Raw genomic sequence first — 57671 nt, 5'->3', positions numbered from 1 at the left:
TGCTTGCGCGATTTATCCCCGTTGTACATCGCATTTAATTGACCTATTAAGACGTGGCTCTCATCCAAAAACATCAAGGCATCATTGGGCAAATAGTCCACCAAGGTAGGCGGTGCATCGCCAGGCGCGGCGCCTGATAGATGGCGGGAGTAGTTCTCAATCCCCTTACAAAAACCCAACTCATTGAGCATCTCTAAATCAAACCGAGTACGCTGCTCAAGACGTTGTGCTTCGACTAGTTTTCCATCTTTCACAAATTCATCTAAGCGGGTACGCAATTCTTCTTTTATCGTTTCAATTGCTTTGAGGACAGTTTCGCGTGGAGTGACATAGTGCGAACTTGGATAAACAGTAAAGCGTGGAATCTTTTGGCGAATCTTGCCAGTCAAAGGATCAAAGAATTGCAAACTCTCCACTACATCGTCAAACAATTCGACACGCACTGCCAACTCATTATGTTCGGCTGGGAAAATATCAATCGTGTCACCGCGCACTCTAAATACACCGCGCTTAAAGTCAGTTTCATTTCGGTCGTATTGCATTGCAATCAGACGCATCAAAATATCGCGTTGACTCATCTTGTCGCCGGGCCGCAAAGTCATGACCATGCTGTGATAGTCGCCAGGGTTACCAATACCGTAAATAGCGGAGACGGTTGCTACGATGATGACATCACGACGCTCTAATAAGCTCTTGGTTGCAGACAAACGCATCTGCTCAATGTGCTCGTTAATTGACGAGTCTTTCTCAATAAATAAGTCGCGCTGAGGTACATAGGCCTCAGGTTGGTAATAGTCGTAGTAGCTAACGAAGTACTCAACGGCATTTTTCGGGAAAAACTCACGAAACTCGCTATAAAGCTGGGCCGCCAAGGTCTTATTTGGGGCAAAAATAATGGCTGGACGACCTGTTCTAGCGATGACATTGGCCATCGTGAAGGTTTTTCCGGACCCCGTTACCCCCAGGAGGGTCTGAAAGGTCAAACCATCCTCAATACCCTCGACCAATGCGTCAATAGCTTGCGGCTGGTCTCCCGCAGGGGCAAATGGCTGGTAAAGCTGATAGGGAGAATCTGGGAAAGTGACAAATTTAGCCGGATCCAAGTCATGGCCAGCCTCTCCCAGAGGATCGGCCTCAGGGCTTTTTTTGACTTCCTTACGAACTTCAGAATTTGAACCAGTTTTGGGCAACTTAGGGGGCATCTCGGCTATCATTTCAACTGTGAGATTTCATCACAGCGAATTTTGTACAAACAATGATTTTGCCGTTTTTCTTTGGAAATAGTTGCTTCTGGCCTCAAAAACCGACAATTAAACTGAATTTAACGTCAATTACAAACAAAACCACCCTAAAACTACCACTCTCGACCTCAAATGACCTTGTTTGCCTTAGTCCCATTAGCCCCTAAAGATCCTATTTTTGGCCTCACAGAAGCCTATGTTGCTGACCAGCGTCCTGACAAAGTAAACCTAGGGGTAGGCGTTTATTACACAGATGAAGGTAAGGTGCCATTGTTAAAGGCCGTTATCGAAGCAGAAGGAGCGCACGTGGCCAAGCTTTCTCCGCGCAGTTACATTCCAATCGAAGGTCCTAACCCTTACAACAGCGCAGTACAAAACTTATTGTTTGGCGCTGAGTCTGCATTAATCAAAGATGGTCGTGTTATCACCGCCGAATGTCTTGGTGGCACGGGCGCATTACGCGTTGGTGCAGACTTTATCAAGCGCCTGAATTTGAATGCACCATGCGCTATTAGCAATCCCACTTGGGAAAACCATCGCGGCATTTTTGAATCCGCAGGCTTTGAGGTTATTGAGTACACCTACTTCGATAGCAAAACTCGCGGCGTTGATTTTGATGGCATGGTGAAATCTTTAGAGTCTTTCCCAAAAAACACTACTGTGTTGTTACACGCATGTTGTCATAACCCCACGGGCGCCGATATGACTGAAGCGCAATGGCATCAAGTGATCGACATCTGCAAAGCAAAGAGCTTGATCCCATTTTTAGATATGGCCTACCAAGGCTTTGCAGAAGGCATTGAACAAGACGGTATTGCAGTTCGACTCTTTGCCCAATCCGGCATGTCCTTCTTTGTATCAAGCTCCTTTTCAAAGTCTTTCTCTTTGTACGGCGAGCGCGTAGGTGCTCTATCTATCGTGACGCAAAGCAAAGATGAGTCCACTCGCGTGATGTCTCAATTAAAGCGTGTGATTCGCACTAACTATTCCAACCCACCAACACATGGTGGAGCTATTGTGGCTTCAGTTTTAAATTCACCAGAGCTTCGCAAACTCTGGGAAGACGAGCTTGCAGAAATGCGTGAACGTATTAAAGCAATGCGTCATGGCCTCGTTGAAAAACTCGCTGCTGCTGGTGTAAAGCAAGACTTTGCTTTCATCGAGAAGCAGCGCGGAATGTTTTCTTACTCAGGCTTAACTGCTGAGCAAGTAGACCGCTTACAGAAAGAAGATGGCATTTATGCCCTCTCTACTGGACGCATTTGTGTGGCGGCTCTCAATACCAAAAATATTGATAAAGTGGCCAAAGCAATCGCCCGCGTCTTAGCGTAATAAGCGGAAACACTGAATTACCGGAGGTACCATGCTATATCAGTTACACGAATTTCAAAAAGCCTTACTTCAACCAGTTAGCTCTTGGGCACGCGCAGCTTCAGAGGCCTTTATTAATGCCTCTAACCCCGCCTCTAAGGTTCCTGGGTCTGAGCGTTTAGCAGCTAGCTATGAGCTCCTCTATCGCATCGGCAAAAACTATAAAAAACCAGAATTTGGTATTCGTGCTGTTATGGCACATGGTAACGAAGTTGCGATCCATGAAAGAACGATCATTGCAAAACCATTTTGTAACCTGGTTCGTTTCAAGCGCTTTTCAGATGATGTAGAAACCATCAAGAAACTTAAGGGAGATCCGTCTGTTTTAGTGGTGGCCCCTTTATCTGGTCACCATGCCACTTTGCTACGCGATACTGTTCGCACCCTTTTGCAAGACCACAAGGTTTACATTACTGATTGGATTGACGCACGCAATGTTCCAGTTGAAAAAGGTGAGTTTGGTCTGGATGATTATGTCCATTACATCCAGGACTTTATTCGCGCAATTGGTGCTGAAGACCTGCATGTGATCTCAGTTTGTCAGCCAACCGTTCCAACCCTAGGCGCCATCTCACTGATGGCCTCTGCTGGCGAAGCAACCCCAGCATCAATGATCATGATGGGTGGTCCTATTGATGCCCGCAAATCACCGACTGCCGTTAATAACCTAGCAGAACAAAAGTCTTTTGATTGGTTTGAAAGCCATGTGATCTACAAAGTCCCGCCAACCTATCCTGGTGCCGGTCGAAGTGTTTATCCAGGTTTCTTGCAACATACGGGCTTTATTGCCATGAATCCGCAAAACCATTTGCAATCTCATTGGGATTACTTCCAAAACCTCGTACGTGGTGATGAACAAGATACTGATGCACATATTCGCTTCTATGATGAGTACAACGCTGTATTGGATTTAGATGCAAAGTTTTACCTTGACACCATTAAGACTGTTTTCCAAGACTACGCGCTACCAAATGGCACTTGGACTGTAGCTGGTGAATTGGTTAAGCCACAAGATATTAAAAAGACAGCACTACTTACAGTAGAGGGTGAGCTTGACGATATCTCGGGTAGCGGACAAACCCGCTCAGCGCATGGTTTATGTGCCAGCATCCCTAAAGAACATAAAGATCATTATGAAGTTGCTGGTGCTGGTCACTACGGTATTTTTGCTGGACGCCGTTGGCGCGATAAGGTTTACCCAAAGATTAAATCCTTTATTCGCGAACATCAGGGCGTACATAAGAAAACCAAAGCAAGACCTCCTAAACTCGAAGGCTAAAAGATATAAAAAATGAGGACTACGGTCCTCATTTTTTACACAATCACCGAGTGATGAACACCAAACAAGCGAAGAATCTTACCGATCGCTTAGAGGATGCACTTCCTCAAACGCAATGCACCAAGTGTGGCTACCCTGATTGCCGAGGATATGCAGAAGCACTAGCCTCTGGGGAGGCTCCTCCAAATCGATGCCCACCAGGCGGGATTGCAGGCATCGTGCGACTAAGTCAAATTCTGACGCCCATTTACCCGCAAGATGCTTACGACTTGCATCCAACCATTGATCCCGAGTGCGGTAATGAGCGTCCGAGACCAGTTGCCTTCATCGATCCCCAAAAGTGCATTGGTTGCACACTCTGCATTCAGGCATGTCCAGTAGATGCTATTGTTGGCGCCTCAAAGCAAATGCATGTTGTCTTAACTGAATGGTGTACTGGTTGTGATTTGTGCATTCCCCCTTGTCCAGTCGACTGCATCAGCATGATTGATGTAACAGAAAGTAAAACTGGCTGGGATGCATGGACATCTGATCAAGCTGATATTTCTCGTAAACGCTACCATGATCGCGAACTTCGTCTTGATCGAGAAAAGAAAGATAATGATGCGCGCCTAGCCAGGAAAGCTGCTGCTAAGTTGCTTGCAGTGAATACTGAAGACGCATTATCTGAAGATGCAAAGAAGGAGCAAGAGAGAAAACGCGCAATCATCGCTGCTGCAATAGCAAGAGCACAGATAAAGAAATGATGAATTTAGAAAAGCGCCGCGCTTTTTTTGAACAGTTAAAGGCGAATAACCCAAATCCAGAAACGGAATTGGAATACAGCTCCCCTTTTGAGTTGTTGATTGGGGTATTACTATCAGCCCAAGCAACAGATGTCTCGGTAAATAAAGGCACTCGCAAACTATTTAAGATTGCCAATACCCCGCAAGCCCTTTTAGCTCTTGGCGAAGAAGGTGTCCGTCCTTATATTCGGCACATTGGTCTATTTAATTCCAAGGGTAAGCATATTCAAGAAACATGCCGACTTCTACTTGAAAAACATGCTGGTCAAGTACCTGTAACTCGGGAAGAGCTGGAGGCACTACCAGGAGTAGGCCGTAAAACGGCCAATGTCATTTTGAATACGGCGTTTGGTCAACCCACAATGGCTGTTGATACTCATATCTTTCGCGTTTCTAATCGAACTGGGCTAGCCCCAGGAAAAAATGTTTTAAAAGTAGAAGAGCAATTACTCAAGCGGGTACCAAAAGAGTATCTTCAAGATGCGCACCATTGGCTTATTCTGCATGGTAGATATACCTGTAAGGCTCGCAGCCCTGAATGCGCACAATGCATTGTTGAACCACTTTGTGAATTTAAACAAAAAACTGGCAAAGGAAAAGTTCGTGGCCCTATTTAATCCAACTCGTGAAGAAGTGCGGCGTTTTTTCTGTGATACCTGGAAAAAGAAAAATGAGAATCATATTCTAGACTCCATGGAAACGCTTGCTGGCGACTGGATGCAAGAACATCCCGAATATCATGCCTTACTTGCAGATCCGGAGGGTGCTGTTGAGCAAGATTACACCCCAGAGCGCGGAGAAACTAATCCCTTTTTGCATCTCTCGATGCACCTGTCTATTAGCGAACAAATCTCTATTAATCAGCCTCCCGGCATCAAGGAGATTGCTGAGAAGCTTGCTAAAAAATTAGGCTCTGAACATGAGGCGCAACATCGCATCATGGAGTGTCTTGGACAGGTTATGTGGGAAGCGCAACGCGAAGGTAAACCGCTGAATCCAGAAAACTACTTAGAAGCCCTCAAAAAGCTCATCTAATAGATTGTTAGATGGGCTCAAAGAGATGCGTCTTAGCACCATCCTGGGTTTCCTCAAATACGACCTTCACTTTTTGACCTATCCGGATTGCATCAAAATCGCAATTCGTGAGATGGGTTAATACAGAAATGCCTTCATTCAATCGCACATAAGCCATTGCGAACGGCACCTCAACGCCTCGTCTCATGACGGTATAGGAGTAGATTTCTCCAAGACCTTTTGATTCGACCCAAGTGGTGTCATTGCTGCCACAATGAGGGCAAATAGTGCGAGGATAGTAATGAGGCTCCTTGCAACTATTGCAAAACTTTAATATAAATCGATTGTCTTCTGCCGCATCCCAGAATGCCTTGTTTTCTGGATTGATGTTGGGGCTTGGTAGGCGATGCACTTGACTCATTGCAGTCTCCCCATAATGAGCGCAGCTGCGCCATGACGTGTACCCAGTGCTCCACCAATCCCGGAGGCGAGTGCAAATTCTAAATTAGGTACTTGGACGGCAGGATGGGCTTCGCCTCGTAGTTGCCTAACTGCTTCAATCACTTTAGTCATCCCTCCACGGTTAGCAGGATGGTTGTTGCATAAACCACCGCCATCAGTATTAAAGGCCAGCTTTCCTTTGCCGGAAATAAGTTGTCCGTCCTCTACAAAACGGCCACCCTCACCCTTCTTACAAAATCCTAAGTCCTCTAGCTGAATTAAGACTGTAATGGTGAAGCTATCGTAAATCGATGCGTAGCGAATCTGTTCTGGCGTTAACTTGGCCTCAGCAAATGCTCTTGGTGCCGCCCATGCCAAAGCGGAGTATGTCAAATCAACTTTACCGCCCATTTGACCTTTAGTGCTTTCGCCAGCACCCATCATCGTAATTACGGGCTTCTTTAATGTCTTGGCTATGTCTGGATGGACCACAATTAACGCGCCACCACTATCTGTCACCACACAGCAATCTGCACGGTGCAAAGGGTCAGCAATCATTGGGGAACTCAAAACATCATCAACAGTTAAAACATCTTTGAGTGCCGCATTAGGATTATGTTGCGCATGATGTGAGGCGGCAACTTTAATCCAGGCTAATTGCTCGCTAGTGGTTCCATACTCGTACATATGTCGCATTGCGGACATTGCATAAGTATTTAATGGTGCGGGTGAATACGGCTTTTCAAAAGCAAAATCCGGGGCGCTCGCATATTGGCTACGAACCTGCGTACCGCTAGATCCCTCAGACTTTGGGCGTCCTGCTAATGTGATTAAGGCAACCTTGCATTGACCAGTCGCAATTGCACGAGCAGCATGGTTTACATGGGCTAGATAAGATGAACCACCAGTATCAGTGGAGTCTAAATAACTTAACTTTTTTAATCCCAGATAGTCCGCCATGGAAACTGGACCCATGCCCGGTGCGTCACCTGCACAAAAGTAGGCATCTACATCATTTAGAGTGAGCCCTGCATCTTGCAAAGCACCGCGAGCCACTTCTGCATGTAGCTGAGCAACTGTATGATCCGGAGCGACACGCAGCGGGTGCTCATAAATTCCTGCAATGCAGGCATTATTAGCAAAGGACATAGGACTTCCTTAAATAATTGTCTATTTTATGAACTTAATCAACCGTAATATTAGATTGCGCAATTAACTTACGCCATTTTTCAATTTCAGACTTAATAAACTGTGCAAACTGTTCGGGGGTGCCAGGCATTGGATCGGCACCCTGCGCGATTAACTTATCCTTAAATTTCGGGTCGGCCAAAATAACTTGTAGCTCTTTATTTAAGCGTGTACGGATATTAGGAGGCAAATTCGCAGGGGCTACCAAGCCATACCAAGTGGCCATGTCATACCCAGGCAAGCCTCCTTCTGCAATCGTTGGCACATTCGGGGCTGCTGCAGATCGTTTTGCGGTGGTCACACCTAGAGCGCGTAAGTTTCCCGCTTTAACTTGTGGCCAAGCGCTTGGCAAATTTGGGAAGCTCATATCTACCTGCCCTGAAATTACATCTGGCATAGCGCTGCCGGTCCCCTTGTAAGGGATATGCACCATATCAATCTTAGCCATTTTTTCAAACAAGGCTGCTGAAAGATGGACTGAAGTTCCGCTACCACTTGAGGCATAAGTTAATTTACCTGGATTCGCTTTACCAGCAGCAATTAACTCTGCAACAGTTTTGTAGGGTGAGTTCATCGGTACAACTAGCATATTGGGAGCAGAAAACACACCACCAATTGCCGTGAAATCTTTTATAGGGTCATATGACAGATTCTTATACAAAGAGACATTCACTGCTTGCCCAATGGATGGAAAGTAAAGAACATATCCATCCGCTGGCGATCGAGCTACATACTCTGCTGCAATGTTACCGTTGGCACCCGCCTTATTTTCTACCACCACAGGCTGGCCTAAGCGATTGGACAAACCTTCGGCCAATGCGCGCCCAACCGAATCGGCAGCACCGCCAGGTGAAAAGCCCACAATCAAATGAATAGGCTTGGTCGGATACTTGCTCGTAGGTTCAGCAGCATTGGCTGATGCCAATCCAAAGCTAAGCAGTAAAGCACTGAGGAAAATCTTCTTCATTTATTATCTAGCCGTTTCAAAGGCACGCCGCTTAACTCTTGCAATTCCTCAAAAGATAAACCGTCAGCCCAATCTATTACCACTAAACCATCTGGGGTTACAGCAATGGTCGCTAAATCGGTATAGATGCAGTCAACTGCCTCAAGTGCTGTTAAAGGATAAGTGCACTCCTGTACAAATTTAGAGTGGCCGGACTTTGTAAGATGCTCCATCATGACAAATAATTTCTTGGCGCCTAAGGCTAGGTCCATTGCACCACCGACAGCAGGAATTGCCTTCGGATCGCCCGTCCGCCAATTGGCAATATCACCTTTCACAGAAACTTGGAACGCCCCCAGCACACAGATATCAATATGACCGCCACGGATCATGACAAAGGAATCGGCGTGATGGCAGAGTGAAGCACCGGGCAACATCGTTACTGGCTGCTTACCGGCATTCACCAGCTCTTCATCAATTTCATCGCCATGAGCGAGTGGCCCCATTCCCAAAAGCCCATTTTCACTATGGAGCAAAATTTCTCGGTCAGATGGAAGATAGTTTGAAATCGTCATAGGCTGACCAATACCTAAATTAACATGCGCTCCATCGGGAATATCTTGCACAATGCGCTTGGCAATATCCGCAGTGCTACGTTTTTTGACTTTTGAAAGATCAATCATGACTTAGCTCCTACCAGTACAACGCGCTTCACAAAAATTCCAGGCGTCACAACATTTTCAGGGTCTATAGCTCCAAGCTCTACCACCTCGTTCACCTGTGCAATCGTGCAGCGAGCTGCGGTGGCCATAATGGGGCCAAAGTTTCTGCCAGTACCGTGATACGTTAAATTCCCCCAGCGATCACCCTTATCAGCCTTGATCAAAGAAAAGTCTGCCTTAATGGCTTTCTCAAAGATGTGATTGATGCCATCAATGACACGAGTATCTTTTCCATTAGCCAGCTCAGTACCAAAACCAGTGGGCGTATAAAAGCCACCAATCCCAGCACCGCCTGCACGAATCCGCTCAGCCAAGGTTCCTTGTGGAACCAGTTCTAGTTCAATTTTGCCTGCTCGGTAAAGATCATCAAATGCTCCGGACTCAGGCTGACGGGGAAAGGAACAAACCATCTTACTAACCTGACCAGCGGCTATTAACTTAGCAATGCCAACACCCTGATTGCCAGCATTGTTGCTCACTAAAGTGAGGTTCTTGGCACCCTGCTCTACTAAAGCATCGAGGAGGTAAATAGGTAAGCCCGCTCCACCAAATCCTGAAATCAAAATGGTGGATCCATCTGCAATATCTTGCAGAGCCTCAGCTACGTTGGGACTAATTTTTTGAATCACGACAAGTCTCCGTCTCTTTTTACTATTTTTATTATTGCTACTACCAATGCAGTCTTAGGCTACGCTTCCTCTAATTTAATGCAATTAGAGCAAAGGTTTGATTTTTCTCACAAAATCAAGGGCTGATGGGCTATCTCCATGAATACACAAGGTATCAGCCTGGACTTTCACAATGCTGCCATCTAGCGCAGTGACCTCGCCTTCCCTTGCCATCCTGACGGCCTGCTCAGCCGCCTCATCCTCATCCTGAATCAAGGCATTTGGCTTACTTCTAGGGACTAGATAGCCTTCGGGGGTATAGCGACGATCGGCAAATACTTCTTGCCAGAGGGAAATACCTACTTCGGCTGCAGCATCCACAAAACAACTCGAAGCTAGTCCGTACAAGATCACCTCTTTCCCCAGATCTTTTACCGCCTGAGCAATAGCGCGAGCAAGATTGAGATCTTTTGCAGCCTGGTTATAAAAAGCTCCATGGGGTTTTACATGGTGAAGCTTTCCACCTTGTGCATTAACGAATGCTTGGAGCGCACCAGCCTGATACAACACAAAGTTATAGGCGTCGTTTGGAGTGATGGCCATTTCTCGCCTACCAAAACCTACCAAATCCGGAAGACTGGGGTGAGCACCAATCAGTACATTTTTTTGAATAGCCGCCTTCACCAGATTCTTCATTCGCTCCGGATCACCCGCATGCCATCCACAGGCAATATTGGTAGAGTCTATGTAATCGAGGAGCGCAAGATCATTGCCCATCTCCCAAACTCCAAAGCCCTCGCCCATATCGCTATTGAGATCAATTTTTCGTTTCATGATTTAACCCCAAGTGCAGCCTCTACATTGTTCAAAGTTTTTTTCTGCTCGTAATAATGTACGGCATTTATCCGATCCGCTTCTTCTAGTGTAATCGGCAAGAATTGTATTTTGTCTCCGGGTCTTAATTGAGCTAATTTTGAACGCTCAGAATCAATTGCCTCAAGCAATCGTGGGTAGCCGCCAGTAGTCTGATGCTCTGCCAACATTAAGATGGGCTGGCCAGATGGGGGTAATTGGACCGTTCCAAACCAGATGCCTTGAGAAGGTATACCTGCTAATGGGCTCGAAATTTTAAAATGACTATCTAAACGCATCCCCATGCGATTACTTTGCGCAGAAACTGTCCAGACTGTTTTCCAAAGAAGTGCCTGCTCTTGAGGATCTAGCAGATTCAAATGTACGCTAGGAATTGCCTTGATGATCTGCGTATTTTTTCCTGATAATGCTGGCGATCCTACAGACCATTTTGGATAGGTTTGACATGCATTCTTAAGTCTATTGAATAATGGCAACTCTGATGAGAGTGATGACTGAGACACATGCAAAACATCGCCCTTCTTAACTACCTTATCTCCAATGCCCGCACTTAAGTGAGAGCCGCGACCGCCTAAAATAAATTCACTCTCAATGCCACCGGCTATAGCTAAGAAAATTCGATATCCCTGCGCCATTGCGCCAAAGCTCAGAGTTTGACCTTTACCAATATGTACTGGGCGGTTACCAGGAACAGTTTGTCCATCTATCTGAGCAGTGCATTGCGCACCAACCCAGGCCACCCAGGTATCGGCCCGAAATAAGAGTTTTGGTCCGGCACCAGTAATCTCAAGCCCAGCTGCATCTTCTGCATTTCCAAGTAGGGTATTTGCAAGATCGGCAGCCTCCCTATCCATTGGTCCTCCAGCACTTAGAGCAAAGTGCGCGAATCCATAACGTGGTGAGCCTTGTATCGTTGTTAGCAGGCCTGGCGATATGACTTCAATAACAGCCTTTTGATCATCGTCAATCTTTTTCTGAGTAGCTGCGTCAAGCGCCGCTTCAGATTGAATTTTTTTGAATTGCGCTAAATCAATCTCAATAAATTCCACACGATCGCCAGCAGTTAATAAACTAGGTCGATTTTTTTGGGGGTCAAATAAAACATCGGGACTTCTGCCAATGATGTTCCAACCTCCAGGAGTTGTTTTTGGGTAGATGGCTGTCTGTAATTCTGCTATGGCAACTGATCCAGGTGGAACCGCAGTTCGTGGTGTATCTAGACGAGGTAGCTTCAGGCTGGGATCTAAACCGCTGCAGTAAGCAAAGCCAGGCATAAAGCCCAAAATATCCACGGTGATCTCTGAGTTTTTATGTCGATTGATAAACTCACGCACCCTCAAATTGCATTTCTCTGCACTTGCTAACAAGTCAGGCGCTACCTCGGGGTCATAACACACTCGGATCCGATGAAATGAATCTTTTTTCGAGCTAAGCTTTTTGTCGCCCAGAATAGTTGCGAGCAAGCCATCAATTTCAGCACGTGCAGTTAAGCGAACAGCCTCATACTCAAAATCTTGAAAACGAAGGCTAACGAGAAGCGTATCAATTCCTGGTATTGCATCTATTAACCATGTAGGCGCGCGAGAAAATAAGAGCTCACATAACCTATGAATCTTGATGAGGGCTTCGTCACTCCCCCTAAAATCAACCAAGAGAGCTGCATCACCCAAATCGAGAACATCAACCTTAGAAACAACTTTCTTTGATTGCTTTAAAGCCATTGCCTTTACTTAATTTCTTTTTGCAAGAACTGGTCTGGCAACCAAGTTACTAAATCTGGCCATATCGTAATTAAAGCAACCGCCACCACCATCATGGCAAAGAATGGTAAAGAGACTTTGGCAATGTAATTGCTATCTTTACCGGTCATACTTTGCAGAACAAATAAATTAAAGCCTACTGGTGGAGTGACCTCAGCAATCTCTACTAACAAGACAATAAAGATACCAAACCAAACAAGGTCAAAACCTGCTGCCTGCACCATTGGCAATACAGTGACCGTAGTTAAGGCAATCATCGAAATACCATCTAAAGCAGTGCCCAGCAAAATATAAATAATAGTGAGCACAAAAATTAAAGCCCAAGGCGAGAGATGCATGCTTTGCACCCATTCTGCTAAGCCCCTAGGAATGCCGGTGTAACTCATCACAATCGATAGGAATGAGGTAGCGCCCAATACAAACATAATCATGGCAGTGAGTCGCGTTGCTGAGAGCAAGCTCTCCCAAAAGTTGGTCCATGACAAGTTGCGCCCTACGGCAGCCAATATCAGGGAGCCCACTACACCATAAGCTGCAGCCTCAGTCGCGGTAGAGTACCCAGCAAGCATCAACCAGGCAATAAAAATAATCAAAGCAGTACACGGCATTAATTGCGCAATGGAATGCAAACGTTGTCGCCAAGAATACTGCTCAGCAGGCGGTGTTTTATCTGGATTTAGAAGAGCCCAAACAATAATGTATCCAGAAAAGAGCCCCATCAAAATGGCGCCCGGGATAAAGCCTGCTAAAAAGATACGAATAATGGACTGATCAGCAGCAACTGCATAAACTACCATCGTAATTGACGGTGGAATCAGGATGCCCAGCGTGCCAGCGCAGGATAAAGATCCAAGCGTGATTTTCTCATCATATCCACGCTTGGTAAGCTCAGGTAATGCAGACTTTGCAATCGTGGCACAGGTTGCCGCAGATGAACCAGAGACAGAACCAAAAATTCCGCAGCCCAAAATATTCACGTGCATCAATCTACCCGGCAACCAATTTAACCATGGTGAGAGGCCTGTAAACATCTGCTCAGAAAGCTTTGTTCTAAATAGAATTTCTCCCATCCAGACAAATAAAGGCAAAGAAGCTAAGGTGTAAGACGAACTTGAATTCCACCATACATTGGCTAAATTCATCATCGTATCTTTGTTGGAGAAAAACGCTAGTCCGAACCATGCCGTAATGGCGACCCCTGCCGGAATCCAAATGCCCATCATTAGCAGAAAAGACATCAAGACCAGCAAGATTAATGCAATCAGCGTAATACTCACAAGGTCTCTCCAAAATCACCAGCACTTAAACGATCTTCAGCCATCTGCTGATAACGAGGCTTCTCGCCCCTAAGAACCCTTAACAACTCGTCAACTACAGCCAAGAAGAAAATAAGACAGCCAAAGGCTGTAAAGATTTGTGGAATCCAAAGCGGAACAATAATTTGCCCCTGAGAGACATCATTAAATTCCCAGCTTTGATAAACAAATTGCGAAAAAGCAGCTAAAGCAAATAAACAAAATCCTGACATCACTGTTAGACCAATAATTTCAAGGCGTCTTCTCCATTGCTCATTCAAAGTGCCCAAGAAAATCTCCACTCGGACAATACCGCCGTGCTGAAAAGTCTGAGCCAGAATGAGAAATGCCGAAGCAGCGCAAAGCCAAGCAATCAAATCATCTGCACCGCGCAAATTAATACCAAACTCGCGGGACAAAGACATTGATACCATCAAAATACAAATGCTGAGAATAGATAAGGCCGCCAGTGCGGCGGCCCCTTGAATCAAGCCATCTAAGAGACGGCCGTAATAACTTCTTGATGTAGGCATGGAATTTTATTTCTTAAATTCTTCGATGATTTTTTGTCCTTCATCACCAGCAGAACGAATCCACTCAGCAACCATGATGCGACCAACTCTGTCTAGATCATTCTTCAGCTGTGGTGATGGCTTTGCTACGATCATGCCATTCTTGGCCAAAGTTTCGTTGTAGATCTTCGTCTTTTCTTCAGAAACTCTGGTGCCACGCTTCTCTGCTTCAGCGCAGGCCTTTAATAACGCAGCTTGGGTTTGTTTATCTAATGCATCAAATGCTTTTTGATTCACCATCAAAATATTCTTTGGTAACCAAGCATCTACCTCATAGTAATACTTCAAGCTTTCCCAAGCCTTAATATCCACACCTGTTGCGCCAGAAGTCATCATGGAATTGATCGTACCCGTTGCCATTGCTTGAGCCAAATCAGCCACCTGAACAGTTACTGGCTGTGCGCCAACTAATTCAGCAATCTTAGAAGTTGCTGGGTTATATGCGCGCCACTTCAAACCCTTCATATCGGCACCTGAAGTAATTGGATTCTTAGAATACAAACCCTGTGGAGGCCAAGGTACCGCATAAACAACCTTCAACCCTTGCTTTTGCAAAGCAGCTTCAGTAGCATTCTTGGAAAGTTTCCAGAGTTTTGCTGACTCTTTATAGCTGGTCGCTAAGAATGGGATGGAATCTATACCAAAAATTGGATTCTCGTTAGCAAGCACAGAAATGAGAACCTCCCCCATTTGAGCCTGACCTGTCTGAACGCCTCGCTTAATACCATTAGCCGGGAATAAGGAACCATTAGGATGGACTACGATCTTGAGCTTGCCGTCAGTTGCCTTATCAACATCAGCTGCCAGCTGCTGCAAGTTCTCCGTGTGAAAGTTGCTGACCGGATAAGCGCTCGCTAAATCCCATTTTGTTTGTGCGCTTACGCTCATCGCCATAAAGCCAAACACAGTTAAAGCCAACAGCTTTGACTTACTCAAAAAACAATCACTCATGTAGATCCCCTAGCAAGTATTTGTGAAGAATGTATAAAACTTCTCTTTATATCTCTTATGGATACTAATATAACTGAGAAATTAGCCTTCGAATCACTTCGGGAAGCTCCAAAGCAAGCTTGTGTCGCTCTGCCAAAAGTAGGGCTGGAGTTTCTTGGGTCCTAGTAGACCAGATGGAGCCCGGAAAGAATGCGTCATCCTTAAAGCGAGGAATCACATGCCAATGAATATGGGGGACCATATTGCCAAGAGCAGCTAGATTGACTTTGGCAGGCTTCATCACATGCCGGACTGCCTCTTCCACCACAAATACCAAACCCATCAAATGCTCTCGCTCACCATAAGTCAGATCAGTCATATCGGCTTGGTGACGATTCCAGATTACCCGGCAAAAACCAGGCAAATCTCTGTCATTGACCAGAATAACCCTGCAGTCATCGCCGCGCCATATCAGCTCGCCCTCATTGGGCTTCAGATCAGCACAAAGTATGCAATTTTCCATTTGAAGAATGTAAACGAAAACGGCATCTAAGTCACCCTTGTGGGGTTATTTAGATGCCGTGGCAGTATTGGTGCTACTGCTACTACAGACTACTTAGGGATTCTTATCAGTGGAACTGCTCTTCTTCGGTAGATCCAGTCAATGCCGTTACTGAAGATTTGCCTCCCTGAATAACGGTAGTTACATCGTCGAAGTAACCGGTGCCAACTTCTTGCTGGTGTGAAACAAAGGTGTAACCACGATCACGCGCCGCAAATTCTGGCTCTTGTACTTTCTCAATATAAGCAGTCATTCCGCGCTGCATATAGTCTTGAGCCAAGTCAAACATGTTGTACCACATAGAGTGAATACCAGCCAAGGTGATGAATTGATACTTGTAACCCATTGCGCCCAATTCACGCTGGAACTTCGCAATTGTTGCATCGTCCAAATTTTTCTTCCAGTTGAATGATGGTGAGCAGTTATATGCCAACATCTTGCCTGGGAACTTCGCACGAATTGCTTCAGCAAATTGACGAGCAAATTCCAAATCAGGGGTACCCGTTTCACACCAAACCATATCAGCGTATGCAGCGTAAGCTAAGCCACGTGAGATCGCTTGATCTAAGCCCTTACGTGTCTTGTAGAAGCCCTCTGGAGTACGTTCGCCGGTCAAGAACGGTTTATCGTTTGCATCGTAATCAGACGTCAACAAGTCAGCAGCTTCAGCATCAGTACGCGCCAAAATAATGGTTGAAACGCCCATTACGTCAGCGGCAAGTCGTGCAGAAATCAACTTCTGTACTGACTCAGCGGTAGGCAACAATACCTTGCCACCCAAGTGACCGCACTTCTTCACAGAAGACAATTGATCTTCAAAGTGAACACCAGCTGCACCTTGTTTGATCAATGCTTTGCTTAATTCAAATGCATTCAATACGCCACCGAAACCAGCTTCAGCATCAGCAACAATTGGAGCGAAATATTCGATGTAGCCAGCGTCGCCCTTATTAATACCTTTAGCGGTTTGAATTTCATCAGCACGTTGGAATGAGTTATTGATACGCTCAACCATCTTAGGAACTGAATCTACTGGATATAAAGATTGGTCCGGATACATAGCTGCGTATGAGTTACCGTCAGCAGCCACTTGCCATCCTGATAAGTAAATAGCTTGTACACCTGCCTTGACCTGTTGCATTGCTTGACCGCCAGTCAAAGCACCTAAACAGTTAACGTAAGCTTCGTTATTAACCAATTCCCAAAGACGCTCTGCACCATGCTTAGCCAAAGTATGTTCGATCTTCAATGAGCCACGAAGACGTACAACGTCTTCTGCTGTGTAACCACGGGTAATGCCCTTCCAACGTGGGTTGGTATCCCAGTCCTTTTGTAGTGCTGCGATTTCTGCTTTGCGATCTGCCATGTTTTTCTCCCTAAGTTAAACAAGTACTTCAAATTTTTGGAACCTTAAGACCGATTCAAGTCTTATGTCTTATATAAGAGTTTAGAGGGTTCAAAAAACCTGGCAAGAGAAATTTACACTATTTATAAAAATATTTAATCTTTTAAATTCAATTACTTATACTATAAATATCATAATATGATATTAAAAATCACTCTTTGGAATGGCAATGACTATCAAATGTTGCAGCGCATTTTACGCAGGGAAATGACGTTTCATATGATGAAATGAAACAAGGGTAATTAAACTACCGCCGCCCTAGTCTTTGAGGACACCTTCAAAACAGTAGGAATAATCATCAATTGGAAGAGTGCAATGCCAATAAAGAGCGCCTTTGGTAACCCAGCATCCATAAAAAACCCAAAGATAAATGGGCCAACTGCTGCACCTAGGTCTATTCCAGAGTAAACAATGCCATACACCCTTCCTGAGACGCCTTTAGGTGTGGCCTGTTTCACCAGGAGATCTCGTGATGGCGCCAACACACCATAACCAAATCCAATTACACAAAAAAGTATTGGAATGAACTCAATAGGAGTTGATCCACTGGCAAGCAATAAACACAGCAGAATCGTTAGCGTGAGACAAGAAGAAACAATCTTCTCCGGTGTCTTGAACTTGGCCGCCAAATAGCCACCAAATAAAACGCCACCAGCGCTCCCTAAAGCAAGTAAGGTGATGAAATAACTTCCAACACTAATCGCTACCCCGTAGATATCAAAAAGCGCAGTAGGCGCAAATGATTGCAAACTCGATGTGGCTGCCATGCTGAAGAAAAAGAAAATCCAACATAACCAAACTGCAGGAAGTTTTAAGAATGCGAATGCACTTTCTGGTAAGCCCTCTGGATTAGATGCTTGGGCACCAGCATCACTTGCTGCGCGACGCTCCTGAACGTTATCAATTAATTGACTGCGATTGATCCAGAGTATTAGCAAGACCAATGCCTCCAATAAAGAAGCGGATAGGAAAGCAATGCGCCAGTCTGAAATTTCAGCAATGCCCACCATAAATGCCGGCGCAGCGGCCCACCCAAGGTAACCAGTCACTCCATGCATGGAATAGGCATAAGGCAAGTTGGGGGTAGAAACTTTATGATTAATTAAGGTGTAATCGACTGGGTGAAAGATGCCATTACCGCAACCAGCAATAACAGCTCCCAAGACCAACATCGCATACCCATTACTTTGCGAGTACGTAAGGGCCGCTAAAGCAAGCAAGCCGACTCCAGCAAATAACACCGGTCTAGCGCCAATACGATCCACTAAAAAGCCTGAGGACGCCTGAGCTACGCAGGACACTACAAAAAAAACAGACATCAGCAAACCAAGTTCAGCATAGCTGAAGGCGAATTGATTCTTCAACCATGGAAACATGGAGGGAAGAATCAAATGAAAAAAATGGGAGCTGCCGTGAGCCAAGCTAATCAAACCAATAACCCGGACATCACTGGCACGTTTACTAAGCGTAACAGTCATGTTCCAAGTTTACTGGCGCAGGAAGATTCCTGCTTATTTGCTGCAGTGCTACAAAAGATTAATGGACTTGGCGCGTGAAACTAAAGTCACCTTGCTTATCCACATCCACCGGAACCACATCCTGCGGACCAAATTTACCCTCAAGAATCATTTTGGACACTGGGTTCTCAATATGCTGCTGAATTGCACGCTTTAAAGGACGTGCACCGAAGACCGGATCAAAGCCAACTTCAGCAATCTTTTTCAAGGCGGCATCACTGACTTCAAGCTGCATATCCACTTTTGCCAGTCGATCGGACAAGTTTTTGAGCAAAATCTTGGCGATATTAGCGATATTCCCTTTATCCAAGCCATGGAAGACCACGATCTCGTCGATTCGATTTAAGAACTCAGGGCGGAAATGATTTTTCAACTCCTCAAATACAGCATCTTTAATCTCAGACTGCTTCTTATCAGTCATAGACTGGATTAAGTGCGAACCGATATTACTGGTCATCACAATAACGGTATTTTTGAAGTCCACAGTGCGACCTTGGCCATCTGTTAAGCGACCATCATCCAATACCTGCAAAAGTACGTTGAAGACATCTGGGTGGGCTTTCTCGATTTCATCAAACAGAATCACGCTGTAAGGATGACGACGAACCTGCTCAGTTAAATAGCCACCTTCTTCGTAACCTACATAACCCGGAGGCGCACCAATCAAACGAGCAACGCTGTGTTTCTCCATGAACTCACTCATATCAATTCGAATGAGGTGATCTTCGCTATCGAACAAAAATCCAGCCAATGCTTTGCAAAGCTCTGTCTTACCGACACCCGTAGGACCTAGGAATAAGAATGATCCATAAGGACGATTCTCTTCTGCCAAACCAGCACGGGAACGACGAATAGCATCTGATACAGCACGAATAGCCTCTTCTTGGCCAACGACACGCTTATGCAACAACTCTTCCATCTTGAGCAACTTATCGCGCTCACCTTGCATCATCTTCGATACCGGAATTCCTGTTGCACGAGAAACGACCTCTGCAATCTCTTCCGCGCCAACTTGAGTTCGCAAAAGTTTGTTTTTGACGACACCATCTTTATCGCCTTTGGCTTCTGCTGCCGCGGCTGACTTTAGCTTTGCCTCTAACTCAGGAAGCTTGCCATACTGAAGTTCTGCAACCTTCTCTAATTTGCCTTCACGTTGAAGCTTCGCAATATCAGCGCGCACTTTTTCAATCTCTTCTTTCAGATTGGCGGCACCTAATACAGCACCTTTTTCTGCCTTCCAGATTTCTTCTAGATCGGCATACTCAGCACCAAGGCGCTTAATCTCATCTTCAATCAGACTGAGACGTTTTTGAGAAGCCTCATCTTTTTCTTTTTTCACTGCTTCACGTTCAATTTTCAGTTGAATCAGACGACGCTCTAATTTATCCATTACCTCAGGTTTAGAGTCAATCTCCATCCGAATGCGTGAGCCAGCCTCATCAATCAAATCAATCGCCTTATCTGGCAAGAATCGATCTGTGATGTAGCGATGGGATAACTCAGCAGCTGCAACAATAGCTGGATCAGTAATTTCAATGCCGTGGTGCAATTCATAGCGCTCTTGCAAGCCGCGCAAGATCGCAATCGTTGCCTCTACGCTAGGCTCTTCAACCATTACCTTTTGGAAGCGTCGCTCAAGCGCTGGATCTTTTTCAATGTACTTACGGTATTCATCTAAGGTGGTAGCACCGATGCAATGTAATTCACCGCGTGCTAAGGCAGGCTTAAGCATATTGCCTGCATCCATTGCACCATCACCTTTACCAGCACCAACCATCGTATGAATTTCATCAATAAAAATGATAGTTTGACCTTCATCTTTAGCTACATCGCTCAGAACTGCTTTGAGGCGCTCTTCAAATTCGCCGCGATACTTAGCACCAGCCAATAGCAAGGCCATATCCAGTACTAGGACGCGCTTGTTCTTCAGGGTCTCGGGTACTTCGCCATTCACAATACGTTGGGCTAAGCCTTCAACGATGGCGGTTTTGCCTACCCCTGGCTCACCAATGAGCACGGGATTATTTTTTCCACGACGTTGCAAAATTTGAATGGTGCGACGAATCTCATCATCACGACCAATTACTGGATCTAACTTACCCATACGAGCACGCTCAGTTAAATCTACCGTGTATTTCTTTAAGGCTTCACGTTGGCCTTCAGCATCTGCACTATTCACCGATTCTCCTCCGCGCACTAAATCAATAGCCGCTTCCAATGATTTACGATTTAATCCATTCTCACGAGCAACTTTTCCAAGCTCACCCTTATCATCCGCCACTACCAGCAAGAACAATTCCCCGGCGATAAATTGGTCATTACGCTTATTGGCCTCTTTTTCACATAAGTTCAACCAGTTGCTTAAATCGCGTCCAACTTGTACTTCACCACCAGTGCCTTGTACTTCTGGCAAATTGCTAATAATTTTTTCTAAGCCTTTTTCAAGGCCTGGTACGTTTACTCCAGCCCTGGTTAGCAAACTCTTGGCGCTGCCATCAGAATCACGCAACATGGCTAAGAGCACATGCGCTGGCTCGATATATTGATTATCTTTAGCTAAAGCTAGGCTTTGAGCCTCACTCAGGGCCTCTTGAAACTTCGTTGTTAATTTATCTATTCTCATTTGTCATTCCCCATCTACTCCATGAATATCTATCTATAGAATATAAGGGCAATATTCCCAATTTCAAGCATTTTTAAGGCCTTTTTAACCCTAATTTCAACTATTTTGACCTGGCTTGTTTACCTCCTGAAATGCTCTGATGGCACCTTCTATGCCGGCATCACCAATCGACTAGAACATCGATTGGAAGCCCATAACTCGGGGCAAGGTGCCCGCTATACAAGATCGCGAAGACCAGTAATCCTTTTGGCAACACAAGAGCACCCCGATCGATCTGAGGCCTCCAAGGCTGAAGCCAAATTGAAACAATTGCCTAGATCTGAAAAGCTCGCTTTTTTTAAAGGCAGTTAAGTAAGGTCTACTTCTTTTCCCAACGAGCCATTGCAGCATCGTCAGTGACTCGGGCATCGACCCAGCGAGTACCTTCTGGAGTGTTCTCTTTTTTCCAAAATGGCGCTGCGGTCTTCAGGTAATCCATGATGAACTCACAAGCAGCAAATGCCTCACCCCGATGTGCGCTGGTCACAGCAACCAACACAATTTGATCCTCAGGAAGCAATAGGCCAATGCGGTGGATCACCAAAGCTTGATAGATATCCCAGCGGGATTTAGCCTGGCTCAAGATTTTCTCTAGGGCTTTTTCAGTCATGCCCGCGTAATGTTCTAAGGTCAGCTCTTGAACTTCACTACCCTCATTCATATCACGCACAGTACCTAAAAAACTGACGACGGCTCCAATACGAGGATCGCCTTTGCGTAGCACTGCAATTTCAGCGCCGAGATCAAAATCCTTTTCCTGAATACGGATAGTCAATTTATCCTCCGGTTACCGGCGGGAAAAAAGCAATTTCAGCACCCTCTTGCAAGGGAGTATTGGCGTCTACCATCTGATGATTCAATGCACAGCGCAGTACCTTACTCTCGGCTAAAACTTCTGCCCAAACCCCGCCACGATCCGCTAAATAAATACGGAGTTGCGCAATCGTTTTAATGGAGTCTGGCACAGCGAGATTTTCCTCAGATACTTTGAGGGCCTCACGTATGGAGGCAAAGAATTTTAATTCGAGCTTCATGGGGTAATCGTAAACCGATTAAGCTAGAAGTGCATTAAACGGAATGTACTTCACGAGATCGCCAGACTTGATAGGCTGGCCTGGAGGGCAATCTACTAAGCCATCACCCCAAGATGCACTGGTGAGAACGCCAGAGCTCTGATTCGGGAATAAATCCAGACCACCTTGATCATTCAGCTTAACGCGTAAGAATTCATTACGACGATCTGCCTTGAGCCAATCAAAATCCGCACGCATAGGATATGACTGCATGGGACCTACATCACGTCCTTGTAGCTTCAAAATAAATGGGCGCACAAATAATAGGAAGGTCACAAAACTAGAAACAGGATTTCCAGGAAGGCCAATAAACCAAGCTTCGCCATCTTCAGGCTTCTCAGATTTTCGGACTGCTCCAAATGCCAGCGGCTTGCCAGGCTTGATGGCGATTTGCCAAAGATCCAATCTACCTTCAGCTGTTACAGCAGGTTTAATGTGATCCTCCTCACCAACTGATACGCCACCAGAGGTAATAATGAGATCGTGATCCTTGCTCGCTTGACGCAATGCTTGCTTGGTAGCGTCCAAGCGATCCGGAACAATACCTAGGTCAGTAGCATCACAACCTAAAGACTTGAGGCACGCCAATAAAGTATCGCGATTGGAGTTATAAATTCCGCCGGGTTTCAGTGGCTCGCCAGGCAAAGCCAATTCATCACCAGTGAAGAACGCAGCAACCTTGACGCGACGCTTAACATTTAAATGCGTCAATCCTGCAGATGCGGCTACACCCAATTCTTGTGGGCGCAAAAATGTTCCTGCCACTAAGGCAGTTTTACCTGCGGTTAAATCTTCACCCCTGGGTCGGATCCACTGTCCTTGTGTAGGCGCAATATTGACTTGAACCTGATCGCTTACGCCCTCAGGAGTTACGCAATCTTCTTGCATCACTACCGCATCAGCACCAGTAGGCACAGGTGCCCCTGTGAATATTCTGGCAGCAGTTCCAGGCTCTAATGGTGTTCCTACCGAACCTGCGGGAATACGCTGCGCAATCCTGAGTATTTGCCCTGGAGTAGCCGTATCAGCGCAGCGCACTGCATACCCATCCATGGAAGTGTTATCTAAAGGCGGTACATCAACTAGACTATTGACACTCTTTGCAAGCACGCGACCGAGCGCTGCTTGCATTGGAACATCCTCGCTCTGCTCAACGGCCTTAGCATGCGAAAGCAGATGGTCTAAAGCCTGCTGTGCGGTCAACATCGGTGGCTTTGTCATCGCAATTACTTAAATATTGTTAGTTGAGGTGTGCAGTAATAAATGCTTTTACTTGATTGACATCGGCATCAATATTTTCTACACGCTGCGGCTTCGATTTGATGTCTTTAAAGGCTGGTGGGCATTCAGCAGGACGACCTAAGGCCTCTTGAATCGTTTCTTCAAACTTAATCGGCAGTGCAGTCTCCAGAACCAACATGGGGACTCCTGCTTGCAAATGCTCACGGGCAACCTTGACGCCATCTGCAGTATGTGTATCAATCATGACACCATATTGCTTCTCAATATCGCGAATGGTTTCTAGGCGATTGGTATGGGTGCTACGGCCAGATTGAAAGCCGTATTGACCGAGCTCCTTAAATACAGCATCTTTTGAGATATCAAAGCCACCAGTTTCGTCGACTTTCTTAAACATGGCCGCCGTTGCTTTGCCGTCTTGACCCATAAAGTCAAACACGAAGCGCTCAAAGTTACTGGCTTTAGAGATATCCATCGAAGGACTAGAGGTATGGAGCGTCTCAGCCGACTTGCGTGCACGATAAACACCAGTACGAAAGAATTCATCTAAGACATCATTCTCATTAGTTGCCACAATCAAATGCTCAATAGGTAATCCCATCATGCGAGCAATATGACCTGCGCAGACATTACCAAAGTTACCAGACGGAACAGTAAAGGACACTTTCTCGGCACTAGACTTCGTGGCCAATAAATAACCCTGGAAGTAATAGACCACCTGTGCAACAACACGACCCCAGTTAATCGAATTCACAGTACCGATCTGATGCTTTGCTTTGTACTCATGGTCATTGCTGACCGCCTTAACAATATCTTGGCAATCATCAAAGACGCCAGCCACTGCTAAGTTAAAAATATTGGGATCTTGCAAGGAATACATTTGTGCCGACTGAAATGAGCTCATCTTGCCTCGTGGAGACAACATAAATACTTTGACGCCCTCTTTGCCGCGCATTGCGTATTCAGCAGCACTACCCGTATCACCAGAGGTGGCGCCCAAAATATTCAGGTGCTGGCCTTTTTTCTTTAAGGCATATTCAAAAAGGTTGCCCAATAACTGCATGGCCATATCCTTGAAGGCTAAGGTTGGACCATTGGAAAGGCTGAGCAACCCAATACGCGTACCCTGTTCTTCACCCAACCAATGCAAAGGCGTGATGTCTTTGGCATTATCTTGAGGGCGCCCATTGCAATAGACCTGCTCGGTATATGTTTTGCGCAAGAGCGCACGCAAGTCATCCTCAGGGATATCGTCGCAATACAAACTCAAGATCTCATACGCAAGATCTGCATAAGGCATGCCGCGCCATGAATCTAGTTGGGCTGCAGTGACCTTAGGATATTGGGTTGGCAAATACAAGCCACCATCAGGGGCCAAACCACCCAACAGAATTTCTAGAAAAGTTTGTTGCGGGCTATTGCCACGGGTTGATTGATAACGCATGTATTTAAATTAAGACAAATTTTCTAAGCGGATCTTCACTACTTCGCCGGCAACAGTTTTGAGATTCTGAATCTCTTTAATAGCGGCAAGCATGTTCTTCTCTTTGGTCTCATGAGTCAAAGCAACCAAATCGGTTTGGCTTTCACCCTCATCCGCCTCTTTTTGCAAGAGCGCATCAATCGAAACACCATGCGCTGCCAAGATTTTCGTGATGTCAGCCAACACACCCGCTTGATCTGCTACACGTAAACGCAGATAGTAACTGGTCGTAATTTCGCCAATCGGCAAGACTGGAGTGTCTTGAACAGCGTCTGGCTGGAACGCCAAATAAGGCACACGATGCGCAGCATCGGCACTCAACAAACGCGTGATATCCACTAAATCTGCAATCACCGCAGATGCAGTTGGCTCAGAGCCAGCACCTTTACCGTAGTACAAAGTAGTTCCCACTGCGTCGCCAAATACTTGAACCGCATTCATTGCGCCTTCAACGTTAGCGATTAAACGCTTAGAAGGAATCAAGGTTGGGTGCACGCGCAACTCAACGCCAGTTGTGGTCTTCTTAGCAATACCCAATAACTTAATACGGTAGCCTAATTGCTCTGCATAACGAATATCAATAGCAGCTAACTTGGTGATACCTTCAACGTGAGCCTTTTCAAACTGCATTGGAATACCAAAGGCAATCGCACTCATGATGGTCGCTTTATGAGCTGCGTCAATACCTTCAATATCAAATGTTGGATCAGCCTCTGCATAACCTAAACGTTGCGCTTCTTTGAGAACGGTTTCAAAGTCCAAGCCTTTGTCACGCATTTCTGAAAGAATGAAATTGGTTGTGCCGTTAATAATGCCGGCAATCCACTCGATTCGATTCGCAGTTAAACCTTCGCGCAACGCCTTAATAATCGGAATGCCGCCAGCAACTGCAGCTTCGAATGCAACCATGACGCCTTTAGCGTGGGCTGCTTTAAAAATTTCATTACCGTGTACTGCGATCAGAGCCTTATTCGCTGTCACCACATGCTTGCCTGCGGCAATAGCCTCTAGCACTAAATCTTTAGCAATGCCGTAGCCACCAATCAACTCAACAACGATATCGATTTCAGGGTTATTAATAACGGCGCGAGCATCGCTGACCACTTGTGCGCGATCTTTCACAAGCTCTTTCGCACGCTCTACATTAAGATCGGCAACTGTATTGATGCGAATACCACGACCAGCGCGGCGTTTAATTTCATCTTGGTTACGTTCGAGAACAGTGAATACGCCACCACCAACAGTGCCAATACCTAATAGACCTACTTGAATCGGTTTCATGATGCCTTTGCTACAGTTGAAGAAGCCTTACGGCCATGCTTTTGACGATAACGCTCTAGAAAACGGGCAAGGCGGCTAATAGCTTCCTTAAGAACATCTTCATGAGGTAAGAACACTACGCGGAAGTGATCAGGCTTGCCCCAGTTAAATCCAGAGCCCTGCACCAACAATACTTTCTCTTCCTTTAGAAGATCAGCTACAAACTGCTGATCATCTTCGATGGGATACATCTCAGGGTCTAATTTTGGAAATAGGTACAAAGCGGATTTTGGTTTTACACAAGATACGCCCGGAATTTCAGTAATCAGTTTCCAAGCAAGATCGCGCTGCTTTGCTAAACGACCACCTTCACCGACAAGATCATTAATACTTTGATAGCCGCCTAGAGCAGTTTGAATTGCATACTGCCCTGGCACGTTTGCACACAGACGCATTGAGGCCAACATATTGAGACCCTCAATGTAGTCGCGTACCATTTCTTTATCACCGGAGACCACCATCCAGCCTGCACGGTAGCCACATGAGCGGTAATTCTTAGAAAGGCCATTAAAGGTAATCACGACTACGTCGGTAGAGAGGGAAGCTAAAGAAACATGTTTCTCTGCGTCGTACAACATCTTGTCGTAAATCTCATCCGCAAACAAAATGAGTCCATGCTCGCGAGCAATATTAGTCAGCTCAAGCAAAACTTCTTTTGAATAAATCGCACCCGTAGGATTGTTAGGATTAATCACCACAATCGCTTTAGTGCGCGGTGTAATTCTTTTGCGAAGATCTGCTAGGTCAGGCGCCCATTCTTTGGACTCATCACAAAGATAGTGAACTGGAGTGCCACCAGATAGACTCACTGCTGCAGTCCATAGCGGGTAATCTGGTGCAGGTACTAAAACTTCATCGCTGTCATTCAGCAAAGCATTCATGGAAAGCACGATGAGTTCTGACACGCCATTACCGGTGTAGACATCATCCAATGCTACGCCTTGGATACCCTTTTCCTGGCAATACTGCATGATGGCTTTACGAGCAGCAAAAATGCCTTTGGAGTCCGAATAAGCAGAGGCATTGCTTAAATTTCGGATCATGTCCAACTGAATTTCTTCAGGGGGATCAAAGCCAAATACCCCTACATTTCCAATGTTTAATTTGATGATTTTGTGACCCTCTTCCTCCATGCGTTGAGCAAGCTCAAGCACTGGCCCACGAATGTCGTAACAGACGTTATCGAGTTTTTGGGACTTTAGGATAGGTTTCACGATAAATTAAAGGGTAAGTTCTTGAAATCTGAGAAAAAACAGCTAGCTATAATCCACATAATTATGACAGAGAGTCCACTTGAAGCTGCAATCTGACCCCCATTCTGGAGCCAATACGATCACCGGCTACGGGCCTGGCTACGTGGAGATCAATCAAACTCCGTATACCCATGCTGTACTACTTAGCTCTGATGGCGCCATCTCCGAGTGGCCAGTCCAGTCATTTGAAGGGCTAGCGGCCAATCACTTCGCGCAAATGGTGGATTTAAAACCTGAATTAATCCTCATTGGTACCGGAAGTCGCCAACGCTTTCCCAGCCCAGAACTCTTAAAAACCCTCATTTCTGCCAAGATTGGCTATGAGATCATGAATTCTCAAGCCGCCTGTCGCACCTACAATATTTTGGTGGGCGAAGGACGCCAGGTTCTCTTAGCTTTGATTGTGGAGCCTGTCTAATGCAGTTTGGGCAAATTCGCCAGTCATCAGCATTACATCCTGGCAAAATTTTGCTCTTGGTGCTCGTTTATGGCTTGATCTGGTTTGGCACCCTCAATTACCGCCACCTCATTCCATCCGATGAGGGTCGCTATGCAGAAATGGCGCGCGAGATGCTCGTCACTGGCGATTGGATTACGCCTCGCTATAACGGCTACAAATACTTTGAAAAACCACCCCTCCAAATTTGGGCTACTGCTGTTGCATTTCAAGCATTTGGCTTGGGCGAATGGCAAGCCCGTCTTTGGACGGCTATCACTGGCTTTTTAACTATCTTAGTGATCGGCTTTACTGGGGCAAAAATTTATAACGCCAGAGCTGGTTGGCTTGGAGCGCTGGTACTTGCCTCTAGCCCCATGTGGATTATTAGCGGTCACTTCAACTCATTAGATATGGCGCTCTCAGCATTTTTAATGAGTGCACTGTGCGCACTTTTATTAGCTCAGACCGCCCAAAGTAAAAATGTTTGTCGAAATTGGATGTGGGTCTGCTGGAGCATGATGGCTCTCGCAACACTCTCTAAAGGTGTTATCGGCGCCGCCATTCCGGCAATGGTATTTGTTGCTTATTCAATCAGTGTTTGGGATTGGAAAATCTGGACGCGCCTCCACTTAATCAGCGGCACAATTCTTTTCTTAATCATTACCGCGCCTTGGTTTGTATTGATTGCTCAACGCAATCCAGAATTTTTAGAATTCTTTTTTATCCATGAACATCTGCAACGCTTTACTGAGGATGCCCACAGTAGAACTGGCCCCATTTATTACTTCGTACCATTACTGCTGATTGGCATCCTGCCTTGGATCTTCCAAATCCCTGGCGCAATTGCGCAGGCCTGGACAGAACGTAAACGTGAGTTCTCTAGCGGCTGGTTATTAGTGTGTTGGTTTGTGGTGATCTTTGCCTTCTTCAGCGTCTCGCGCTCTAAGTTGCCTGGCTACATCATTCCAGTCTTTCCGGCACTAGCTATGCTCATTGGCGCTCGCTTAGATCGTCTACTAGGAAATAGCAATTCACTTCATCTTCCTTGGAAACTACAAACACTCGGCTTTGCGCTCTTGGGTTGTGTTGGCTTTTTCTTTATTTCAGAAATTAGCATTCAAGCAAGGCCCGATGAAATTGAAGCTTATGCTCAATATGTTTATTGGGTCATTACTGCCCTTATTGCGCTGATTATCTTTAGCGTGCTGGCAACTTGGCAAAGCGCACGCAATGGCCTTGGCAGCATTCTCAGCTTTGCGATTGGCCTTTCGCTTTGCACCATCATTGCGGGAACAGGTCATGAAACATTAGGTCGTGCAGTATCTGGCATTGATCTAGCACAGCGTGTGAAAACATTAATCCCGGCAAATGCAGACATCTATTCTGTTCGCATGCTCGATCACACCGTACCCTTTTATCTTGGCCGCACCATGATCATGGTGGAATCGCCAGATGAGTTGGAATTTGGCGTGAATCAAGAACCAGAACTATGGATGCCGACATTGAGCGCCTTCATGGAGCGCTGGAAAGAAGATCAAAGCGCATATGCATTAATGGTTCCAGAGCAATACACTGCTTTACAGAAGATCAACTTTCCAATGCAAGAAGTAGATCGAGATTCTAGAAGGGTGATTGTGAAACATCCCGATAACGCTAGCTCCTTGCCACAATAAAGGCCCATCATGTCAGCATCTCAACCTACATTTATTCCCTTTACCCGCCCCAGCTTTAATCAAGAGACGATTGATGCTGTAGCCGAGGTTCTCCGCTCTGGTTGGGTGACGTCAGGACCAAAGCTTGCCGAGTTCGAAGCAACGCTTTCTGAATATTTTGGTGGTCGTCCAGTTCGCTGCTTTGCTAATGGCACTGCAACCATGAAGATAGCCTTGCAAGTTGCGGGCATTGGTGAAGGCGATGAAGTGATTACGACCCCAATATCGTGGGTTGCCACCTCTAATGTCGTTTTATCTGTAGGCGCTAAACCCGTCTTTGTTGATATTGATCCTGTCACACGCAATATCGATCTCAATAAATTAGCTGCGGCAATTACCCCCAAGACTCGAGCCATCATGCCGGTGTATTTAGCTGGATTACCTGTAGATATGGATCAACTCTACGCCCTAGCCCAACAATACGAGCTGCGTGTGATTGAAGATGCAGCACAGGCCTTTGGCTCACAGTGGCAAGACAAGAAGATTGGCAGCTTTGGCGATCTAGTCAGTTTTAGTTTTCAAGCCAATAAAAATCTCACTACTGTTGAAGGTGGTTGTCTTGTTCTCAACAATGCCGATGAAGCGAAACTTGCTGAGAAATTCCGCCTGCAAGGACTTACCCGTCAAGGAATGGATGGAATGGATGTTGATGTGCTGGGTGGCAAAGACAATCTCACTGATGTAAATGCAGCGATTGGACTTGAGCAACTCAAACAATTGCCTGCTTACCAATCTAGACGCGCAGAACTTGCACGCCAATACTTTGATATACTTCGCAGTGAACTGCAAAGCGCAGGATTGCATGACTTAGGCTTAGAACTTCCTGTAGAAAACTTTACTGAAACGAACTGGCATATGTTTCAAGTACTGCTACCTCTGGAGCAACTCACAGTTGATCGCGGCCAGGTGATGACCGAGTTAAAAGAACTTGGGATTGGCACTGGCGTGCATTACCCCATCATTACCGGCTTCACCCTATACAAGAATTTAGGCTATCAAGCGGCAGATACCCCGATTGCCAATCGCATTGGCCGATCGATTCTTACGCTACCCCTCTTCCCCGCTATGACAAATGAGGATATTGGCCGTATAGCCAAGGCTTTTGTGGGAATTCTGAAAAAACACCGCAAAAACTAAGGTTCTTGGGGCAAACCCTCAAGATCAGGCAAAATTGCGGCATGACTGCAAATTTAGCCGCCCATCCGACACTCAGCATTGTTGTTCCCGTTTACAACGAGGAAGATGGCCTCCAAGCTTTATTCGATCGCCTCTATCCATCATTAGATGCTGTAGCTGCAAGACGCAATATTACTTATGAAATTGTCTTTGTTAACGATGGCAGCAAAGATCGCTCAGCTGGCATTCTCGCCAAACAAGTAGAACTCCGACCTGATGTCACGCGTGCTGTTTTGTTTCACAGTAACTTTGGTCAACACATGGCCATCATGGCAGGCTTTGAATACGCTAAGGGTGATTACATCATTACTCTGGATGCAGACCTTCAAAACCCTCCAGAAGAAATTGATGCACTGACTGAGCAATTGCTAAAAGGTCACGACTATGTCGGCACCATTAGAGCGAATCGCCAAGACAGCTTCTTTAGAAAATTTGCTTCACGCGCTATGAATCGTCTGCGCGAAAGAATTACGCGCATCACGATGACTGATCAGGGTTGCATGTTGCGCGGCTACAGCCGCCGCATTATTGATTTAGTGCGCCAATGTGACGAAAGCAATACTTTTATTCCAGCCTTAGCTTATACATTCGCCTCCAACCCAACTGAAATCACCGTCAAACATGAAGAGCGTTTTGCTGGGGAGTCTAAGTACACCCTGTATCAACTCATTCGCCTGAACTTTGACTTAGTAACGGGCTTCTCAGTCATGCCTTTACAAATCTTTTCCATCTTAGGTATGTTGCTTGCGCTTGCTGCCGGTAGCTTGTTTGCCTACCTCCTGATTCGACGCTTTATTCTGGGTGCAGAGGTTGAGGGCGTCTTTACCTTGTTTGCGCTGACCTTCTTCTTGATTGGCGTCATGTTGTTTGGCTTAGGCTTGCTCGGTGAATATATTGGCCGCATCTACCAAGAAGTCAGACGACGCCCAAGATATGTCGTGCAAACTGTTTTAGAGAAAAAATAATTGCACGCAGTCGTCTTTGCCTATCATGATGTTGGCGTGCATTGCCTCAAAGCACTTCTAGCTGCAGGCATCAAAATTGATTTAGTAGTGACCCATCAAGATGACCCGCATGAGAATGTATGGTTTGGTAGCGTCAGCAAACTCTGCTCCGATGAGCACATTCCATACGTAACACCCAGCGCCGCTGAACTACCAAGCCTCATTCCCCAACTTCAAGCGCTAGCGCCTGACTATATTTTTTCTTTCTATTACCGCAATATGATTCCTGCGCAATTGTTGGCTTGCGCAAAGATTGCGGCGTTAAACATGCATGGTTCGCTGCTTCCCAAATACCGTGGACGTGCACCCGTGAACTGGGCAATCTTGCATGGCGAGTCTAAAACTGGTGCTACTTTGCATGTGATGGAAGTCAAACCAGACGCTGGAGATATTGTTGGTCAGGCAGAAGTCAGTATTGGGCCAGATGAGACCGCTACCGATGTGTTCGCTAAAGTGAGCCTGGCAGCCGTTCGGGTCATCAATAGCGTCTTGCCAGACCTCGTTCAGGGCAAAGTGCCGCGCCAGCTAAATGATCTATCCCAAGGCAGCTATTTTGGTGGTCGTAAGCCTGCAGATGGCCAAATTCACTGGAATCGGAGCGCTAAACAGGTCCACAACCTCATCAGAGCGGTAGCACCCCCTTATCCAGGCGCATTTACCGACTGGCAGGGTAAAACTATGATTGCAGCCCGTTCAAGCCTCCAGGGACCTTTTCCAGCAGCACTCGATCTTGGGGCTCAGGGCATCCAAGTGGTTGATAATCGGGTATTCGGCATTTGTGGTGACCGCCAGGCAGTTGAAATCCTGGAATGGTTCCCAGCTAAGACAGATTAGATTAAAACGAGGCAGTAAAGATGAAAAAAGTACTCATTCTTGGGGTTAATGGCTTCATTGGCCACCACCTTTCAAAACGCATTCTTGAGACGACCGATTGGGACGTTTATGGCATGGATATGCAGAACGATCGCTTAGGTGATCTCGTGAACCATCCTCGCATGCATTTCTTTGAAGGTGACATCACCATTAATAAAGAGTGGGTGGAATATCACATTCGCAAATGTGATGTGATTCTGCCTTTGGTAGCGATCGCCACACCCGCCACTTATGTACAGCAACCACTCAAAGTATTTGAATTGGATTTTGAAGCAAACCTGCCGATCGTTCGCTCCGCCGTTAAATACAAAAAGCATTTGGTTTTCCCATCCACCTCTGAGGTGTATGGCATGTGTGAAGACAGCGAGTTTGATCCTTCTACATCTAATATGGTGTATGGCCCAATCAATAAGCCACGTTGGATTTACGCTTGCTCCAAGCAATTAATGGATCGCGTCATTTGGGGCTACGGCATGGAAGGCTTGCGCTTTACCCTCTTCCGCCCCTTCAACTGGATTGGCCCTGGCTTAGACAGCATCTACACACCAAAAGAAGGTTCATCCCGCGTGGTGACTCAGTTCTTGGGACACATTGTTCGCGGAGAGCCAATCAACTTAGTTGACGGTGGCGCACAGAAACGTGCCTTTACCTATGTTGATGATGGTATCGATGCTTTGATGCGCATCATTGATAACAAAGATGGTATTGCTAACGGCAAGATTTATAACATTGGCAATCCAAAGAACAATCATTCAGTTCGTGATCTCGCCAATCAAATGCTAGAGATTGCTCGCAGCATTCCTGAATACGCTAAGACCGCTAACGAAGTGAAGATTGTCGAAACCACCTCAGGCGCCTACTATGGAGAAGGCTATCAAGACGTACAAAACCGCGTTCCTGCGATTGACAACACGATGAGTGAATTAGGCTGGAAGCCAACAACCACTATGACTGATGCGCTCAAGAATATTTTTGAGGCCTACCGTCAAGATGTTGAAAAAGCGCGTCACTTAGTCGATATCGAATAAATCTGTAACTCATGGCGAAAATTGCTCTTAAGGTTGACATTGATACCTTACGTGGAACCAAAGAAGGGGCGCCCAATCTAGCTCGTACCTTGGAGCGTTTTGGCCTAAAAGCCACCTTCTTATTTAGCCTGGGTCCCGACCATACCGGCTGGGCTTTAAAGCGCGTCTTTCGTCCTGGCTTTCTGAAAAAAGTAAGCCGTACTTCTGTAGTGGAACACTATGGCATTAAGACTTTGCTATATGGTGTTTTACTTCCAGGTCCAGATATTGGAAAGCAAGCTGCCACAGAAATGCAGGCAATTGATAAGGCTGGTCATGAAGCCGGCATACATGCTTGGGATCACGTCGCTTGGCATGACGAAGTTCGCCATCAAACTCCCCAGTGGACCAAAGCGATGATGCAAAAAAGTTGGGATCGCTTTTTGGAAATCTTTGGACATGAGCCGAAGACATATGGCGCTGCCGGCTGGCAAATGAATGAAGCGGCCTTTGAGCAATTAGATCAATGGGGCATTCAGCATTCTTCCGACGGTAGAGCCGAACCTAATTTAATGCCTTATCGCATTGCACTATCGTCCGGGAAAGCGAAACATGTTCAATATCCAACCACGCTACCTACCTTAGATGAGCTTATTGGCGTAGATGATGCTGATGAATTTGCCGCTGTAGACAAACTGCTCGCATTGACCCAAAGTAACCCTAACGATCAAGTATTTACGCTCCATGCTGAACTTGAAGGTCAAAAGCTATTACCTGCCTTTGAAAAGCTCATCATTGGCTGGCTGAACCAAGGGCACGATTTAGTCACCATGGGGCAACTCCACCAATCTTGGGAAGCTACTAAGCAACTCGATAAAATAGCAGTATTACCGTTGACTTGGAGTGAAATACCCAATCGCAGCGGTGATCTGATTATTCAGAATAATTAAAACTCAGAGACAAATTAACCAATGAAGGATCATCATGTCAGTAGCCATCGGTAAACCTATTCCTCCATGCACCATTCCTGCGACCTCTGGACTGACTTTTACTCCAGCCGCAGCTCAAGGCAAGAAGCTCGTGATTTACTTCTACCCTAAAGATATGACGCCTGGCTGCACCGCTGAATCTGGCGAATTTAGAGACAACATTGAAGCCTTCTCCAAAGCCAATACCCTGGTAGTTGGGGTTTCCCGAGATAGCCTGAAGTCTCATGACAACTTCCGGAGCAAATTACAACTTCCATTTGAGTTGATTGCCGATACCGAAGAAAAACTCTGCCAACTCTTTGGCGTCATGAAGATGAAGAATATGTATGGCAAGCAGGTCCGTGGCGTGGAGCGCAGCACCTTCCTTTTTGATTCCTCTGGCAATCTCGTAAAAGAATGGCGTGGCCTGAAGGTTCCAGGGCATGTGACAGAGGTGTTACAAGCAGCCCAAGCCACTAAATAATTTTTTCAGAATTTGTGCGCAGGTGCTTGCAAACCCCAAAAAATGGGGTAAAGTAAATCCATATGCACCGTAAGCGACGGGAAAGTCTGACAATCCGTTTAAACCAGAAGCCTGAATACTTCAGAACAGGTTTGGAGAGCAACCCCCGCCATTTTTTAGACTTCGTTGCAAATCGTTTCGTAATAAACCGTCAATGCGCTTCGCTTGGCGGTTTTTTCTTTTAGGAGAGTCTGCATGCCACTGCCACCCATCCCCACTCAAATTGCTGATCAAGTCAAACTGGGCCGCAAGGACACCCCCGATTTGAAGAAACGCCCTGCGCCAGCAAAACCAGTAGTGATGGAAACCTCCAACTGGACTCAAGATGCTGAAGAGGATTTATCTGCGGCCGAAGTGGCCCTCGAAAAAATTAAGGCCGATCATCGCCCTCTTCATAATCAGCGCAATGACATCAAAGCATCCGCACCTGCGAAACCTAAACGGGTAGTGCGTACGGGGCCTCCTAGCCTGTTCGTTCTCGATACAAACGTGTTGATGCATGATCCAAGCTCCTTATTCCGCTTCTCAGAGCATGACCTTTACTTACCAATGACTACTCTGGAAGAGCTGGATAACCACAAGAAGGGTATGACTGAGGTAGCGCGTAATGCCCGTACCGTCAGCAGATCGCTAGACCAGCTTATAGCTGGCACCAGCGGCACCTTGGATGATGGTATTCCACTTAATAAACTAGGCAATCAAGATGTCACTGGTCGCTTATTTTTCCAGACTAAATTAACTACACAAGCTTTGCCAGAGGGTCTACCTGAAGGAAAGGGTGACAACCTTATTTTGGCTGTTGTTAGCGAGCTGCAGAAGACTCGAAAAGGTCAAGAGGTGGTATTGGTATCCAAAGATATCAATATGCGCATCAAAGCACGCGCACTTGGTTTACCTGCTGAAGATTATTTCAATGACCAAGTATTAGAAGATCGCGATTTAATGTATGCCGGGGTTATGTCTTTGAGCGCGGACTTTTGGCCAAAACACGGCAAAGATATGGAAAGTTGGGCAGACTCAAAGTCTGGCACGATGTTCTACAGAGTGACAGGCCCTGCAGTCCAAAGCATGTTGGTAAATCAGTTTGTCTATCAAGAGAACCCTGATGGCTCAACACCCTTCTATGCACAGGTACGAGAAATCAACGGCAAAACTGCCCTCTTGCAAACCTTAAGAGATTTTTCTCACCAGAAAAACAATGTATGGAGTGTTACCGCCCGTAACCGTGAGCAAAACTTTGCTATGAATTTGCTCATGAACCCAGATGTCGATTTTGTGACGCTATTAGGTCAAGCTGGTACCGGTAAAACCTTGCTGGCCCTGGCTGCTGGACTTGAGCAAGTGCTCGACAGCAAGCGCTATAACGAAATCATCATCACGCGCGCCACAGTACCTGTCGGTGAAGATATTGGTTTCTTACCAGGTACCGAAGAAGAAAAGATGCAGCCTTGGATGGGTGCATTTGACGACAACCTTGAAGTGCTCCAACGCAATGATGATGGCGCAGGCGAATGGGGTCGCGCAGCGACTCAAGAATTAATCCGCTCACGCATCAAAGTGAAGAGTATGAACTTTATGCGTGGCAGAACTTTTGTGAGCAAGTTTGTGATCATCGATGAAGCGCAAAACTTAACACCTAAGCAAATGAAAACTCTGGTTACCCGTGCAGGCCCTGGAACCAAAATTGTTTGCCTAGGTAATATTGCCCAGATTGATACGCCTTATTTAACAGAAGGCTCTTCCGGCTTAACTTATGTAGTTGATCGCTTCAAAGGCTGGCGTCACGGTGGTCACGTGACTCTGGCTCGCGGGGAGCGTTCACGTCTAGCGGATCATGCAGCCGACGCACTCTAAGCAACTTTCCTCATGCCGCACTCTTCTAGGGTGCGGCATTTTTATTTGCAGCTTACTCATCCTAAGTGGATGTGGTACGTTCAGCGGAAAATCAGGATCATCTTCCAGAGTCGCGCAATTTAAGCAAGATACCAGTGTCGGTACCGAAGATATCTCGATTGCAGCTGTTGGCTTAGTAGGCGTGCCCTATCGTTATGGTGGCAATAACCCGAAAGCTGGGTTCGACTGCAGTGGCTTGATTGGCTATGTCTATCTCAAGTCAGCCAACATTAAACTACCCCGCACCATTCAAGATATGAGTACCAAAGGCAAAGGCATTGATGATCAAGCCCCTGCACCTGGTGATCTTGTGTTCTTCAACACCACCGGCGGGAAATACTCTCACGCTGGCATTTACGTGGGCCAGGGGCGTTTTGTGCATGCACCAAGTGCCGGAGGAACTGTCCGCCTAGAACAAATCGACAACCCCTATTGGGCATCTCGATTTACCGAAGCCAGAAGATTGGCGGCAAGCCCATAAATTCACCATAGAGACAATATCTTTGTCTTATTCTCAGAATATGATGGTCAAGCAGCAGGAAATCATTTACTTTGTAGTATGTAGTGACAATGTTGATTCCACACAATCAGGAGAAATCGCATGAAAAAGTTCATCATCGCCTTAAGTATTGCATTGAGTTTTTCCGCTTCCGCATTTGCAGCAACCCAAGCCGAGTGCGAAGCAAAAGCAGTAAGTAAAGATGGCAAACCAATTTATGGTGCCGCTAAAGAAGCTTCCATTAAGAAATGTATGGGGGGTGCACCTGTCGCTCCTGACTGCGCAGCTAAAGCAGTGAGCAAGGATGGTAAGCCCCTATATGGAGCAGCTAAAGATGCCTCCATTAAGAAGTGCGAAGCAGACGCTAAAAAATAAACTCTTTGCTGAAACACAAAAGCCTCGCATTGCGAGGCTTTTTTAATGGGCAGATGTTCAGCGAACTTTAGAAAGGTTCGTAACCACCAGATGAGTAGCCGATTGAGCCGACTGCTAAGTTATCAAACTTCGTATATGGACCTTGCCAGCTCAAGCGCACAGTTCCAATAGGACCGTTACGCTGTTTACCAATGATGATCTCAGCCATGCCTTTATCGGTAGTAGTATCTGGGTGATACACCTCATCACGATAAATAAACATAATCAAGTCAGCATCTTGCTCAATCGCTCCAGATTCACGTAGGTCAGACATGATGGGTCGTTTGTTTGGGCGTTGCTCTAAGCCACGATTTAACTGTGACAATGCAACTACTGGGCACTGCAATTCTTTTGCAAGTGATTTGAGCGAGCGAGAAATTTCAGAAATCTCCGTTGCACGATTCTCTGATCCAGAACCACTCATCAACTGCAGGTAATCAATCACAACCAAACCTAAGGTGCCGCCAAAGTTTCTGGCAATTCGACGTGCTCTGGCACGCAATTCCAAACTGGATAAGGAGCCTGTTTCATCAATCAGAATTTGAGTATTACTTAAACGGGCAATTGCATCCGTAACGCGTGGCCATTCGTCATCTTGCAACTTACCGGTACGCATACGACCTTGGTCTACGCGCCCAACTGAACCCAATAGACGCGCTGCCAATTGCTCGCCGGACATCTCCATAGAGAAGACCACAACTGGTAGTCCCTCAGCGAGAGCAACGTTCTCTGCAATATTCAGTGCAAATGCAGTGTTGTGCGTAACAACGTAGTCATTCGTTACATAGGTTCGCGAGGGGTGGCTAACAGAAATACATTGGGCTTGAGCAACTCTACTTGGCTCAATACTCTTGAAAGTAATTCTACGCTGACGATCCCAATTCGATCTTAATCTTTCACACTTCTCAGGCAGAGTGAAAGCCATAAATCCTGGGCCAAAGCTCATATTTAAAACATAGGCTAATCGACCCTGCTTGCGCTCACCCTTATAGGTGTAGTTGGTCTGCTTATGCGCCACTGAGCAAAAACCTCCCAACGATCTAGCCAAGGATGCAACGTCTTCAGACAATTGCTTGCTTGCCGTACAAAAACGAATCGATCCCCACTTTTCAATCCAACCATCGGTATCCATTAGGCCTTGAAACAATGCAAGGCGAGAGGCCTTATTCGCTTCAAGATAAGTTGCGGGAATGTATTTATCAAAACTTCTGCAACCCAGAACTCCTAAATCTTTTAATGCAGTCCTAAAATAATTGTTTGGAACTGCTTGGCGTTCTCCATTGGCGGCAATTCTGGCTTTGGAAACCAGCCTCCAATCATACGCGTTAGCATGAACTAGCTCCATCTCATAGCTAGCAAGCAAATTCATACGTTCTACGAGCTCAGGCGACTTTGTTGAAAACATCACTGAACCATGAGATAAGGCCAAAGTTCCATCACCTAGCAATGCGCCTAATACCCATGGATGAATCGGCAACTCCTCAGAGTGGCCAAAGTCCCCTGAGACAGGATCAAACCATAGACGATTTTTATAACGCACACACGAAAGCATTTCAATTAGACGAGCGGTATTGATTACTCTGGGCGCATCCCAATCGCGATACATAACACGCCATAAGTGCTCATCACAGCATTCCGCCTCTCGTCCATCAGAGAAAGTGACTTTGTAAATTTGTTTGCTGCCTTGCGGGTAAATACCCGTGACCATGGAATGTTGACCATCCACTGAAGCAATCCGATCCCCAAAATGAAGATCGCCCATGAACTTCCAGCCATGAATTGTTTTAATTTTGGCGTCTAGTGGCTGAGCCTTACCCATTGAAGGCCTTCCAGCAACAATCACGAGGTCGCCTTTTTGCAAGCCACTAGTCTGTTTATCTAAATCAATAAAGCCAGTAGCAATACCAGTGATGTCACTGCCGCCTTGGCGGTTGTAGAGCTCGTCAATTCTGGCGACGACTGAACGTAGAAGCGGCTCAATTTCGAGATAGTCAGCCTTACGACTGCCCTCTTCACCAATTTGTAAAATGCGTGATTCAGCTTCATCCAAGAGTGTTCTCACTGAACGACCCTCTGGAATAAATGCAGAACTCACAATACTGTCAGACACCTCAATCAAGCGACGCAAGATACTGCGATCGCGAACGATGTCTGCATAACCTTTGATATTGGCAGCACTTGGAGTGCTTTGTGCCAAAGAGTTTAAATAATCAATACCAACCAGGTCACCTCCCTGCTCTGACTTCACTGCTTCATGAACAGTAATTACGTCAGCGGGTTGGTTGTCGCCTACTAAACGCTGAATGACCTTATAGATCAGAGCATGTTCAGGACGATAGAAATCTTTATCAGTTAACACTCCACCTAGGCGATCCCAGGCTGTGTTATCGATGAGTAGACCGCCGAGCAAAGATTGCTCGGCTTCTACAGAATGCGGCGGGACTTTTAAAGCCTGCACGACTGCATCCCCAGAACCCATCATGCCGGGATTCAGCGTAACGGAACGTGAACGGGATTCAGCCATGAGGCTAGTTTACAGATTTAAAACTTAAGCTTGCTCGCCAACTACACGAATAGTGATATCAGCCACTACATCGGTATGGACAGCTACCGCTACAGGGTGGTCACCAACCATTTTTAATGGGCCAGTAGGTAAGCGTACAGAAGCTTTTTCGATTACAAAGCCTTTTGCTTTCAAAGCGTCAGCGATGTCATGATTGGTTACAGAACCAAACAAGCGACCGTCAACACCTGCTTTTTGACCGATTTCGAGAACCAAGTCTTTGAGCTTTGCGCCAACAGCTTCAGCAGCAGCCAATTTCTCAGCGGCCAATTTCTCCAACTCAGCGCGACGTACTGCAAAGTCAGCGATAGCTGTTTCAGTTGCACGACGAGCTTTGCGTTGTGGGATTAGGAAATTACGAGCGTAACCGTCTTTAACGCGAACGATATCGCCGAGGTTGCCCAAGTTAATTACTTTTTCTAAAAGGATGATTTGCATTGAGGGCTCCTAATTATTTCTTATGTTGATCGGAGAATGGCAACAAAGCCAAGAAACGGGCACGCTTAATAGCAGTGTCTAACTGACGCTGATACTTTGCTTTTGTGCCTGTTAAGCGAGCAGGAGTGATCTTGGCGTTTTCGCCAATAAAGTCCTTCAATGTATCTACATCTTTGTAATCGATCTGTTCTACGCCAGCAACAGTGAAACGGCAATAACGTTTACGCTTGAACAATGGGTTCTGAGCTGGTTTCTTTTTGAAATCGGGTTTCTTTCCAAACGCCATGATGATTTCCTCTTTAATTTTTCAATTGAATATGGGTAATATGGAAAACAAGTCTTTGATTACGTAGGGTCTTGGGTGCTAAGAATCCTTCAAACACTGCTTGGGTTCCTAAGTCCATCTGCTCAATACCCTTTTGAATGGGTCCTATCGCAACGGCCTCAACACTCATCTGAATTTTCCTTGCCACTCCTACCTCGTTTGCTTGGCCGCTATGTTCTAGCTGGCAATGCATCACCGGTATTCCTGCAGGTGTAAATCGAATCGCGTCTTTAGATACCAAGATTGCAGTGAGGGTGAAATGATTCAACGCCGCTCCGCCACTCTGATACGTTTTCTAGTCTCTGTATTCCTCTTCAAATTTATAACTTAGGCTGTCGCTACAGGAGCGTCAGATTGAGCTGATTTGCGCGCTTCTTCACGTTGCACTTCTTTCATCATGATGGAAGGCTCTGTTTCAGCTTTCTTAGTCTTGATGATGAGGTGACGCAAAACAGCATCGTTAAATTTGAACGCATGCTCGAGCTCTTCCAGAGTTTTCTGGTCGCACTCAATGTTCATGCAAACGTAGTGGGCTTTAGCAAGTTTGTCGATCATGTAAGCCATCTGACGACGACCCCAATCTTCAATACGATGAATTTTGCCGCCAGCAGCTGCTAATGTAGCTTTGTAGCGATCGATCATCGCGGGCACTTGCTCGCTTTGGTCCGGATGGACGATAAAGACGATTTCATAATGACGCATCAAACACTCCTTAAGGATGAAGTCACCTGGGCGTCTTGCTAACTTCCGATGGTTTTAAAGTTAGCGCCAGTGTGACAAGGTAGTAACAAATTGTAGGTAAAACTTACAACACTTTTAAAGCCGCTTTTCAGCGCCTACCTGATAACAGGCAAGACCGCTATTCTAGCAAAAAAATCCTGCCAAGTCAGGGGTTTACCCACTATCTTTGCCAGTTTTTCAGCATTAAGAGCCAACTGGAGCGCGATTCTGGCTCTAGGGGCACTTAAAGCACCCGCTGCTAAGCAGCCGGCAAGGTCTTTTTCCGGAATATTGGGAAGAGTTGATCCTGACCCAGTTCTAGTGGTTCTGACTAAAGCAATACCCTTGGAGGCGGCCTGCACAAGTGGAGCCTGCCATGCATCATGAAAACCCCCCATGCCACTGCCCGCAAGCACCAAGCCTTGAACAGGGCTTTCCACCCAAAGGGATACCGTTTCAGGGCGAGCACCAGCGTGGCTGGTCAAAATCTCCACCCAAGGCCATTCAGTCTGCCTGGGAATCGGTAAATCTTCAGTCCAGGCAGACTGAACAGCCTTCACGCCCGATAACCACGATGGGTTAATCAAGCCAGCCGAACTGCTAGGGGCAGCTTGTAGTGACGCATTCAGTGCCGTTGGGTGGCGCTTTGCCAAATCCATTGCCATACAAGCTCTGCCATCCATAACTGCATAGATACCGCCAGGGCAATTATCTAAAGGGGTTGCAGCCCACTTGATGGCATCCAATAAGTTAGAGGGACCATCCGCCCCAGGGGCATTGCTGGGAAGCATTGCACCCGTCAAAATGACTCGCTTACCCACTTGATTGGCGTGCTGACCGCAAGTTAATTGCAAAAAGACGCCTGTCTCCTCGATGGTGTCGGTGCCATGGGTCACAACGATGCCCAAGACCGCTGGATTCTCCAGAGCAGCGCGGACAGCCTCTCCCAGAAGGCTGAGCAAGGACTCAGATAAATTGCGGCTATTGATGTTGGCCAATTGATGTGAGACCAGTTTGACGTTTTTGGGGATAGCGGATGCGATATGCGAGACCAAGGAATCCACGCCCACCTGCCCTGCGGCATATTCCAAAGGTTTATCTGGGGAATTAGCCAGCCCAGCAATAGTGCCACCCATTCCTAAGACCAGAATATGGGGTGATTTTTCAGATTGAATTGGGTTTGAGCTCATCTTTCCATTATCCCCCTGCCAAAAGGCCTTGAATTCTCAAATACTGCTGTATACAATCCCAGTATGGACATAAATACAGTCGATTTTCCTGAGGAGCTGACTGCCCTCCCTAAACTCACTCCACGTCAGAGCGAGATCTTAGAACTCATTTCAAAAGCGATTGATGAAAGTGGCTTGCCACCGACACGCGCAGAAATTGCTAATCAACTCGGATTTGCATCCGCCAATGCTGCCGAAGAACATTTGCGCGCGCTGGCAAAAAAGGGGTACATCGAACTCACGCCAGGAACTTCTCGCGGCATTCGCATTCCGCAACGCTTTAATCAAACGCATCACACAAATCAATATCGTCAGATGTCATTGCCATCAGGCGCACTTCAGCAACTCACGCTGCCATTAATTGGTCGTGTTGCTGCAGGCTCACCCATCATGGCGGTTGAACATATTGAAAAACAAGTTCCAATTGATCCAAGCTTATTTAGCAAGGGTGCTGATTACTTATTAAAAGTAAAAGGCATGAGCATGCGCGATGCAGGAATCTTGGATGGTGATTATTTAGCGGTCAGAAAAACAACTGAAGTTCGCAATGGCGATATCGTAGTTGCTCGTCTCGATGATGAAGTCACTGTGAAACGTTGGCAACAAAAGAAAACTGCCAATGGTATGGTCATTGAACTGCAAGCAGAAAATCCAGACTTCAAAAATATTGTGGTCGATAGCCGCCAACCGAACTTTGCCATTGAAGGCCAGGCCGTTGGGCTCATTAGGGCTGAAGGACTGTAAAGCCTCTGCACTAAAGAAAAAGACCTCTTTTGAGGTCTTTTTTTATTTCTGCAAACTTAACTAAATATTAATAACGCTTATTTTTTAGGGGCCACGACATTCGCATTCTTAGGTGATGCCGTAATGGTGATCAATGTTTTAGGTCCAGTAAAAGAACCATCATTTAATTCCACAGTAGAAGTGCGATCACCTTTAGTGAAAACAAGAATACTGGTCTTGGCTTTAATAGCGCTTACTGTAGTCCAGCCTGCCTTAGGATATTCCGCTTGGAAAAAAGCATAAATATCGGTTGAATTTTGCACGCCAGATAAAACCGCTCTACCAACCCAGTTATCTCCGCGTCCAATAATTAAAGAATCCGCACTCAGAATTTTTGAACCTGCTGGTAATGGCATGTCACCTAAGAGTTGCGCCTGAACCTCTTGAGCCTCACTTGAAGCGTTTGATGAATCGCCAGACGATGCACATGCAAGCAACATCAATGAAAGCATTGTTGCTGTGATGATGCCTCTGGAAAAAATAGGGAAATTCATAATCTGATTACCTAGTAATTTAATAAAACCATTTTAGGGAAAGCCCCCAAATCGTCAAGGCAAATTACTGGAGGCGCGTGAGGGAATCGAACCCCCGTACGAAGCTTTGCAGGCTCCTGCCTAACCACTCGGCCAACGCGCCATATACCTAAATCAAAAATGGGAAGCTTTTGAGGGCTTCCCATCGAACTTGGAGCGGGAAAGGAGGTTCGAACTCCCGACCTATACCTTGGCAAGGTATCGCTCTACCAGCTGAGCTATTCCCGCATAACAGGGCAGTAGTTTAACAAACAATCTGAAAGAAAGCATTATTCCGCTTGACGGTAAAGAAAGTGGCAATCCAAAAGAGGCTTAAACCTGATGTGGCTGGGGTTTATGAGAATTAATCAATTTTGCCTGCCAACTGCGGCAAAGCCTTTTTCATGTAATAGAACATGGACCACAAGGTTAAAAAGGAGGCAACCCAAATCAACCAAGTACCTACCCTTGCACAATCCAACCAACCAAACAAAGTGTCATTGAGCAATAAAAAAGGGATTGCAATCAGTTGGGTGGTTGTTTTTAACTTACCGACCATGTGGACCGCTACGCTCTTTCCGGCTCCAAGCAAAGCCATCCACTCCCTTAACGCAGAGATGGTGATTTCACGACCGATGATGATGAGGGCAACCCAAACTTGAACGCGATCCATATTGAGCAGGACCAAGAGTGCTGCCGCAACGATCAGCTTATCGGCTACTGGATCCAAGAACTGTCCGAAGGCAGATTCTTGTTTCATTTTCCTAGCTAAAAATCCATCCAACCAATCAGTCACAGCAGCAAAAATAAACAGGATGGTAGCTACTAGATTTTTCTCAAAAGGAGAAAGCCAGCTATTGGGAAGATAAAAGACTGCCACCAGCAACGGAATTGCTGCAACCCGCAACCAGGTTAGTGCGATTGGTAGATTGAATGGCATGGGTGAAGGATAAACCAATTAAGGCGTATATCGCCTAATGGAGCTGTCGATAGATTTGCTCTGCCAGGGTCAATGAAACCCCCTCAACACTAGCGATCTCTTCAATACTGGCATTAGCCACCCCTTTTAAACCACCAAAACGGGCCAATAACTTTTGTCGACGCTTGGCTCCAATGCCCTCAATCTCCTCAAGACGCGAAACCGTTCTGGCCTTGGCGCGCTTAGCTCGCATACCAGTGATGGCAAAGCGATGCGCTTCGTCACGAATCTGCGCCACTAGCAATAAGGCGGCACTATCAATACCGAGTTCTAGCGGAGGCCGACCATCGGCAAATATCAATGTCTCCAATCCAACCTTACGACCTTCACCTTTGGCAACGCCAACGATTAAGCCGATATCAATACCGAATTCTGAAAATACTTGTCGCGCCATTTCCACCTGGCCTTTTCCACCATCAATCAAGATGACTTGTGGAATTTTTTCTAATGGCAACTCCTGAAAGTTTGCATAACGTCTTTGCAATACTTGACGCATGGCTGCATAGTCATCGCCTGGCGTAATGTCGTTAATATTGAAACGTCGATACTCACCAGACTGCATGGCATTTTTTGTGTACACCACGCAAGATGCTTGCGTTGCTTCACCTGAGGTGTGGCTAATATCAAAACATTCGATTCGTAACTGCTCGAGACTCTCTAATTCCAATCCAAGAATATCGGCCAATGATCGCGCCCTCGCCAACTGTCCGCCTGTCTCAACTAAACGCTTGGTCAGCGCTAGCTTAGCATTGCCTTCTGCCATGGCAAGCCAATGACGGCGCTGCCCCTGGGGCTGATGTAAGAAAGTAATTTTTTTACCAGCCTGTGCATTCAATAAATCATGCAAATCTTCTGGTGGAGTCTCGCTCAGAGTGACACCATCATCGCTCGCCGACTGAAGCGCATGATTTAAAACCAATACGGGGGGAATGAGATTAGCGCTAGTCTGATAATCCGTTACATCATCTAAATAATGTTGCGCAATAAATGCCTCGAGTATTTCTGTCGGGGCTGGTAACTCACCCGAGCTAGAGCGCAGCCCTTTTGGGAAATACGCACGATCACCCAAGTGTCGGCCGCCACGTACCATCGCTAAATTAACACAAACCATGCCCTCCATTTGCGCTACTGCAATGATGTCTACATCTCCCTCACCTTCGGCAACTGTATCCATAGACTGTTGCTGTAAAACACTGGAAAGATCTGCAATACGGTCACGCAGGACAGCAGCCATTTCAAACTCCATTGCCTCACTATGGGCGTGCATCTCTTTTTCTAGCTCAGACAAGACCCGACTGTGATCACCTTCCAGGAAACGCGTTGCCTGCGCTACGTCTTGACCATACTGCTCAACACTTAAACGCCCCACACACGGAGCACTACAGCGATGAATTTGATGCAATAAACAAGGACGGCTACGGTTTTTAAATACCGAATCCTCACAAGTCCTCAAGCGAAATACCTTTTGTAGTATCTGGACACTATTGCGTACCGCCCAAGAATTTGGAAAGGGTCCGAAATAGTGATTTCGCTTATCCACCTTGCCGCGATAAGATGCCAATCGAGGAAACTGATGCCCGGTTAACATCACATAGGGATAGGACTTATCATCCCTAAATAGGATGTTGAATGGTGGAGCCAATTCTTTGATGAGATTATTTTCAAGAATGAGGGCTTCTGTCTCTGTCCGTGTTACTGTAGTTTCGTAACGGGCGATTTTGCCCACCATCAGTTCAATGCGCGGTGAGAGCTGAGTGCGTTGAAAATAACTAGACACCCGCTTTTTGAGATTGCGTGCTTTGCCTACATATAGAATCTGTCCCGCTTCATCAAAGAATCGATACACCCCCGGCAATCCGGGTAGCCGTTTAACGTCCTGCTGAAGGGTTTCAAAAAGCGAATTGCTCATGCGTTGGGATATTTTCTGCCAAATCGTAGATAACTATGGTGATGCTGGTATTTGCTGGCGCCTAGCCCGAAGCTTATCAAGCATTCATGGCCAAGAAGTCCGCATTTTTTGCGATGACTTGCCAACCCTTAATTTACTCGCTTCTGGAGTAGACCCTGCAATTAAGGCAAGAGTTGAGTTATTGCCATGGGAAGCAAGTTATGCCAACGCACGTCACCCAGTACAGGCGCCCGATGTAGTCATTGAAGCCTTTGGCTGCGACCTGCCTGAACGCTATCTTGCTGGCCTCTTCATTGCCGCTGAAAAGCCCATCATCATCAACCTAGAGTATCTGAGTGCTGAGCCCTGGATTATGGAGTTTCATGGCAAACCATCGCCACAATCACATGGCATCCCAAAGTATTTCTACTTTCCTGGTTTTCAAGATGAAGTGGGTGGCCTCCTGCTTGATCCCATACCGTTGGCTGGAGAGCTCACCGCTCAGAATATTCCAGAGGACCTGAAGTCGGCCTGGTCAATGCTTCGTCCTAATGCTAAACGTGTCAGTATTTTTTGCTACCCCGGTGCACCACTCAAAAAATGGCTAGATGACTTAGGTGCCCTTGATGAAAACTTTGACATCCTTCTCGCTCATGGCCATGCAGAATTACTCGATCTTGCTTTAGACAAACCAATATCCCTCCCGGAGAATATTCAGCTTCTCTCAATCCCTTTTGTTTCCCAAGATGAGTACGACTGGGTTCTCTCACAATGTGATTTCAATATCGTAAGAGGCGAGGATTCTTTTATCAGAGCACAGTTAGCCGGTAAGCCATTTATATGGCATATATACCCTCAAGAAGATCGGGCACATGAAGTCAAATTAGCGGCCTTTTTAGATCTTTACTTGGAAAATACCAGCCAGGAACTCAGACTTAAAATCATCGCTGCCATGACCTGGGATATGCCTAGTAACTGGATTGACTCATTAGACGCTTGGAGCGGCCATGCCCTAGCCTGGCGCTCCCACTTGCTGGAAAAACAGCATGATGGTGGCTTAGCTGCCCGTCTATTGCGGTTTGTTGGCTGATCCACAGCATTAAAGGCTTATGGGCGGTTACAATCTTGTTTTTGATAAAAACCGCAGAAAAACAGCTCTGCACCCAGGAATAGCAAGATGAAAACAGCACAAGAACTCCGCGTTGGTAACGTAGTCATGATCGGCACTGATGCCATGGTCGTTTTGAAGGCCGAATATAGTCGCTCAGGCCGCAACTCTTCAGTTGTGAAAATGAAATTTAAGAATTTGTTAACTGGCGCACCGAACGAAGGTGTTTACAAAGCCGATGACAAATTTGATGTGGTGATCTTAGATAAGAAAGATTGCACCTATTCTTATTTCGCTGATCCGATGTATGTATTTATGGATACTGAATACAACCAGTATGAAGTGGAAGCGGAATTCATGGGTGATGCATTGAACTACTTAGAAGAAAGCATGCCATGTGAAGTCGTGTTCTACGAAGGTAAAGCACTCTCAGTAGCAATGCCTAACTCCTTGGTTCGTGAAATCATTTACACAGAGCCCGCTGTTAAAGGCGATACCAGCTCAGGTAAAGTATTGAAGAACGCTAAGCTAGCTACTGGCTATGAGTTGCAAGTTCCCCTCTTTTGCAACACTGGCGATAAAATCGAAATTGATACCCGCACTGGCGAATACCGCAGTCGCGCTAACTAATTTCTGAGTTACCCCAAAATGCCCGGTACGCCGGGCTTTTTTATTTCCGCTCTCAAGGTCATAATATCGCCATGGCCAATGAAATCACTCCAGAAATTAGACTTCTTAAAGTCGCTGATATCCCCCATCTCATAGACTGTGTCAGGCGCTGCTATGGAGATAGCTATCCCTTTCATGAAATGTACGACCCAGTCGCACTTCAAAAAATTGTCGATGACAAACTGATGCACTCCGTCGTTGCACAACATCCTGATGGCCATCTGATTGGTCATTGCGCACTGACTTTCGATAGTGCCAGCAATACAGCTCCTGAAGCTGGCAAGATGATTGTTGATCCTGACTTTCGCGGCCATCACATTGCCGAATCCATGGCGCAAAAAAGAATTGAGATTGCCAAGGAATTGGATTTAGTAGGATTTTGGACTGACTGTGTAACCAACCACCCGTACAGCCAAGATGAAATGATTTCCTTTGGCGCTCAAGAGACTGGGGTTTTATTGGGCGCGGCCCCTTCACGAGAAATGGCAGGTTTACAAAACTTTACTGATACCAGAATGTCATTCTTATCCTGTTATCTCTCCCTGAAAGAAAATAAAAATACTATTTATCTTCCCAAAAATCATGTGGATTTTGTGGGGGATTTAGCCAAGAAAATCAAAGTAGATAGAACGATTGCCGAATCTAGCGCATTGGGAAACGGCAAGCCAGAATACAGCGTAACCGTAAATCCCGCGACGCAAATGGCCAATATCAAAGTGCAGCATATTGGTGAAGACTTTGCATCCGCTATTGCTGCCGAGCTTACAAAGCTTGAATCGCAAAACCTAGCCTTTACGATGTTGAACCTCCCTATATCTCAAGAGGCAGCGGCTCTAGCATTTACTCAACTCGAGGATATGGGCTTCTTTTGGGGTGCTTGGCTTCCCAATTACACTGCGCAAGGGGATTTTCTACGACTTCAGAAGTTACACGAGTCCGTGAACGTTGATGAAATTATTTGCGCAAGAGCGCAAGGAGAAGACATTAAAAAATATGTCGTTTCTGAATGGCAACGAGTAAGTAAAAAATAATTTACTCACTGACGCCGCAGCACTTGCGCTGCAGTGCCTACGAAATCAAGTTAAATTGCTTCAGTAAACCTTTTGCATGCTGATACTGCGCCTCGCCTTGTAAATCATCCCAAGCCAACGCTGGTGACTTAGGTATCAAGCGATTTAAACGCTCTACTGACTCTGCTTGCTTTACTTTTGAAACCTTCAGTTTTGAGAGCAATTGATCGGCTAAGTCGGGACGATTGCAAATAAGCACCGCATCACAGCCCGCATCTAATGCCATCTCGGCACCTTTGACTACTGATCCCGCAACACTTGCGCCTTCCATGGATAGGTCATCACTAAAGATCACTCCCTCAAAGCCTAACTCTTGACGCAAAATGGAATGCAACCAAATCTTCGAAAAACCTGCTGGATTTTTATCCACCTTTGGGTAAATCACATGCGCTGGCATTACGGAAGCCAAACTTAAATCTAGCCATTCATAAGGCTTCGCATCATCATTGAGAATTTCTGCCAAAGAACGCTCATCCACGGGAATAGCTACATGAGAATCTGCCTCAGCCCAGCCATGACCCGGAAAGTGCTTTCCACAGTTCGCCATATCAGCCATACGTAGGCCTTCACTTAAGCTCTTTGCCAAAGCAAATACGATTTGGGGATCTCGACTAAAGGAGCGATCGCCAATGACGCCACTGCGACCAAAATCTAAATCCAGCACCGGAGTAAAGCTAAAGTCGACTCCACAGGCTCGTAATTCAGTAGCCAGAACATAGCCGCAGGCAGTGGCAGCGGCCATTGCCAAGGCTGCAGATTCTGCTGCGTGAGTAGATTTATTTTTAGAGCCCCATAACTCACCTAATTTACGCATTGCCGGAAGATGCGTAAAGCCATCTGTCTTGGCGCGCTGCACTCGACCACCTTCGTGATCAATAGAAATTAAGACATTAGGTCGTAAATTTTTAATCTCTGCCGTTAATTTGGTTAACTGCTTGCGATTCGCAAAATTTCTGCCAAATAAAATGACTCCGCCAGTCAAGGGATGCAAGATACGCCGACGATCCTCTACATTCAACTCCTGGCCAACGACATCTAAGGTTACTGGGCCTGGGTTCATGGTGGATTTACTCATCGCTTCCTCTTTTTTACTTTGGCTATTTATTTTTTAGATTTACTTCTGCACGACGATGACATGGGCAATAGCCATATCCTGTTCATCGCTGACAGTGACCTGCGCTTCCCAATTTTTCTCCTGCATAAACTGGGCTAGAGCGCCAAGGTATGAGGTGAATGGCTTACCGCTGGGCTCATTCAGGGTTTGCAATGAACGCCAGGTCATTGGCATTCTCATACCAAGACCAATTGCTTTTGAGAAAGCCTCTTTAGCAGCAAAGCGGGTAGCTAAGAAAGCCATGCCGCGCTGATGATTTCTGGCAAGTCGATGTTTGAATACCAACATCTCATCGGGGCCTAATACTTTTTCAGCAATGCGACCTTGCGTACGATCATAAGCAGCTTGTAAGCGCTCAATCTGTAAGATGTCTGTGCCAATACCGATGATCATGTTTGTATTTAAATTCGTTGGTCTCTAATTTAGGCTTGCTTACGCCCCTGAACCATCAAAGACTTCATATCCAATATGGCTTTTTGCCAACCTTTGAATAATGCTTCCGCCACAATCGCGTGCCCTATGTTGAGTTCAGATAAATCAGCAATGGCTGCAATGGGGATGACATTACCCTCATGTAGACCATGTCCTGCATTCACCCTTAACCCAATACTAGCGCCATACTGAGCTGCCTTTTTGATGCGTTCCAACTCTTGCACCTGCTCTTTTCCACTGACATCAGCGTAGCGGCCAGTATGAAGCTCAATAACGCTAGCCCCAAGCTCTTTAGCAGCAGTGATTTGTTTTTCATCGGGATCAATAAACAAAGATACCCGAATACCCGCTTCTTGTAACTGCTGGATAGCAAGCTTCACAGCTTCATAGTGACCTAAAACATCCAAGCCGCCTTCAGTAGTTACTTCTTCGCGCTTCTCAGGAACAAGGCAAACATCATGAGGTTTTACTTGGCAAGCGATCTTAATCATCTCTGGAGTCACGGCACACTCCAGGTTCATGCGCGTTTTAATTAAAGGACGTAATGCCAGCAAATCCGCATCTTTAATATGACGGCGATCTTCACGCAAATGTAATGTAATTAAATCTGCGCCCGCTTCTTCTGCTAAACGTGCAGCTTTTAATGGGTCAGGGTAAGCCGTGCCCCGAGCGTTACGCAAAGTGGCAACGTGATCGATATTGATACCAAGTTCTAGGGCTTTGGGCGTTGTCATCTCTGTAGATTACTAGATTTTTTTGAGATCAATCAAAATTTGACGAGTAGTCAAAACCTGATCCTGAAGATGTAAGCCCAACAAGAAACGCATGAGTTGCTTACTCTCAGAAAGCGTATCTGCATCCGAAAAGTCTCCGGCAGCAATTGCTAAGAGCGATTTACCATTGAGGACCGGCCAATGGCCTGGGTCATCCACCTGAACTGGGCGTACGCCCCGCTCTGGTTGATAAACATATTGATCGCCTGCCACAGGTGCTGCGTTAGTCTCCACACAGCGATCTAAAGCGGCCGCATATCCGGTTTGTTGTAAGAGAGTGAGCTCAAACGGACGTAAAATTTCTTCTAGACCCTTGGACTCAAACTCAAGATTCGAGAGCGCATTGATTGTCTGAGAATAAGAATCGTAGAGTTTTTCGTATTCGTCCTCACGCGCCAAAAACTTGACCAATAACTCATTGAGATAAAAGCCGCAGAGCAAGGCATCGCCAACCAATGAAGGCGTGCCGCCAACCCACTCAGACTTGGTGAGCGTGCGTAACTCTGATTTGCCGCTCCAAGATACCAGTAGCGGTTGAAAGCGCTGTAATACCGGGCGTAATGTGGAATGTGGACGCTTGGCACCCTTAGCAATCAAAGCCATTCGGCCATGTTGTCGGGTAAAGACATCCAGAATTAAGCTGGTCTCTTTATAAGGGATGCTATGCAATACAAAAGCAGGTTCGTCAGCAACACGAATCGAGGCCATGGTTTTTATTCCAGACCTTGTGCCCGTAACTCAGCACGATCATCAGCCCAACCGCGCTTGACCTTCACCCAAGTCTCTAAAAAGACTTTGCCGTCGAATAACTTTTCCATATCAATTCGGGCATCAGTCGAGATCTTTTTCAAACGCTCACCCTTTTGACCAATAATCATGGCTTTATGACTATCGCGATCCACCAAAATGGTTGCAGCAATGCGGCGCATCTTGCCATCCATCTTGAACTGATCAATCACCACGGTGCTGGTGTAAGGCAACTCTTCACCAGTAAAGCGGAATACTTTCTCACGCAGAATTTCAGCAGCTAAGAAGCGCTCGCTGCGGTCAGTAACAGTATCCCCATCATAGACAGCTTCAGCCTCAGGCAGATAGCCCTCGAGAACATCGAGCAATCTTTCAATATCCCCAGGACTCTTAGCACTCATTGGCACAATTTCTGCGAATTCACACTTTTGATCTTCGTGGCTACCTAATTCACACCAAGGCTTTGACATTTCCTTCATGAAGTTGAGTAAAGCTTGATCACGCTCTGATGGAGTCTGAAAACGGCTATTAAATAAATCTAGCTTATTTAGCACCAATACCACTGGCAAGTCATCTGGCAATAGCTTTAATACCTTCTTGTCATCCTCACCAAAATAACCAGCTTCCACAACAAAACAAGCCACGTTCACGTCTTGCAAGGCTGTAGTTACCGTACGGTTTAATGCCTTGTTTAAGGTATTCATTAAACGTGTCTGAAAACCCGGTGTATCAATGAAAATAAATTGCGCTTCTTCGCGATTCTGGATTCCCAAAATACGATGACGTGTCGTTTGTGCTTTACGAGAAGTAATGCTAATCTTCTGGCCGACCAAGGCATTTAAGAGTGTTGATTTACCCATATTAGGACGCCCAACAATGGCGATAGTGCCGCATCTAAACACGATTAGCCCTTCAGCTTAAGATTGAACTGCTCTTCGGTCACTTCTTTTTTGGCCGCCTTCTTTTTGGCGGACCGAGTCTTCTTGGGTTTACGAGACTCCTGTGGCAAAGCCTTTAACATCGCAATTAAAGCCAACTTTGCTGCCGCCTGCTCAGCAGCGCGACGGGAGGCCCCCTCACCTTTTACCGCTACCTTATGGCTGGGAATCAAGCACTCCACTTCAAACTGCTGGTTGTGTGCCGCTCCAGTAGTGCCCGTGACGTTGTAGGTCGGCAACGGCAATTGATAACCCTGCAAACACTCTTGTAATAGCGTTTTATCGTCCTTACCCAGTGTTTTAGGATCAACGTGCGCCAAGATAATCGAATACAGCTTGCGTAAACACGTCTTAGCAGCATCAAAGCCACCATCCATAAAGATAGCGCCAGTAACAGCCTCTAAGGTATCGGCCAAAATGGAGGGGCGACGAAAGCCGCCACTCTTCAGCTCGCCCTCGCCTAAGCGCAAGTAATCTGATAAAGATAAAGTTTGGGCGATTTCGTATAAAGCTTGTTGCTTGACTAAATTCGCGCGTACCCTGGAGAGATCACCCTCATCTAAATCCGAATAGCGCTCGTAAAGCATTTCAGCAACAACGCAATTCAAAATAGAATCACCTAAAAACTCGAGTCGTTCATTGTTCTTTTTGCTGTGACTGCGATGCGTGAGCGCTTGATTTAAGAGCTCGGGCTTTTTAAAGCTATAGCCAAGACGCTCTTGAAGGGGTGCAGTGTCAATGACGGCGCGTGCACACATAATGTTTACTCAAAGCCCCCAATGCGGCCGAGATTGCCTAGGTTTAGCCAAACAAAGAAGGCCTTACCTACGAGGTTTTTATCAGGTACAAATCCCCAGTAACGTGAATCTGCACTGTTATCGCGGTTATCACCCATAGCAAAGTAATGACCTGCAGGTACTTTGCAAGTTAAACCCGATTGCTGATACTGACAAAATTCAGAGCCAGGGAAACGCTCGGTTGGGAATACTCCCGCTGGACGATCAGGATCGTTCAGAATGTCGTGGCGGTTACCTCCTAAGTCAGCCGGGAATGTTTCGGTAAAGCGCTTGGCATAACGCATATTCTCAGGATCAAGATAGGGCTCACCACCGCTATATTGCAAAGGCTGACCATTAATTGTTAGGCGTTTGTCTTCATAAGAAATCACATCACCAGGAAGAGCAACCACACGCTTAATGTAATCAACCGATTCATCGCGTGGATAGCGGAATACCACCACATCACCACGCTTAGGCGAACCCAATTCAACAACCTTTTGATTAATCACTGGCAAACGAATGCCATAGGTAAATTTATTCACCAGAATAAAGTCGCCAATCTGCAAAGTTGGAATCATCGAACCAGAGGGAATCTTGAAAGGCTCAACCAGGAAGGAGCGCAATACAAATACCGCACAAATGACCGGGAAAAAACCTGCTGTGTACTCGAGCCAGAGTGGCATGCGATCAATACCAGCCAATTTTCTTTGTGGCGCAAAGTACAACCTGTCAGCAACCCAAGCAATGCCAGAGACAATCACCAAGATAAAGAGAATAAGCGCAAAGTTCATTAATCTTCCACCTGCAAAATAGCCAAGAAGGCCTCCTGTGGAATCTCCACGTTACCCACTTGCTTCATACGCTTCTTACCTTCTTTTTGCTTCTCTAATAACTTACGTTTACGAGAGATATCTCCGCCGTAACATTTAGCTAAAACGTTTTTACGTAATGCTTTGACGTTCTCACGTGCGACGATATTGCTACCAATCGCCGCCTGAATCGCCACATCAAACATCTGGCGCGGAATAATGCCGCGCATCTTGGCAACCACTTCGCGCCCGCGATGTTGACTGTTACTTCTGTGAACAATTACTGAGAGAGCATCTACCCGCTCACTATTAATCAGGATATCGACCTTAACCACATCTGCAGGACGGTATTCTTTGAACTCATAATCCATGGAGGCATAGCCGCGTGAGATCGATTTCATTTTGTCAAAGAAATCCAAAACAATCTCTGCCATCGGCAACTCATAAGTGAGCTTGACCTGGCGACCTAGGTAATTCATGTCCATCTGGATACCGCGCTTACCAACGCACAGGGTAATGATTGCGCCCACGTATTCTTGGGGCATATACAAATTGACCGTCACGATAGGCTCAAGAATCGTATTGATCTTGCTGGCCTCTGGCATCTTCGAAGGATTGTCTACTGAAATAATCGTTCCATCAGATTGCTCAACCTGGTACACCACCGTTGGAGCGGTAGTGATGAGATTCATACCGTACTGACGCTCCAAGCGCTCTTGCACAATTTCCATGTGCAGCAAACCTAGGAAACCGCAACGGAATCCAAAGCCAAGAGCCTGTGATACCTCGGGCTCATACAAGAGTGAAGCGTCGTTTAACTGCAGCTTCTCTAAAGATTCACGCAACTGATCGTACTCACTCGCTTCTACCGGATACAAACCAGCAAAGACTTGCGGTTTAACCTCTTTAAAGCCAGGCAGTGGTTCAGTAGCAGGTACTCGCCCTTGCTGCCCAGGAGAATGGGTCACTGTGTCGCCAACTTTGGCAGCTTTTAATTCTTTAATACCCGCAATCACAAAGCCTACTTGACCGGCAGATAAATCCGGACGATCAACTGATTTTGGACTAAATACACCAACGTGTTCAACCAAATGGCTTGAACCATTGGCCATCAAGGTAATTTTTTCTTTTGGCTTGAGCGTGCCATTGACAACGCGCACTAACATCACTACGCCGACGTAGTTATCAAACCATGAATCAATAATCAAGGCTTGCAATGGGTCGCTGGCATTGCCTGTTGGTGGAGGAACCCTAGCAATCATTTCCTCGATTACATCCTGAACACCCAGACCAGTTTTAGCTGAACACGTGACTGCTTCAGAAGCATCAATACCGATCACATCTTCAATTTCTTTTTTAGCGCGCTCAGGATCTGCTTGTGGCAGATCAATCTTATTTAATACCGGAACAACTTCAACACCCAACTCAAGGGCCATATAACAGTTAGCAACCGTTTGTGCTTCAACACCTTGACTTGCATCCACCACTAGCAATGCGCCTTCGCATGCTGATAAGGAGCGACTGACTTCATAAGAGAAGTCGACATGTCCTGGGGTATCAATCAGATTGAGGTTGTAAATATTGCCGTCTTTAGCTTTGTAACTTAAGGCAGCAGTTTGCGCTTTAATCGTAATACCGCGTTCACGCTCAATATCCATGGAATCGAGAACTTGAGCTTCCATTTCACGATCAGAGAGACCACCGCAGAGCTGAATAATGCGATCGGCGAGCGTTGATTTGCCGTGATC

Annotated in this window: 59 protein-coding genes and 2 tRNA genes (2 of these 61 cut by a window edge); 21 read left to right on the top strand and 40 right to left on the bottom strand. The window is 46.1% G+C overall.

Annotated elements, in window-relative coordinates; genetic code table 11:
• Positions 1–1214, bottom strand: the 5' portion of a protein-coding gene (gene uvrB, locus ICN47_RS05210) for an excinuclease ABC subunit UvrB (protein ID WP_255538925.1). The gene continues 946 nt to the left of window position 1, outside the view; 1214 of the gene's 2160 nt are visible here — the first part of the coding sequence; the start codon lies at positions 1212–1214; the stop codon falls past the left edge of the window.
• Positions 1215–1373: 159 nt separating this feature from the next.
• Here uvrB and ICN47_RS05205 point away from each other — a divergent pair, with 159 nt between their 5' ends.
• Genes ICN47_RS05205 through ICN47_RS05185 form a run of 5 tightly spaced genes read left to right on the top strand, consistent with a single transcriptional unit; the run spans position 1374 to position 5711 of the window.
• Positions 1374–2573 carry an amino acid aminotransferase gene (locus ICN47_RS05205; RefSeq protein WP_216218831.1) on the top strand — a complete coding sequence of 400 codons (1200 nt, stop codon included), beginning with the start codon at positions 1374–1376 and terminating at the stop codon, positions 2571–2573.
• A gap of 31 nt (positions 2574–2604) precedes the next feature.
• Entirely contained in the window at positions 2605–3891 is a 1287-nt protein-coding gene (locus ICN47_RS05200) for a polyhydroxyalkanoate depolymerase (RefSeq protein WP_216218830.1), read from the top strand.
• A 53-nt stretch (positions 3892–3944) separates the two neighbouring features.
• Positions 3945–4637 (top strand): electron transport complex subunit RsxB, encoded by a 693-nt coding sequence (gene rsxB / locus ICN47_RS05195; protein WP_216218829.1) that lies wholly within the window; start codon positions 3945–3947, stop codon positions 4635–4637.
• Positions 4637–5293 (top strand): endonuclease III, encoded by a 657-nt coding sequence (nth, locus tag ICN47_RS05190; RefSeq protein ID WP_216218887.1) that lies wholly within the window; start codon positions 4637–4639, stop codon positions 5291–5293. Before rsxB ends, nth begins: the two co-directional genes overlap by 1 nt.
• On the top strand, positions 5280–5711 hold the full coding sequence (locus ICN47_RS05185) for a DUF1841 family protein (RefSeq protein ID WP_216218828.1): 432 nt from the start codon (positions 5280–5282) through the stop codon (positions 5709–5711). The genes nth and ICN47_RS05185 overlap by 14 nt, the downstream gene beginning before the upstream one ends.
• Positions 5712–5718: 7 nt before the next feature.
• Here ICN47_RS05185 and ICN47_RS05180 read toward each other — a convergent pair whose 3' ends face one another.
• The 14 genes from ICN47_RS05180 to clpB all read right to left on the bottom strand — a co-directional run bounded on the left by ICN47_RS05180 (position 5719) and on the right by clpB (position 21132).
• Entirely contained in the window at positions 5719–6111 is a 393-nt protein-coding gene (locus ICN47_RS05180) for a Zn-ribbon domain-containing OB-fold protein (protein ID WP_216218827.1), read from the bottom strand.
• Complete coding sequence (locus ICN47_RS05175) at positions 6108–7280, bottom strand: thiolase domain-containing protein (protein ID WP_216218826.1); 1173 nt, start codon at positions 7278–7280, stop codon at positions 6108–6110. Before ICN47_RS05175 ends, ICN47_RS05180 begins: the two co-directional genes overlap by 4 nt.
• Positions 7281–7314: 34 nt before the next feature.
• Positions 7315–8286 carry a tripartite tricarboxylate transporter substrate binding protein gene (locus tag ICN47_RS05170; protein ID WP_216218825.1) on the bottom strand — a complete coding sequence of 324 codons (972 nt, stop codon included), beginning with the start codon at positions 8284–8286 and terminating at the stop codon, positions 7315–7317.
• A complete protein-coding gene (locus ICN47_RS05165; RefSeq protein ID WP_216218824.1) occupies positions 8283–8948 on the bottom strand; it encodes a 3-oxoacid CoA-transferase subunit B in 666 nt (221 codons plus the stop codon). Before ICN47_RS05165 ends, ICN47_RS05170 begins: the two co-directional genes overlap by 4 nt.
• The gene (locus ICN47_RS05160) at positions 8945–9616 is read right to left on the bottom strand and encodes a 3-oxoacid CoA-transferase subunit A (protein ID WP_216218823.1); all 672 of its coding nucleotides are present in this window, start codon (positions 9614–9616) and stop codon (positions 8945–8947) included. Before ICN47_RS05160 ends, ICN47_RS05165 begins: the two co-directional genes overlap by 4 nt.
• Positions 9617–9700: 84 nt before the next feature.
• Positions 9701–10429 carry a 5-oxoprolinase subunit PxpA gene (locus ICN47_RS05155; RefSeq protein ID WP_216218822.1) on the bottom strand — a complete coding sequence of 243 codons (729 nt, stop codon included), beginning with the start codon at positions 10427–10429 and terminating at the stop codon, positions 9701–9703.
• Complete coding sequence (locus ICN47_RS05150) at positions 10426–12189, bottom strand: urea amidolyase family protein (RefSeq protein WP_216218821.1); 1764 nt, start codon at positions 12187–12189, stop codon at positions 10426–10428. Before ICN47_RS05150 ends, ICN47_RS05155 begins: the two co-directional genes overlap by 4 nt.
• Positions 12190–12194: 5 nt before the next feature.
• Positions 12195–13505, bottom strand: a complete 1311-nt coding sequence (locus tag ICN47_RS05145) for a TRAP transporter large permease subunit (RefSeq protein ID WP_216218820.1) — start codon at positions 13503–13505, stop codon at positions 12195–12197.
• Entirely contained in the window at positions 13502–14056 is a 555-nt protein-coding gene (locus ICN47_RS05140; RefSeq protein ID WP_216218819.1) for a TRAP transporter small permease subunit, read from the bottom strand. Before ICN47_RS05140 ends, ICN47_RS05145 begins: the two co-directional genes overlap by 4 nt.
• A gap of 6 nt (positions 14057–14062) precedes the next feature.
• Positions 14063–14989, bottom strand: coding sequence for a TRAP transporter substrate-binding protein (locus ICN47_RS05135; protein WP_255538933.1), 927 nt, complete (start codon positions 14987–14989; stop codon positions 14063–14065).
• 121 nt (positions 14990–15110) lie between these two features.
• Positions 15111–15548: an HIT family protein gene (locus ICN47_RS05130; protein ID WP_216218817.1), complete on the bottom strand. Its 438-nt coding sequence runs from the start codon at positions 15546–15548 to the stop codon at positions 15111–15113.
• A 106-nt stretch (positions 15549–15654) separates the two neighbouring features.
• The gene (aceA, locus tag ICN47_RS05125; protein ID WP_072583092.1) at positions 15655–16953 is read right to left on the bottom strand and encodes an isocitrate lyase; all 1299 of its coding nucleotides are present in this window, start codon (positions 16951–16953) and stop codon (positions 15655–15657) included.
• A gap of 281 nt (positions 16954–17234) precedes the next feature.
• Positions 17235–18470: an MFS transporter gene (locus tag ICN47_RS05120; RefSeq protein ID WP_216218816.1), complete on the bottom strand. Its 1236-nt coding sequence runs from the start codon at positions 18468–18470 to the stop codon at positions 17235–17237.
• Positions 18471–18528: 58 nt separating this feature from the next.
• Positions 18529–21132 carry an ATP-dependent chaperone ClpB gene (clpB, locus tag ICN47_RS05115; RefSeq protein WP_216218815.1) on the bottom strand — a complete coding sequence of 868 codons (2604 nt, stop codon included), beginning with the start codon at positions 21130–21132 and terminating at the stop codon, positions 18529–18531.
• A 105-nt stretch (positions 21133–21237) separates the two neighbouring features.
• On the opposite strand from clpB, the gene ICN47_RS05110 reads away from it, so the two are divergent.
• Complete coding sequence (locus ICN47_RS05110) at positions 21238–21483, top strand: GIY-YIG nuclease family protein (protein WP_216218814.1); 246 nt, start codon at positions 21238–21240, stop codon at positions 21481–21483.
• A 7-nt stretch (positions 21484–21490) separates the two neighbouring features.
• Here the strand turns inward: ICN47_RS05110 and moaE are convergent, their stop codons facing one another.
• The 6 genes from moaE to ICN47_RS05080 are packed head-to-tail and all read right to left on the bottom strand — an operon-like array spanning position 21491 to position 27500.
• The gene (gene moaE / locus ICN47_RS05105) at positions 21491–21946 is read right to left on the bottom strand and encodes a molybdopterin synthase catalytic subunit MoaE (RefSeq protein ID WP_216218813.1); all 456 of its coding nucleotides are present in this window, start codon (positions 21944–21946) and stop codon (positions 21491–21493) included.
• 1 nt (position 21947) lies between these two features.
• Positions 21948–22205 (bottom strand): molybdopterin converting factor subunit 1, encoded by a 258-nt coding sequence (gene moaD, locus ICN47_RS05100; protein ID WP_216218812.1) that lies wholly within the window; start codon positions 22203–22205, stop codon positions 21948–21950.
• Positions 22206–22223: 18 nt separating this feature from the next.
• Positions 22224–23450 carry a gephyrin-like molybdotransferase Glp gene (glp, locus tag ICN47_RS05095; RefSeq protein ID WP_216218886.1) on the bottom strand — a complete coding sequence of 409 codons (1227 nt, stop codon included), beginning with the start codon at positions 23448–23450 and terminating at the stop codon, positions 22224–22226.
• A gap of 34 nt (positions 23451–23484) precedes the next feature.
• The gene (gene thrC, locus ICN47_RS05090; RefSeq protein WP_216218811.1) at positions 23485–24927 is read right to left on the bottom strand and encodes a threonine synthase; all 1443 of its coding nucleotides are present in this window, start codon (positions 24925–24927) and stop codon (positions 23485–23487) included.
• A 9-nt stretch (positions 24928–24936) separates the two neighbouring features.
• Positions 24937–26247 (bottom strand): homoserine dehydrogenase, encoded by a 1311-nt coding sequence (locus ICN47_RS05085; protein WP_216218810.1) that lies wholly within the window; start codon positions 26245–26247, stop codon positions 24937–24939.
• Positions 26244–27500 (bottom strand): aminotransferase class I/II-fold pyridoxal phosphate-dependent enzyme, encoded by a 1257-nt coding sequence (locus ICN47_RS05080; protein ID WP_216218809.1) that lies wholly within the window; start codon positions 27498–27500, stop codon positions 26244–26246. Before ICN47_RS05080 ends, ICN47_RS05085 begins: the two co-directional genes overlap by 4 nt.
• A gap of 79 nt (positions 27501–27579) precedes the next feature.
• Between ICN47_RS05080 and ICN47_RS05075 the strand changes: the two genes are divergently transcribed.
• The 11 genes from ICN47_RS05075 (at position 27580) to ICN47_RS05025 (ending at position 38008) form a co-directional block, all read left to right on the top strand.
• Positions 27580–27957, top strand: coding sequence for an Mth938-like domain-containing protein (locus ICN47_RS05075; protein ID WP_216218808.1), 378 nt, complete (start codon positions 27580–27582; stop codon positions 27955–27957).
• Positions 27957–29651: a glycosyltransferase family 39 protein gene (locus ICN47_RS05070; RefSeq protein ID WP_216218807.1), complete on the top strand. Its 1695-nt coding sequence runs from the start codon at positions 27957–27959 to the stop codon at positions 29649–29651. Before ICN47_RS05075 ends, ICN47_RS05070 begins: the two co-directional genes overlap by 1 nt.
• A gap of 9 nt (positions 29652–29660) precedes the next feature.
• Positions 29661–30827 (top strand): DegT/DnrJ/EryC1/StrS aminotransferase family protein, encoded by a 1167-nt coding sequence (locus ICN47_RS05065; RefSeq protein ID WP_216218806.1) that lies wholly within the window; start codon positions 29661–29663, stop codon positions 30825–30827.
• Positions 30828–30868: 41 nt separating this feature from the next.
• On the top strand, positions 30869–31831 hold the full coding sequence (locus ICN47_RS05060) for a glycosyltransferase (RefSeq protein WP_216218805.1): 963 nt from the start codon (positions 30869–30871) through the stop codon (positions 31829–31831).
• A complete protein-coding gene (locus tag ICN47_RS05055; protein ID WP_216218804.1) occupies positions 31832–32704 on the top strand; it encodes a formyltransferase in 873 nt (290 codons plus the stop codon).
• Between the two features lie 20 nt (positions 32705–32724).
• Positions 32725–33771: a bifunctional UDP-4-keto-pentose/UDP-xylose synthase gene (locus ICN47_RS05050; RefSeq protein WP_216218803.1), complete on the top strand. Its 1047-nt coding sequence runs from the start codon at positions 32725–32727 to the stop codon at positions 33769–33771.
• 11 nt (positions 33772–33782) lie between these two features.
• Positions 33783–34700: a polysaccharide deacetylase family protein gene (locus tag ICN47_RS05045; protein WP_216218802.1), complete on the top strand. Its 918-nt coding sequence runs from the start codon at positions 33783–33785 to the stop codon at positions 34698–34700.
• A 34-nt stretch (positions 34701–34734) separates the two neighbouring features.
• A complete protein-coding gene (locus ICN47_RS05040; RefSeq protein WP_216218801.1) occupies positions 34735–35202 on the top strand; it encodes a peroxiredoxin in 468 nt (155 codons plus the stop codon).
• A gap of 234 nt (positions 35203–35436) precedes the next feature.
• Positions 35437–37095 (top strand): PhoH family protein, encoded by a 1659-nt coding sequence (locus ICN47_RS05035; protein ID WP_216218800.1) that lies wholly within the window; start codon positions 35437–35439, stop codon positions 37093–37095.
• Complete coding sequence (locus ICN47_RS05030; protein WP_216218799.1) at positions 37076–37615, top strand: C40 family peptidase; 540 nt, start codon at positions 37076–37078, stop codon at positions 37613–37615. The genes ICN47_RS05035 and ICN47_RS05030 overlap by 20 nt, the downstream gene beginning before the upstream one ends.
• Before the next feature lie 120 nt (positions 37616–37735).
• Positions 37736–38008, top strand: coding sequence for a hypothetical protein (locus ICN47_RS05025; RefSeq protein ID WP_216218798.1), 273 nt, complete (start codon positions 37736–37738; stop codon positions 38006–38008).
• Positions 38009–38075: 67 nt separating this feature from the next.
• On the opposite strand, the gene dnaB is transcribed toward ICN47_RS05025, so the two are convergent.
• From dnaB to ICN47_RS04995, 6 genes are all read right to left on the bottom strand, one after another.
• Positions 38076–40526 (bottom strand): replicative DNA helicase, encoded by a 2451-nt coding sequence (gene dnaB, locus ICN47_RS05020; RefSeq protein ID WP_370626268.1) that lies wholly within the window; start codon positions 40524–40526, stop codon positions 38076–38078.
• Positions 40527–40595: 69 nt separating this feature from the next.
• Entirely contained in the window at positions 40596–41048 is a 453-nt protein-coding gene (gene rplI / locus ICN47_RS05015; RefSeq protein ID WP_216218797.1) for a 50S ribosomal protein L9, read from the bottom strand.
• Positions 41049–41061: 13 nt separating this feature from the next.
• Positions 41062–41334, bottom strand: coding sequence for a 30S ribosomal protein S18 (gene rpsR / locus ICN47_RS05010; RefSeq protein ID WP_076022861.1), 273 nt, complete (start codon positions 41332–41334; stop codon positions 41062–41064).
• 13 nt (positions 41335–41347) lie between these two features.
• Entirely contained in the window at positions 41348–41641 is a 294-nt protein-coding gene (gene priB / locus ICN47_RS05005) for a primosomal replication protein N (RefSeq protein WP_216218796.1), read from the bottom strand.
• Positions 41642–41700: 59 nt separating this feature from the next.
• Positions 41701–42075, bottom strand: coding sequence for a 30S ribosomal protein S6 (rpsF, locus tag ICN47_RS05000; protein WP_216218795.1), 375 nt, complete (start codon positions 42073–42075; stop codon positions 41701–41703).
• Between the two features lie 134 nt (positions 42076–42209).
• Positions 42210–43283, bottom strand: coding sequence for an asparaginase (locus tag ICN47_RS04995; RefSeq protein ID WP_216218794.1), 1074 nt, complete (start codon positions 43281–43283; stop codon positions 42210–42212).
• Between the two features lie 63 nt (positions 43284–43346).
• Between ICN47_RS04995 and lexA the strand changes: the two genes are divergently transcribed.
• The gene (gene lexA / locus ICN47_RS04990; protein WP_216218793.1) at positions 43347–44066 is read left to right on the top strand and encodes a transcriptional repressor LexA; all 720 of its coding nucleotides are present in this window, start codon (positions 43347–43349) and stop codon (positions 44064–44066) included.
• Positions 44067–44143: 77 nt separating this feature from the next.
• Here lexA and ICN47_RS04985 read toward each other — a convergent pair whose 3' ends face one another.
• From ICN47_RS04985 to uvrC, 5 genes are all read right to left on the bottom strand, one after another.
• Complete coding sequence (locus ICN47_RS04985; RefSeq protein ID WP_216218792.1) at positions 44144–44599, bottom strand: hypothetical protein; 456 nt, start codon at positions 44597–44599, stop codon at positions 44144–44146.
• Positions 44600–44667: 68 nt separating this feature from the next.
• A tRNA-Cys gene (locus tag ICN47_RS04980) sits at positions 44668–44741 on the bottom strand.
• Positions 44742–44790: 49 nt separating this feature from the next.
• Positions 44791–44866: transfer RNA gene (locus ICN47_RS04975), tRNA-Gly, on the bottom strand.
• A gap of 115 nt (positions 44867–44981) precedes the next feature.
• Entirely contained in the window at positions 44982–45557 is a 576-nt protein-coding gene (gene pgsA / locus ICN47_RS04970) for a CDP-diacylglycerol--glycerol-3-phosphate 3-phosphatidyltransferase (RefSeq protein WP_216218791.1), read from the bottom strand.
• 34 nt (positions 45558–45591) lie between these two features.
• The gene (gene uvrC / locus ICN47_RS04965; protein ID WP_216218790.1) at positions 45592–47505 is read right to left on the bottom strand and encodes an excinuclease ABC subunit UvrC; all 1914 of its coding nucleotides are present in this window, start codon (positions 47503–47505) and stop codon (positions 45592–45594) included.
• Between uvrC and earP the strand changes: the two genes are divergently transcribed.
• The 3 genes from earP to ICN47_RS04950 all read left to right on the top strand — a co-directional run bounded on the left by earP (position 47504) and on the right by ICN47_RS04950 (position 50292).
• Complete coding sequence (earP, locus tag ICN47_RS04960) at positions 47504–48574, top strand: elongation factor P maturation arginine rhamnosyltransferase EarP (protein WP_216218789.1); 1071 nt, start codon at positions 47504–47506, stop codon at positions 48572–48574. The genes uvrC and earP overlap by 2 nt on opposite strands.
• A gap of 87 nt (positions 48575–48661) precedes the next feature.
• Positions 48662–49222 carry an elongation factor P gene (gene efp, locus ICN47_RS04955; RefSeq protein ID WP_216165596.1) on the top strand — a complete coding sequence of 187 codons (561 nt, stop codon included), beginning with the start codon at positions 48662–48664 and terminating at the stop codon, positions 49220–49222.
• 71 nt (positions 49223–49293) lie between these two features.
• On the top strand, positions 49294–50292 hold the full coding sequence (locus ICN47_RS04950; protein ID WP_216218788.1) for a GNAT family N-acetyltransferase: 999 nt from the start codon (positions 49294–49296) through the stop codon (positions 50290–50292).
• Between the two features lie 37 nt (positions 50293–50329).
• On the opposite strand, the gene nagZ is transcribed toward ICN47_RS04950, so the two are convergent.
• The 8 genes in view from nagZ to lepA are tightly spaced (at most 44 nt apart) and all read right to left on the bottom strand, a layout consistent with a single transcriptional unit that may run on beyond the window.
• A complete protein-coding gene (nagZ, locus tag ICN47_RS04945) occupies positions 50330–51406 on the bottom strand; it encodes a beta-N-acetylhexosaminidase (protein WP_216218787.1) in 1077 nt (358 codons plus the stop codon).
• A 39-nt stretch (positions 51407–51445) separates the two neighbouring features.
• Positions 51446–51838: a holo-ACP synthase gene (gene acpS / locus ICN47_RS04940; protein ID WP_216218786.1), complete on the bottom strand. Its 393-nt coding sequence runs from the start codon at positions 51836–51838 to the stop codon at positions 51446–51448.
• Between the two features lie 29 nt (positions 51839–51867).
• Entirely contained in the window at positions 51868–52611 is a 744-nt protein-coding gene (gene pdxJ / locus ICN47_RS04935; protein WP_216218785.1) for a pyridoxine 5'-phosphate synthase, read from the bottom strand.
• Between the two features lie 12 nt (positions 52612–52623).
• Positions 52624–53358 (bottom strand): DNA repair protein RecO, encoded by a 735-nt coding sequence (gene recO / locus ICN47_RS04930; protein ID WP_216218784.1) that lies wholly within the window; start codon positions 53356–53358, stop codon positions 52624–52626.
• Positions 53359–53363: 5 nt separating this feature from the next.
• Positions 53364–54257 carry a GTPase Era gene (gene era, locus ICN47_RS04925; RefSeq protein ID WP_216862619.1) on the bottom strand — a complete coding sequence of 298 codons (894 nt, stop codon included), beginning with the start codon at positions 54255–54257 and terminating at the stop codon, positions 53364–53366.
• 44 nt (positions 54258–54301) lie between these two features.
• Positions 54302–55093 carry a ribonuclease III gene (gene rnc, locus ICN47_RS04920; RefSeq protein ID WP_216218782.1) on the bottom strand — a complete coding sequence of 264 codons (792 nt, stop codon included), beginning with the start codon at positions 55091–55093 and terminating at the stop codon, positions 54302–54304.
• 5 nt (positions 55094–55098) lie between these two features.
• Positions 55099–55905, bottom strand: coding sequence for a signal peptidase I (gene lepB / locus ICN47_RS04915; RefSeq protein ID WP_216218781.1), 807 nt, complete (start codon positions 55903–55905; stop codon positions 55099–55101).
• Positions 55905–57671, bottom strand: the 3' portion of a protein-coding gene (gene lepA / locus ICN47_RS04910) for a translation elongation factor 4 (RefSeq protein ID WP_216218780.1). It continues 39 nt past the right edge of the window; 1767 of the gene's 1806 nt are visible here — the last part of the coding sequence; its start codon lies beyond the right edge, outside the window; it ends in the stop codon at positions 55905–55907. The genes lepB and lepA overlap by 1 nt, the downstream gene beginning before the upstream one ends.

This window comes from Polynucleobacter sp. AP-Latsch-80-C2 (genome assembly GCF_018882185.1).
Lineage (GTDB): Bacteria > Pseudomonadota > Gammaproteobacteria > Burkholderiales > Burkholderiaceae > Polynucleobacter.
The sequence above is the reverse complement of the archived record's forward strand: the minus strand, read 5'-3'. Positions and strand labels throughout refer to the sequence as shown.

Coding starts and splice junctions, on each gene's coding strand:
- dnaB (WP_370626268.1), bottom strand. CDS start 40,526: ATGGGTTCTGGGGATGCAGTCGTGCAGGCTTTAAAAGTCCCGCCGCAT.
- ICN47_RS05030 (WP_216218799.1), top strand. CDS start 37,076: ATGCAGCCGACGCACTCTAAGCAACTTTCCTCATGCCGCACTCTTCTA.
- moaD (WP_216218812.1), bottom strand. CDS start 22,205: ATGAAGCTCGAATTAAAATTCTTTGCCTCCATACGTGAGGCCCTCAAA.
- ICN47_RS05120 (WP_216218816.1), bottom strand. CDS start 18,470: ATGACTGTTACGCTTAGTAAACGTGCCAGTGATGTCCGGGTTATTGGT.
- acpS (WP_216218786.1), bottom strand. CDS start 51,838: ATGATCATCGGTATTGGCACAGACATCTTACAGATTGAGCGCTTACAA.
- nagZ (WP_216218787.1), bottom strand. CDS start 51,406: ATGAGTAAATCCACCATGAACCCAGGCCCAGTAACCTTAGATGTCGTT.
- ICN47_RS04985 (WP_216218792.1), bottom strand. CDS start 44,599: ATGAATTTCCCTATTTTTTCCAGAGGCATCATCACAGCAACAATGCTT.
- ICN47_RS05045 (WP_216218802.1), top strand. CDS start 33,783: ATGGCGAAAATTGCTCTTAAGGTTGACATTGATACCTTACGTGGAACC.
- rpsR (WP_076022861.1), bottom strand. CDS start 41,334: ATGGCGTTTGGAAAGAAACCCGATTTCAAAAAGAAACCAGCTCAGAAC.
- pdxJ (WP_216218785.1), bottom strand. CDS start 52,611: ATGACAACGCCCAAAGCCCTAGAACTTGGTATCAATATCGATCACGTT.
- rpsF (WP_216218795.1), bottom strand. CDS start 42,075: ATGCGTCATTATGAAATCGTCTTTATCGTCCATCCGGACCAAAGCGAG.
- ICN47_RS05035 (WP_216218800.1), top strand. CDS start 35,437: ATGCCACTGCCACCCATCCCCACTCAAATTGCTGATCAAGTCAAACTG.
- efp (WP_216165596.1), top strand. CDS start 48,662: ATGAAAACAGCACAAGAACTCCGCGTTGGTAACGTAGTCATGATCGGC.
- ICN47_RS05175 (WP_216218826.1), bottom strand. CDS start 7,280: ATGTCCTTTGCTAATAATGCCTGCATTGCAGGAATTTATGAGCACCCG.
- lexA (WP_216218793.1), top strand. CDS start 43,347: ATGGACATAAATACAGTCGATTTTCCTGAGGAGCTGACTGCCCTCCCT.
- ICN47_RS05135 (WP_255538933.1), bottom strand. CDS start 14,989: ATGGCGATGAGCGTAAGCGCACAAACAAAATGGGATTTAGCGAGCGCT.
- lepB (WP_216218781.1), bottom strand. CDS start 55,905: ATGAACTTTGCGCTTATTCTCTTTATCTTGGTGATTGTCTCTGGCATT.
- ICN47_RS05070 (WP_216218807.1), top strand. CDS start 27,957: ATGCAGTTTGGGCAAATTCGCCAGTCATCAGCATTACATCCTGGCAAA.
- ICN47_RS05050 (WP_216218803.1), top strand. CDS start 32,725: ATGAAAAAAGTACTCATTCTTGGGGTTAATGGCTTCATTGGCCACCAC.
- ICN47_RS04950 (WP_216218788.1), top strand. CDS start 49,294: ATGGCCAATGAAATCACTCCAGAAATTAGACTTCTTAAAGTCGCTGAT.
- nth (WP_216218887.1), top strand. CDS start 4,637: ATGAATTTAGAAAAGCGCCGCGCTTTTTTTGAACAGTTAAAGGCGAAT.
- uvrC (WP_216218790.1), bottom strand. CDS start 47,505: ATGAGCAATTCGCTTTTTGAAACCCTTCAGCAGGACGTTAAACGGCTA.
- rnc (WP_216218782.1), bottom strand. CDS start 55,093: ATGTGTGCACGCGCCGTCATTGACACTGCACCCCTTCAAGAGCGTCTT.
- ICN47_RS04995 (WP_216218794.1), bottom strand. CDS start 43,283: ATGAGCTCAAACCCAATTCAATCTGAAAAATCACCCCATATTCTGGTC.
- ICN47_RS05060 (WP_216218805.1), top strand. CDS start 30,869: ATGACTGCAAATTTAGCCGCCCATCCGACACTCAGCATTGTTGTTCCC.
- earP (WP_216218789.1), top strand. CDS start 47,504: ATGCGTTGGGATATTTTCTGCCAAATCGTAGATAACTATGGTGATGCT.
- ICN47_RS05065 (WP_216218806.1), top strand. CDS start 29,661: ATGTCAGCATCTCAACCTACATTTATTCCCTTTACCCGCCCCAGCTTT.
- ICN47_RS05155 (WP_216218822.1), bottom strand. CDS start 10,429: ATGAAACGAAAAATTGATCTCAATAGCGATATGGGCGAGGGCTTTGGA.
- ICN47_RS05085 (WP_216218810.1), bottom strand. CDS start 26,247: ATGAAACCGATTCAAGTAGGTCTATTAGGTATTGGCACTGTTGGTGGT.
- aceA (WP_072583092.1), bottom strand. CDS start 16,953: ATGGCAGATCGCAAAGCAGAAATCGCAGCACTACAAAAGGACTGGGAT.
- ICN47_RS05150 (WP_216218821.1), bottom strand. CDS start 12,189: ATGGCTTTAAAGCAATCAAAGAAAGTTGTTTCTAAGGTTGATGTTCTC.
- ICN47_RS05180 (WP_216218827.1), bottom strand. CDS start 6,111: ATGAGTCAAGTGCATCGCCTACCAAGCCCCAACATCAATCCAGAAAAC.
- ICN47_RS05040 (WP_216218801.1), top strand. CDS start 34,735: ATGTCAGTAGCCATCGGTAAACCTATTCCTCCATGCACCATTCCTGCG.
- pgsA (WP_216218791.1), bottom strand. CDS start 45,557: ATGCCATTCAATCTACCAATCGCACTAACCTGGTTGCGGGTTGCAGCA.
- ICN47_RS05140 (WP_216218819.1), bottom strand. CDS start 14,056: ATGCCTACATCAAGAAGTTATTACGGCCGTCTCTTAGATGGCTTGATT.
- rplI (WP_216218797.1), bottom strand. CDS start 41,048: ATGCAAATCATCCTTTTAGAAAAAGTAATTAACTTGGGCAACCTCGGC.
- ICN47_RS05165 (WP_216218824.1), bottom strand. CDS start 8,948: ATGATTGATCTTTCAAAAGTCAAAAAACGTAGCACTGCGGATATTGCC.
- era (WP_216862619.1), bottom strand. CDS start 54,257: ATGGGTAAATCAACACTCTTAAATGCCTTGGTCGGCCAGAAGATTAGC.
- ICN47_RS05130 (WP_216218817.1), bottom strand. CDS start 15,548: ATGGAAAATTGCATACTTTGTGCTGATCTGAAGCCCAATGAGGGCGAG.
- thrC (WP_216218811.1), bottom strand. CDS start 24,927: ATGCGTTATCAATCAACCCGTGGCAATAGCCCGCAACAAACTTTTCTA.
- ICN47_RS05205 (WP_216218831.1), top strand. CDS start 1,374: ATGACCTTGTTTGCCTTAGTCCCATTAGCCCCTAAAGATCCTATTTTT.
- ICN47_RS05170 (WP_216218825.1), bottom strand. CDS start 8,286: ATGAAGAAGATTTTCCTCAGTGCTTTACTGCTTAGCTTTGGATTGGCA.
- rsxB (WP_216218829.1), top strand. CDS start 3,945: ATGAACACCAAACAAGCGAAGAATCTTACCGATCGCTTAGAGGATGCA.
- recO (WP_216218784.1), bottom strand. CDS start 53,358: ATGGCCTCGATTCGTGTTGCTGACGAACCTGCTTTTGTATTGCATAGC.
- clpB (WP_216218815.1), bottom strand. CDS start 21,132: ATGAGAATAGATAAATTAACAACGAAGTTTCAAGAGGCCCTGAGTGAG.
- glp (WP_216218886.1), bottom strand. CDS start 23,450: ATGTTGACCGCACAGCAGGCTTTAGACCATCTGCTTTCGCATGCTAAG.
- ICN47_RS05025 (WP_216218798.1), top strand. CDS start 37,736: ATGAAAAAGTTCATCATCGCCTTAAGTATTGCATTGAGTTTTTCCGCT.
- ICN47_RS05200 (WP_216218830.1), top strand. CDS start 2,605: ATGCTATATCAGTTACACGAATTTCAAAAAGCCTTACTTCAACCAGTT.